The sequence below is a fragment of the Aliidiomarina soli genome (assembly GCF_003986975.1).
Taxonomy (GTDB): domain Bacteria; phylum Pseudomonadota; class Gammaproteobacteria; order Enterobacterales; family Alteromonadaceae; genus Aliidiomarina; species Aliidiomarina soli.
On record NZ_PIPO01000006.1, the window covers coordinates 172,325 to 229,995 of the forward strand.

42 protein-coding genes and 1 tRNA gene (2 of these 43 running past the window's edge) are annotated in these 57,671 nt (G+C 51.2%); 28 read left to right on the forward strand and 15 right to left on the reverse strand.

Translation table 11 applies throughout. The features are described 5' to 3' along the window. From CWE14_RS13230 to CWE14_RS13315, 18 genes are all read left to right on the forward strand, one after another. Positions 1-87, forward strand: the final stretch of a protein-coding gene (locus CWE14_RS13230; RefSeq protein WP_126799816.1) for a polysaccharide pyruvyl transferase family protein. The gene continues 1,044 nt to the left of window position 1, outside the view; 87 of the gene's 1,131 nt are visible here — the last part of the coding sequence; the start codon falls outside the window, past its left edge; its stop codon occupies positions 85-87. An 86-nt stretch (positions 88-173) separates the two neighbouring features. After that, positions 174-1,061, forward strand: coding sequence for a glycosyltransferase family 2 protein (locus CWE14_RS13235; RefSeq protein WP_126799817.1), 888 nt, complete (start codon positions 174-176; stop codon positions 1,059-1,061). Positions 1,062-1,162: 101 nt separating this feature from the next. Further along, positions 1,163-2,254 (forward strand): hypothetical protein, encoded by a 1,092-nt coding sequence (locus tag CWE14_RS13240; protein ID WP_126799818.1) that lies wholly within the window; start codon positions 1,163-1,165, stop codon positions 2,252-2,254. A gap of 61 nt (positions 2,255-2,315) precedes the next feature. Then, positions 2,316-3,425 carry a glycosyltransferase family 4 protein gene (locus CWE14_RS13245; RefSeq protein WP_157981829.1) on the forward strand — a complete coding sequence of 370 codons (1,110 nt, stop codon included), beginning with the start codon at positions 2,316-2,318 and terminating at the stop codon, positions 3,423-3,425. Continuing rightward, complete coding sequence (locus tag CWE14_RS13250; protein ID WP_126799820.1) at positions 3,422-4,561, forward strand: glycosyltransferase; 1,140 nt, start codon at positions 3,422-3,424, stop codon at positions 4,559-4,561. The genes CWE14_RS13245 and CWE14_RS13250 overlap by 4 nt, the downstream gene beginning before the upstream one ends. A 2-nt stretch (positions 4,562-4,563) precedes the next feature. Continuing rightward, positions 4,564-5,694: a glycosyltransferase family 4 protein gene (locus tag CWE14_RS13255; RefSeq protein WP_126799821.1), complete on the forward strand. Its 1,131-nt coding sequence runs from the start codon at positions 4,564-4,566 to the stop codon at positions 5,692-5,694. A 32-nt stretch (positions 5,695-5,726) separates the two neighbouring features. Then, positions 5,727-7,007: a Vi polysaccharide biosynthesis UDP-N-acetylglucosamine C-6 dehydrogenase TviB gene (gene tviB / locus CWE14_RS13260; RefSeq protein ID WP_126799822.1), complete on the forward strand. Its 1,281-nt coding sequence runs from the start codon at positions 5,727-5,729 to the stop codon at positions 7,005-7,007. Between the two features lie 27 nt (positions 7,008-7,034). Then, the gene (locus tag CWE14_RS13265) at positions 7,035-8,087 is read left to right on the forward strand and encodes an NAD-dependent epimerase (protein WP_126799823.1); all 1,053 of its coding nucleotides are present in this window, start codon (positions 7,035-7,037) and stop codon (positions 8,085-8,087) included. An 11-nt stretch (positions 8,088-8,098) separates the two neighbouring features. Beyond that, positions 8,099-8,698, forward strand: coding sequence for a sugar transferase (locus CWE14_RS13270; RefSeq protein ID WP_126799908.1), 600 nt, complete (start codon positions 8,099-8,101; stop codon positions 8,696-8,698). Further along, positions 8,695-9,306 carry an acetyltransferase gene (locus CWE14_RS13275; protein WP_126799824.1) on the forward strand — a complete coding sequence of 204 codons (612 nt, stop codon included), beginning with the start codon at positions 8,695-8,697 and terminating at the stop codon, positions 9,304-9,306. Before CWE14_RS13270 ends, CWE14_RS13275 begins: the two co-directional genes overlap by 4 nt. A 42-nt stretch (positions 9,307-9,348) precedes the next feature. Then, a complete protein-coding gene (locus tag CWE14_RS13280; protein WP_126799825.1) occupies positions 9,349-10,527 on the forward strand; it encodes a DegT/DnrJ/EryC1/StrS family aminotransferase in 1,179 nt (392 codons plus the stop codon). 1 nt (position 10,528) lies between these two features. Beyond that, complete coding sequence (locus CWE14_RS13285; RefSeq protein WP_126799826.1) at positions 10,529-12,472, forward strand: nucleoside-diphosphate sugar epimerase/dehydratase; 1,944 nt, start codon at positions 10,529-10,531, stop codon at positions 12,470-12,472. A 69-nt stretch (positions 12,473-12,541) separates the two neighbouring features. Next, on the forward strand, positions 12,542-15,304 hold the full coding sequence (locus CWE14_RS13290; RefSeq protein ID WP_241972415.1) for an SLBB domain-containing protein: 2,763 nt from the start codon (positions 12,542-12,544) through the stop codon (positions 15,302-15,304). A 64-nt stretch (positions 15,305-15,368) separates the two neighbouring features. Continuing rightward, positions 15,369-16,817 (forward strand): capsule assembly Wzi family protein, encoded by a 1,449-nt coding sequence (locus CWE14_RS13295; protein ID WP_126799827.1) that lies wholly within the window; start codon positions 15,369-15,371, stop codon positions 16,815-16,817. 186 nt (positions 16,818-17,003) lie between these two features. Continuing rightward, positions 17,004-17,282: a hypothetical protein gene (locus CWE14_RS14755; RefSeq protein WP_198676599.1), complete on the forward strand. Its 279-nt coding sequence runs from the start codon at positions 17,004-17,006 to the stop codon at positions 17,280-17,282. 136 nt (positions 17,283-17,418) lie between these two features. After that, positions 17,419-18,144: a YjbF family lipoprotein gene (locus CWE14_RS13305; protein ID WP_126799828.1), complete on the forward strand. Its 726-nt coding sequence runs from the start codon at positions 17,419-17,421 to the stop codon at positions 18,142-18,144. A 7-nt stretch (positions 18,145-18,151) separates the two neighbouring features. Beyond that, entirely contained in the window at positions 18,152-21,193 is a 3,042-nt protein-coding gene (locus CWE14_RS13310; protein WP_198676600.1) for a YjbH domain-containing protein, read from the forward strand. Between the two features lie 246 nt (positions 21,194-21,439). Next, positions 21,440-22,552 carry a M12 family metallopeptidase gene (locus tag CWE14_RS13315; protein ID WP_126799830.1) on the forward strand — a complete coding sequence of 371 codons (1,113 nt, stop codon included), beginning with the start codon at positions 21,440-21,442 and terminating at the stop codon, positions 22,550-22,552. A 90-nt stretch (positions 22,553-22,642) separates the two neighbouring features. Here CWE14_RS13315 and CWE14_RS13320 read toward each other — a convergent pair whose 3' ends face one another. The 6 genes from CWE14_RS13320 to CWE14_RS13345 form a co-directional block, all read right to left on the reverse strand. Further along, the gene (locus CWE14_RS13320) at positions 22,643-25,687 is read right to left on the reverse strand and encodes a zinc metalloprotease (protein WP_126799831.1); all 3,045 of its coding nucleotides are present in this window, start codon (positions 25,685-25,687) and stop codon (positions 22,643-22,645) included. A gap of 10 nt (positions 25,688-25,697) precedes the next feature. Further along, positions 25,698-26,342 (reverse strand): hypothetical protein, encoded by a 645-nt coding sequence (locus CWE14_RS13325; protein ID WP_126799832.1) that lies wholly within the window; start codon positions 26,340-26,342, stop codon positions 25,698-25,700. 303 nt (positions 26,343-26,645) lie between these two features. Beyond that, entirely contained in the window at positions 26,646-29,660 is a 3,015-nt protein-coding gene (locus CWE14_RS13330; RefSeq protein WP_126799833.1) for a hypothetical protein, read from the reverse strand. Between the two features lie 10 nt (positions 29,661-29,670). Beyond that, positions 29,671-30,354, reverse strand: a complete 684-nt coding sequence (locus tag CWE14_RS13335) for a hypothetical protein (RefSeq protein ID WP_126799834.1) — start codon at positions 30,352-30,354, stop codon at positions 29,671-29,673. 104 nt (positions 30,355-30,458) lie between these two features. Then, positions 30,459-32,483, reverse strand: a complete 2,025-nt coding sequence (locus CWE14_RS13340; protein ID WP_126799835.1) for an acyltransferase family protein — start codon at positions 32,481-32,483, stop codon at positions 30,459-30,461. A gap of 191 nt (positions 32,484-32,674) precedes the next feature. Beyond that, complete coding sequence (locus CWE14_RS13345) at positions 32,675-33,265, reverse strand: hypothetical protein (RefSeq protein ID WP_126799836.1); 591 nt, start codon at positions 33,263-33,265, stop codon at positions 32,675-32,677. Positions 33,266-33,517: 252 nt separating this feature from the next. Between CWE14_RS13345 and CWE14_RS13350 the strand changes: the two genes are divergently transcribed. Together CWE14_RS13350 and CWE14_RS13360 are read left to right on the forward strand one after the other, a co-directional pair. Continuing rightward, complete coding sequence (locus CWE14_RS13350; protein ID WP_241972416.1) at positions 33,518-36,382, forward strand: TonB-dependent receptor domain-containing protein; 2,865 nt, start codon at positions 33,518-33,520, stop codon at positions 36,380-36,382. Next, positions 36,351-37,781: a M14 family metallopeptidase gene (locus CWE14_RS13360; RefSeq protein ID WP_157981830.1), complete on the forward strand. Its 1,431-nt coding sequence runs from the start codon at positions 36,351-36,353 to the stop codon at positions 37,779-37,781. Before CWE14_RS13350 ends, CWE14_RS13360 begins: the two co-directional genes overlap by 32 nt. A gap of 35 nt (positions 37,782-37,816) precedes the next feature. Here CWE14_RS13360 and rimI read toward each other — a convergent pair whose 3' ends face one another. The 3 genes from rimI to CWE14_RS13375 all read right to left on the reverse strand — a co-directional run bounded on the left by rimI (position 37,817) and on the right by CWE14_RS13375 (position 38,785). Beyond that, on the reverse strand, positions 37,817-38,287 hold the full coding sequence (gene rimI / locus CWE14_RS13365; protein WP_126799839.1) for a ribosomal protein S18-alanine N-acetyltransferase: 471 nt from the start codon (positions 38,285-38,287) through the stop codon (positions 37,817-37,819). Continuing rightward, a complete protein-coding gene (locus CWE14_RS13370) occupies positions 38,257-38,685 on the reverse strand; it encodes a hypothetical protein (RefSeq protein WP_126799840.1) in 429 nt (142 codons plus the stop codon). The genes rimI and CWE14_RS13370 overlap by 31 nt, the downstream gene beginning before the upstream one ends. A 23-nt stretch (positions 38,686-38,708) precedes the next feature. Then, positions 38,709-38,785: transfer RNA gene (locus CWE14_RS13375), tRNA-Trp, on the reverse strand. A gap of 236 nt (positions 38,786-39,021) precedes the next feature. Here CWE14_RS13375 and CWE14_RS13380 point away from each other — a divergent pair. Together CWE14_RS13380 and CWE14_RS13385 are read left to right on the forward strand one after the other, a co-directional pair. Beyond that, positions 39,022-41,034 (forward strand): hypothetical protein, encoded by a 2,013-nt coding sequence (locus tag CWE14_RS13380; RefSeq protein WP_126799841.1) that lies wholly within the window; start codon positions 39,022-39,024, stop codon positions 41,032-41,034. Between the two features lie 133 nt (positions 41,035-41,167). Continuing rightward, the gene (locus CWE14_RS13385) at positions 41,168-41,974 is read left to right on the forward strand and encodes a PhzF family phenazine biosynthesis protein (protein ID WP_126799842.1); all 807 of its coding nucleotides are present in this window, start codon (positions 41,168-41,170) and stop codon (positions 41,972-41,974) included. 63 nt (positions 41,975-42,037) lie between these two features. On the opposite strand, the gene CWE14_RS13390 is transcribed toward CWE14_RS13385, so the two are convergent. From CWE14_RS13390 to CWE14_RS13405, 4 genes are all read right to left on the reverse strand, one after another. Next, positions 42,038-42,502, reverse strand: a complete 465-nt coding sequence (locus tag CWE14_RS13390; RefSeq protein ID WP_157981831.1) for a GNAT family N-acetyltransferase — start codon at positions 42,500-42,502, stop codon at positions 42,038-42,040. A 116-nt stretch (positions 42,503-42,618) separates the two neighbouring features. Beyond that, positions 42,619-43,134: a gamma-glutamylcyclotransferase family protein gene (locus CWE14_RS13395; RefSeq protein ID WP_126799844.1), complete on the reverse strand. Its 516-nt coding sequence runs from the start codon at positions 43,132-43,134 to the stop codon at positions 42,619-42,621. A 2-nt stretch (positions 43,135-43,136) separates the two neighbouring features. Continuing rightward, the gene (locus CWE14_RS13400) at positions 43,137-44,150 is read right to left on the reverse strand and encodes an LLM class flavin-dependent oxidoreductase (RefSeq protein WP_126799845.1); all 1,014 of its coding nucleotides are present in this window, start codon (positions 44,148-44,150) and stop codon (positions 43,137-43,139) included. 9 nt (positions 44,151-44,159) lie between these two features. After that, the gene (locus CWE14_RS13405) at positions 44,160-45,410 is read right to left on the reverse strand and encodes a DUF2254 domain-containing protein (RefSeq protein WP_126799846.1); all 1,251 of its coding nucleotides are present in this window, start codon (positions 45,408-45,410) and stop codon (positions 44,160-44,162) included. 174 nt (positions 45,411-45,584) lie between these two features. On the opposite strand from CWE14_RS13405, the gene CWE14_RS13410 reads away from it, so the two are divergent. From CWE14_RS13410 to CWE14_RS13425, 4 genes are all read left to right on the forward strand, one after another. Next, positions 45,585-46,634: a cytochrome-c peroxidase gene (locus tag CWE14_RS13410; protein WP_241972417.1), complete on the forward strand. Its 1,050-nt coding sequence runs from the start codon at positions 45,585-45,587 to the stop codon at positions 46,632-46,634. Between the two features lie 97 nt (positions 46,635-46,731). Further along, positions 46,732-47,955: an exonuclease SbcCD subunit D C-terminal domain-containing protein gene (locus CWE14_RS13415; RefSeq protein ID WP_126799847.1), complete on the forward strand. Its 1,224-nt coding sequence runs from the start codon at positions 46,732-46,734 to the stop codon at positions 47,953-47,955. Then, a complete protein-coding gene (locus CWE14_RS13420; RefSeq protein WP_198676601.1) occupies positions 47,942-51,130 on the forward strand; it encodes an AAA family ATPase in 3,189 nt (1,062 codons plus the stop codon). The genes CWE14_RS13415 and CWE14_RS13420 overlap by 14 nt, the downstream gene beginning before the upstream one ends. A 36-nt stretch (positions 51,131-51,166) precedes the next feature. After that, entirely contained in the window at positions 51,167-52,141 is a 975-nt protein-coding gene (locus CWE14_RS13425) for an META domain-containing protein (protein ID WP_126799849.1), read from the forward strand. 26 nt (positions 52,142-52,167) lie between these two features. Here CWE14_RS13425 and upp read toward each other — a convergent pair whose 3' ends face one another. Both upp and putA read right to left on the reverse strand, forming a co-directional pair. After that, positions 52,168-52,797: a uracil phosphoribosyltransferase gene (gene upp / locus CWE14_RS13430; protein WP_126799850.1), complete on the reverse strand. Its 630-nt coding sequence runs from the start codon at positions 52,795-52,797 to the stop codon at positions 52,168-52,170. Between the two features lie 154 nt (positions 52,798-52,951). Then, positions 52,952-56,119 (reverse strand): bifunctional proline dehydrogenase/L-glutamate gamma-semialdehyde dehydrogenase PutA, encoded by a 3,168-nt coding sequence (gene putA, locus CWE14_RS13435; RefSeq protein ID WP_126799851.1) that lies wholly within the window; start codon positions 56,117-56,119, stop codon positions 52,952-52,954. Between the two features lie 226 nt (positions 56,120-56,345). Between putA and CWE14_RS13440 the strand changes: the two genes are divergently transcribed. Together CWE14_RS13440 and glnE are read left to right on the forward strand one after the other, a co-directional pair. Next, positions 56,346-56,993, forward strand: a complete 648-nt coding sequence (locus CWE14_RS13440; RefSeq protein ID WP_126799852.1) for a CYTH domain-containing protein — start codon at positions 56,346-56,348, stop codon at positions 56,991-56,993. A gap of 39 nt (positions 56,994-57,032) precedes the next feature. Next, on the forward strand, positions 57,033-57,671 hold the 5' end (the start) of the coding sequence (gene glnE / locus CWE14_RS13445) for a bifunctional [glutamate--ammonia ligase]-adenylyl-L-tyrosine phosphorylase/[glutamate--ammonia-ligase] adenylyltransferase (protein WP_126799853.1). It continues 2,238 nt past the right edge of the window; only the first 639 of its 2,877 coding nucleotides appear in the window; its start codon is at positions 57,033-57,035; its stop codon lies off the right edge, out of view.

A 57,671-nucleotide genomic window follows, 5' to 3' on the forward strand; every position in this document is an offset into this window, starting at 1 on the left:
GCAAAGCTAAATAAAAGCGCTATCTCTCAGAAGCAGCACATAGCGTTAATGTGGGATAAAATAGATTCTATTCTCAAGCTTAATTGAATAGAATATCTAAATGTTTTTACCTTCCTCCCCAGAATATCTTTATATAGATTTTTTAATTGTTAGAAAATTTTAGGTGATTTGAAATGAAATCTCATGATACTGACGAGGGTGTGAATACTTTTGTAACAGTTATAGTACCGACTTATAATGATTGGGAGGACCTTTCTCGTTGCATTAAAGCTCTAGAAGAACAAACATACCCTCTGAATGAGTTCGAAATTATTGTTGCTAACAATAATCCGGATAATAAATTACCTAAAAATTTATCTATGCCATCTAACGCCCGCTTAATTGAAGTTGAAGCTCCAGGGTCCTATGCAGCGAGAAATGCGGCATTGAATATAGCTAAGGGCGAAGTTATAGCTTTTACCGATTCCGACTGCACGCCTGCAAGTGATTGGATAGAGAATGGGATGAAAAGTTTAACGAGCGGAGTTGATAGAGTCGCGGGTAAGGTAACTTTGTATTTTAGAAAGGGGAAATTATCTCTTGCTGAAATGTATGAAAAAGCATTTGCCTTCAGACAGGAAAGAAATGTAAGCGAGGGTCGATCTGTAACTGCTAATTTATTTGTACGACGTTGGGTTTTTGAAAGTGTAGGGCCTTTTGATGCGACACTAATGTCAGGAGGGGATATGGCCTGGAATCGATTAGCAACGAGTGAAGGCATTTCACTAACTTATGCTGCTGATTGCGTGGTATATCACCCAGCCAGACATTCAATGGAGTTGCTGAAAAAGAAGAAGAAGCGGGTTAGCGGAGGTGTTGCAAGTATTGGTAAAGTTTCTAAGAAAGAGATTTTAAGAAGGTTTTTACCTCCAATGTTTGCACTTTCAGATCTTAGAAAACGAAGTGATTTAAGTGGTAAAGAGAAAATGGCTGCTTTTTTTATTCTTTACTATCTAAAAATTTTTAGTGCGGTGAGTATGATTAAAGTTATTACTGGTATAGAAAAAGCGAGTAGAGATTAATCCAGTAAAGCAAGAAACTTTCCAGGCATTAAATAGAGCTAATTAAATTAATGTATACTAGTGCAATTCTACTATCAATTTACGTAAGGCTATTAGGTCTGATGTCAGCGGAACCGAAAGTCGTGCTTTCTCAGCGCTTTTTGATTTCAGCATTTCTAGTATTTATTGCTTTATCACTAGTGTACATTGGTTCCGTATCTGGAATATTTTCTTCATATCTTGGTTCTACTTATTTTTCGATGATGTCACCTGACAGTTATCGATATTATGAAGAGGTTCAGCTATTTTCTGGAAAAACAATTTTTGTTAACGAGTTCTCCGGTGAATTTGAGGGTTATAAAACCACACCAAAATTTGGTCTTCCAGCTTTGCTTTCAGTTTTTAATCCTTTGGCATTGGATTTCTCTTATCAGTTTTACTACTCTGTTTCATGTCTTCTTATATTCTTTTGTGCGCTGATTAATTTAAATTTACTCGAAAAATCGATATCCGGCTATAAACTTTCCACCCTAGCATATTTTCTCGTGTTCTTTGCTGTAATATTATTTCCTACTGATGTGTATTGGGTGGCGAGGTTTTTAAGGGAGGGACTAGCGAACAGCTTCTTTGTCATGTCGATGCTAGCGACATATTGCTACTTTAGGTTTGGCTCCAAGTACATTCCAGTACTGGCGGCTTCTCTTCTCTTTTTGTTTTTTCTTAGACCTCAATTAATATTGCTGACACTAGTTTTTGTTCTTTTATGTTTTCATGCATTTAGAAAACTTGATATGCGAATTTTCTTCCTCATGACGCTATTGGTTTCTGCCGCAGTTTTTCAGATTATACAGGCCTCCGGTTTGGCATTTTTTGCCACGATACTTGGTATATTTGGACTTGAAAGCCTAGTGCGTTTCCTCGCTGGTTTCAATTATGCTTTCTTTGGTCAAGCCGTTTTGTGGTTTGTAATTTCATTTAGCGTGGTTTTCGGAACATTTAGAAAGTCGAATCTGCAAAATAACATTCCTCGATTCAGTATGCTTTTAATTGGTGGTTTGGTTTTATTTTTGGCGGTGGTGATCGCCTTGTTAGGAATGCAAATCAGGTTTGTGTACCCAATATTTATATTGATTAAGTTTATTTTATTAATGTGGTTTATTCAGCAATACAAGCCCGTTTCTGATCAGAAATATCCGCCGATCTCAACCTTATAATATGACGGTTAGTTAGCTGAATAACTAACCTATCTATTTGATTAAATATATGGGTAATTTCTTGAAGATCTTTTATATAGCGCCATTTGCAACAAAGTTTCCATCTACAAGCGCAAGTAGCATTCATATGATTCGAATGTGTGAAGCTTTAGCGTTTATGGGGAATGACGTTACCCTTTGTATCGGTAACTCTGAAATTGTAGAAGAAGAGATACTCGAGTTCTACGGTGTTCTGAATCGTTTTAAGTTAGTCTCTGTTAAAGGTATAGTACCGAAAGCGGACAGAGTTATATACTCTTATCGGGCAGCCAGCCTAGCCAAGTGTAATGGTGCCGAGCTCGTAATTAGCCGCTCATCTATTCCAAGCCTATTTTCCGCCAAGAGGTTTTTACCGACTGTCTATGATACCCATGGCCCGGTATGGGAGAAAAACTTCATTGAATACCAAGCGTACAAATTATTAAGAAAGAGTCGGTACCTTAAGCGAGTTACAACAAATTCTGGAAAGCTGAAAGAGATGTACGAGAAAGCTAATCTTGCTCCCATTTTTGCTCCAATTATTGCTGCCTTTAACGGAGCTACCAAACACAAGGTAAAAAATGGTGAGATTCCCGAACTTCCTGGACGCGCTTTTTTAAAAGTCGGCTATACTGGCCATCTTTATGAGGGCAGAGGAATCGATGTTTTGTTAGATGTTTCGAAGTCATTACCGGATGTTGATTTCCATTTTTTTGGGGGAACGCCGGAAGACCTAAAGTTTTGGCGGTCGAAAATAGAAAATGCGAAGAATGTCTTTTTCCATGGATTCATTCAGCCCGGTAAATTGCATGTTTACCGGGAGGCCTGCGATGTGTTGGTAGCTCCTTATCAAGCAGGTAAAGTTGCAGTATCTGGGGGGAAGGGGGACACCAGCGGGTATATGAATCCTATCAAGGTTATTGAATACTTGTCGTCCGGTAAGGCATTAGTTTTATCAGATTTGCCCGCTATCAGGGAGGTAGTTCCGGAAGGGGTCGCTTTTTTTGTAAAGTTTGATGATGTGGATGCATGGGTTGATGCTATTGAAAAGCTAAAAAATAACAGTCTGAGAACCGAACTAGCGAATAGAGCTTCAGCTATTTTTTCAGATAGCCTGACTTGGACTGCTCGTGCGAGAAAACTAGTAGAATGAAAAGTTGCCATGTTATACACATAATTATTGGTTTAAATCCAGGCGGAGCTGAGTTAACTTTAAAGAAACTTCTTGAGTTGCATAATGACAGCTATAAGGATACTAGCCATTCAGTAATTTCCTTAACTGATATTGGAGTAGTGGGGCGGCAGTTACAGGAAAAGGGCTTTCGAGTAGAAAGCCTTGGTGTGAAAAAAAATTTTCTGTCTTTTTTTAATGTCTTCAAGTTAATACCTATTATTCGCTCTCGTCGACCTGACATTATTCATACGTGGATGTATCATGGTGATTTTATTGGTGGTTTATTTGCTAAGTTATTTAGTAAAGCACGCATTATTTGGTGCATACGAAGCACAGACATTAGCAAAGGCGGGTCTAAATCTACGCTGATTGTTAGAAGGCTGTGCGCGTTATTATCTAGTTTTATTCCAGACTCTATAGTTTGCGCGGCTGAAAAGTCAAAAAAAGTCCATGAGAAAATCGGCTACTCGAAAGAAAAAATATGTGTAGTACCAAATGGTTTTGAGATTCCTTGTGATGAAAATAAGGAAGAAAAGTCTCTGCGTATTAGAAATGACCTCGGTATCTCACCTAGGTGTATAGTAGTCGGAAGTGTAGCCAGGTATCATGAAATTAAAGATCACCCAGGCTTTATATTGGCGATTACACCTATTCTGAGGAGTAATGAACTGGTTAATGTTGTTTTAGTCGGGCGTGATACTCAACGGATAAAAGAACTCGATTTATACACGTGCCTGGATGATTCGGTTAAAAAGCGGATACACACGGTTGGTGAGCAAGAGTGTGTTCAAGATTATATGTTTTCTTTTGATGTTTTCTGTTTACATTCAAAATCAGAAGGATTCCCGAATGTTTTGGCTGAAGCAATGGCCTGTGGAGTGGCTTGTGTTTCCACAAATGTGGGTGATTCAAACCTTCTTATCTCTGACACTCAGTTTCTTCCATCTCCAGAAGCCCCCACTGAGTTGTCTGCTAGTCTATTAAGAATGATAAGTCTTACAAAAGCAGAAAGAGAAGAGATAGGGTTGGAAAATCGAAATACTATTTTTTTTCAATTCTCTTCTAAGCGAATGGCTGATGAATATCATTCACTCTATCTTTCCGTGATGTCGTAAATATGAAAAAGAGAATATTTATCCTAGCATCTTCTTCAGGGTCGCTTGTTAACTTCAGAGGCGAATTGATTACGAAATTAATTGATATTGGATATGAAGTTCACTCATGCGCTCCCGGACTTTCCCAGGATGTTGGAGCGTTAGACTGGTTGTGTGCTAGAGGAGTATCCTGCCATGATATCCCTATGTCGAGAACAGGAATCAACCCATTTTCTGATTTCATATGGGCTATTAAGCTTAGGGGGCTAATTAACAAGGTAAAGCCCGACGTTATGTTTAGTTATACTATAAAACCTGTTATCTGGGGTACTCTCGTCGCTGCCTCATGTAAAGTCCCTAAGCGCGTCGCTTTAATTACAGGCCTGGGTTATGCGTTCACCGGTGAGGCAAAAGGTAAAAGAAAACTGATTAAAGGCATTGCCTGTAACTTGTATCGACAGTCATTGAGATGGGCTCATTGTATTTTTTTCCAGAACCCAGATGACAAAGCAGACTTTGAAACCCTTGGTCTGCTTCCTTCAAACTCATTAATTAAAGTGGTGAACGGTTCCGGGGTTGATACTAACAGGTTCGCTCCACAACCAGTCAATCCTGACCCTTTGAAGTTCTTAATGATTGCTCGACTATTAGCTGACAAGGGCGTCAGAGAGTATGCTGCGGCTGCGAAGGTGCTTCAGGACAAATATAGTAATGTAGAATTTCATCTCGTTGGTGGGCTAGACCCAAACCCAGTTGGGCTCCAAAAAGACGAGATACTTGAATGGGTTGAGAACGGATTTCTGAAGTGGTGGGGTGCACAAGGAGATGTACGGCCTTTCATAACTGATTGTTCTGTCTATGTGTTGCCTAGTTATAGAGAGGGGACACCTAGAACAGTATTAGAGGCGATGGCAATTGGCAGAGCTGTCATTACAACGGACGCACCTGGTTGTCGAGAGACGGTTTACGAAGGTGATAATGGCTTTTTAGTTCCCGTTCGATCGGTAAATAGATTAGTTATAGCGATGGAAAAGTTTATTCACAGTCCAGAGCTAATAGAGTCGATGGGTTCTCGGTCCAGGGAAATCGTCGTTGAAAAATATGATGTCCATAAAGTTAACCTATCGATGTTTAAAGCGATGGGTATTGATTAGTATTGTTAAAAAATTCAGAAAGCGGAGTAATCATGCATCAGGATATAAACTCTACCCGTATTGCCATCATTGGCCTTGGGTATGTTGGTTTGCCACTAGCGGCTGAGTTTGGAAAGAAATTTAACACCGTTGGTTTTGACATAAATGAAAAGCGTATTGGCCAACTCCAGGATGGTTTCGACTTTACCCTTGAAATGTCAGCTGAAGAGCTCGCAGAGGCTACCCATCTTTCCTATACATGCAGCATAGATGACCTACATGACGCGAATGTGTATATAGTCACTGTTCCCACACCCATAAATAAAAATAAGCAACCTGATTTAACACCGTTGTTCAAAGCTAGTGAAACCATTGGTAAGGTCTTAAAAAAGGATGACACTGTTATATATGAAAGTACAGTTTACCCTGGTGCGACTGAGGAAGACTGCGTACCAGTACTTGAGCGAGTCTCTGGTTTGCGACTGAACGTCGACTTCTTCGCTGGTTATAGCCCAGAACGTATTAACCCCGGAGATAAAGAGCATCGGGTCGCCAGTATTCTGAAAGTAACCTCAGGCTCTACCCCCGAGGTTGCTGAGTTTGTTGACCAGCTCTATAAATCCGTAATTACAGCTGGAACCCATAAAGCCGACAGTATTCGAGTTGCAGAAGCTGCAAAAGTCATCGAAAACACTCAACGTGACGTGAATATTGCGCTTATCAACGAACTGTCGATGCTTTTTAATCGGATGGGCATTGATACTGAAGCAGTGCTTGAAGCTGCTGGTACGAAATGGAACTTCCTACCGTTCCGCCCCGGTCTGGTTGGTGGTCATTGCATAGGTGTAGACCCTTACTACCTAACCCATAAAGCACAAGAAATTGGTTATCATCCGAACATGATTCTTGCTGGGCGACGAATTAATGACGGTATGGGTGAGTACGTATCTGAACAACTGGTCAAGGCCATGTTGAAGAAACGTATTCATGTGAATGAAAGCCGAGTGCTAATTATGGGCTTTGCTTTTAAAGAAAACTGCCCGGATTTACGAAACACTCGGGTAATAGATATTGTCAGAGAATTAAGCTCATTTGGTGTTAACGTCGATGTACACGATCCTTGGGTTTCGGCTGACGAAGCTTCAGCTGAATATGGAATCAATCTTACTCAAACTCCTGAGAACGGCGCATACGACGCTATTATCTTGGCCGTGGCACATGATGAATTTAAGAGCATGGGTGTAGACGAGATTCAGTCGCTAGGAAGAAGTGAGTCGGTTCTATACGACTTAAAATATGTATTGCCCCGCGACATAGCAGATCTGCGCTTGTAAGGTTTCAAAAAAAGGTTAGCAACGAACATGAAGATATTAATTACCGGTACGGCAGGGTTTATTGGTTCACACTTGGCTAAGCGCCTGGTTGCCCGCGGTGACGAAGTGGTTGGTTTGGATAGCATCAACGACTATTACGATCAGCGCGTTAAGTATGGTCGGCTCGAACGTGCTGGCATAAACGAAGATGTGATTGAATATGGAAAGTTAGTTCAGTCGAGTCAGCACGCGAACTATCGGTTTGTTAAGCTTCAACTTGAAGACAAGAGCTCGCTTGATACTCTTTTTTCTGAAGAGAAGTTTGACGCCGTCTGCAACCTGGCGGCGCAAGCGGGTGTTCGTTACTCCCTGCAAAATCCACAAGCGTATATTGATGCAAATATTGTAGGGTTCTTGAATATTCTGGAAGCATGCCGCCACTACAGTGTCGATAATCTGAGTTATGCTTCAAGCTCGTCAGTGTATGGACTAAATGAGTCATTGCCTTTCTCAACGTCCCATAACGTGGACCACCCCATTAGTCTGTATGCAGCAAGTAAAAAATCTAATGAATTAATGGCCCATACGTACTCCCACCTGTTCGGGATCCGCACTACAGGGCTAAGATTCTTTACGGTTTACGGACCCTGGGGTCGGCCAGACATGGCGTTGTTCCTGTTCACCAAAGCTGCTTTAGAAGGCCGGGAAATTGAAGTATTTAACAACGGCAATATGTTGCGGGACTTCACGTATATTGACGATATCGTTGAAGGTATTGTTCGGGTGATAGATAACCCCGCAATCGGTCGCAGTGAATGGAGTGGTAAACAACCGGATCCTTCGACCTCGTCAGCTCCTTACAAAGTTTACAATATTGGCAACAACAACCCAGTGAAATTGATGGATTTTATTTCAGCTATTGAGAAAGCTATTGGTAAAGAGATCCCCAAGAAATTAATGCCTCTACAAGCAGGCGATGTGCCAGCTACGTATGCAGATGTTACTGATCTTGTTGAAGACATGGATTACAAACCAGCGACGCCAGTGCAGGAAGGGATAGATAAATTTGTTGCCTGGTATCGGGAATTTTTTAAAGTGTGAAGCGTTATACAATGGTAAAACGAGGTTTTGATGTTTTTGTATCGGCGATAGCACTGATCGTGCTGCTGCCGATATTATTACTGCTTATTGTTCTGGTTAGGTTCAAACTTGGCAGCCCTGTATTGTTCAAACAAACACGTCCTGGACTTCACGGTATTCCTTTTAACATGCTTAAATTCAGAACAATGACGGATAAAAGAGACCCCCAAGGGAATCTGTTACCAGATTCGGAACGATTGAATAAGTTCGGTATGCTTCTTCGCTCAACGAGTCTTGACGAGTTACCGGGACTCTGGAATGTGCTTAGAGGTAACATGAGCTTGGTGGGACCCCGTCCGTTGCTAATGGAGTATCTCGAGCTTTATTCACCAGAGCAGGCACGTCGGCACAATGTTCGCCCCGGTATAACGGGATGGGCTCAGGTGAATGGTCGAAATGCTATTAGTTGGGAAGAAAAGTTTAAGCTAGATGTCTGGTACGTAGACAACCGCACGTTTTGGCTTGATATGAAAATACTTTTCCTAACTGTGAAGAAAGTATTTGTGCGAGAGGGGATTTCTGCTTCAGGTCAGGTGACGACTTCTAAATTTAAAGGCAGTGAAAAACATTGAGTTTAATCGTTATCGGAGCAAGTGGGCACGGCAAAGTGATAGCCGAGATTGCGGAGTATAATGGATTTAGCGATATTCGGTTTTACGATGATAAATTTCCGAACTTACGAAATATCGGCAAGTGGCAAGTTGAAGGTACCGTTGCCGAATATTTAGCTAATCAGGAGCTTCACTCTTTAACTGTTGTTGCTATCGGCAACAACGGCGTGCGGGAGCGAATTCAGTCAAAGTTACCATTAGTATGCGATCCTCTTATTCATCCTAGAGCGATTATTAGTCCTTCTGTAGCGATTGGTAAAGGCTCAGTAGTGATGGCCGGAGCAGTTGTTAATGCAGATTGTAAGATTGGTGACGGCGTTATTATTAACACTGGCGCGATAGTGGACCACGATTGTGTGATTGAAAATTTTGCTCATATTTCCCCTCAGGTGGCTCTTGCAGGTGCCGTAAAAGTTGGTTGTTCTTCGTGGGTCGGAATAGGTGCATGTGTCAAACAATCGATAGTAATAGGTCAATGCGCGATTGTTGGAGCGGGTGGAGTTGTTGTGAAGAACGTCGCTGACTCCACGACTGTTGTCGGCAATCCAGCCACGCTCCTTGTTAAATGAAATTCAAAATCAGTTAATGTTAAATAAGGACTCTAGCGCTTTATGCTAAACACCCCATTTTCCGCTTGGCCTTCGTATTCAGAAGAAGAAGGTAAGGCTGTTCACGACGTGTTGTTATCAAACCGTGTCAATTATTGGACTGGTACTGAGTGCAGAGAGTTCGAAAAGGAGTTTGCGATATGGGCAGACTCAACGTACGCGGTCGCCTTAGGGAATGGCACACTGGCGCTTGACGTGGCTTTAAAAGCGTTGTCTATTGGGGATGGTGATGAAGTCATTGTTACTCCTCGAACTTTCATCGCTTCTATTTCGACGGTCGTTTCTTCAGGTGCGAGACCTAGGTTTGCAGATGTTGACCTTGATAGTCAGAATATTGAAACTAAATCGATTGAGTCCGTAATCTCGCCCCGCACTAAAGCCATTATTGTGGTTCATCTGGCTGGAAGACCAGCGGATATGGATTCAATAATGGAACTCGCTGATAAGCACGGTATTTATGTGATAGAAGACTGTGCTCAAGCCCACGGCGCCAAATACAAAGGCCGCTCCGTTGGCTCTATCGGGCATATCGGTGCATGGTCGTTTTGTCAGGATAAGATCATGACCACTGGTGGAGAAGGCGGCATGGTCACCACCAATGACGAACAACTTTGGCGTAAAATGTGGTCTTATAAAGACCACGGTAAAAGTTACGAAGCGGTTTATGAGCGGGAACACCCACCGGGTTTTCGTTGGTTGCATGAGAGCTTTGGCACGAATTGGCGGATGACAGAAATGCAGGCTGTGATAGGTCGTATTCAACTCACACGTATGCCAGAGTGGACACGAAAGCGGCAAGCAAATGCTGCGGCCATTGTTAATGTATGCAACAGTTTTCAGGTTGTTCGCACACCAGACGTTCCTGAATATATGGAGCACGCCTGTTATAAACACTATTGTTTTGTGCGCCCTGAGTTTTTAGCTGATGGCTGGACACGTGATCGTATTGTGGAACAAATCAATGCTGCTGGTGTCCCTTGTTTTCAAGGTTCTTGTTCAGAAGTATATCTTGAAAAAGCATTCGACGGCACTGGATGGCGACCTGAACAGCCATTACCGAATGCTAAAGCGCTCGGAGAGACGAGCCTTATGTTTTTAGTGCATCCTACGTTAACTGAGCAGGAAATTAATAAAACGTGCGATGTTATTCGCGACGTATTGAATCAGGCAGAAAAAAAATAACATGATACGACGCCTCTTTTCGCTTCCACGCGAGACCAAACGTGTAGTCTCGCTGGTTATTGATGTCCTTGCGCTGCTCTTCGCCTACCTGTTTGCGTTATCAGTTCGCTATGAAACCTGGTACTTGCCGCCCGATGCTGATGTATGGGGCGCAATTATTATAGCGATCGTAGTTTCGCTGGGCTTATTCGCTAAGTTTGGGCTCTACCGAGCGGTTGTCCGCTACATGGCACTTTCCGCATTAATGACGGTTTTCTTTGGGGTGGTTTCTTCCAGTGTGGTGCTGGCCCTGGCAGTGTATGTGCTTGGCGCGTCGGTCCCTCCCAGTGTGATAGTTAACTACACCCTAATGTCGCTGGTGCTGATTGGCGGCCTTCGTTTGTTAATGCGCGCTCTGTATGAACAACACGCGAATAAGCGCAAAGAGCGGGTGATTATTTACGGTGCCGGCTCGGCAGGCCGACAGTTAGCACAGGCTATTAGCAACGGGGCCGAGTACCACCCGGTTTGTTTTGTTGATGATGACACTACCTTGCATGGTTCAACCATGCTCGGCCTTCGCGTGCGTAGCCCGAATGAACTGGCTCACTGCATCGACGAGTGCGAAGCGGGCAGGGTGTTGCTGGCTATGCCGCGTATTTCACGTGCTCGGCGTAAACAAATTCTTGATTTTCTTGAACCGTTAAAAGTTCAGGTGCAAACCGTGCCGGGCATGGCAGATATGGTCGACGGCAATGTCTCAATAGATGACCTTCAGGACGTCAATATCGAAGACTTATTGGGACGTGACCCGGTGCAACCGCGCCAAGCACTGATGAACACCAATATTCGTGGTAAACGGGTGCTGGTGACCGGCGCAGGCGGTTCGATAGGGGCCGAACTTTGTCGGCAAATTATCCGGTGTGAACCCGAGACCTTAGTACTGGCGGAAGTGTCAGAATTTAATCTGTACCGGATTGAGCGTGAACTTTCTCAGGCTATTGCCGAGGGGCAACTGATGGTTCAGCTACGACCGGCGCTATGTTCAGTGCAGGACCGCAAACGCCTGACCGAGCTGATGCAGATTTTCAAGATCGATACGGTTTACCACGCCGCGGCGTATAAACACGTACCTATTGTGGAATACAATATTGTCGAAGGCGTGCGTAACAATGTGTTTGGGACCTGGAACGCTGCTGAGGCGGCAGCGACCGCGGGGGTGTCGGATTTTGTTCTGATATCAACGGACAAAGCGGTGCGCCCGACCAATGTAATGGGCGCTACCAAGCGTATGTCTGAGCTGGTTTTACAGGCTCTGGCAAAACGAGAAGAAAGCAAACGTGACCAGCAGCTAGAGGGGAACCATGTGACTTTTTCGATGGTCCGTTTTGGGAATGTGCTGGGCTCATCCGGTTCCGTAGTGCCCCTGTTTCGGGAACAGATTATCAACGGTGGCCCGGTGACGGTGACCGACCCTGAGATCACCCGCTATTTTATGACTATTCCTGAGGCCGCACAGCTGGTGATTCAGGCCGGCGCCATGGGCAGCCTGACTGCACGCGAGCTGAAAAACAACGGTGGCAGCGTATTCGTATTGGACATGGGTGAGCCTGTTAAAATCGATTACCTGGCACGCAAACTGATCCGCCTGATGGGCCTTGAGGTTAAAGACCAAAATAATCCGGAAGGTGATATTGAGATTACCTACAGCGGGTTACGCCCCGGCGAAAAGCTTTATGAAGAATTACTGATTGGCGATAACGTGCAACCGACTGATCATCCTCGGATAATGACGGCCTGCGAGGCCGACTTACCCTGGGCGGATGTAAAAGAGATACTGGAACTACTGGACAGTTATTGTCATACGCTTAAAATACGCGACATTCACGACTTATTACAACGAGTCCCGCTGGGCTTTACGCCTTCAAGCGGGATCAACGATTTGCTTTGGCTGGCACAGGACTAGCTTGCTGGTACTGTTATTTAGGCATGGAATTTGAACACGGGAATTGAACATGGGAACGGGAGCATGCAGGTGAAGTTTGGATATTTAGTTGGAGCGGCAGGTAAGACTATCGCTGCGGTTGGAATTACTGCTGCGTTAGCGTTGGGAGCCTTTGGTTCAGGGTTGCTGTTGCCTTTCTCTGCCCATGCGCAAGCGATGCCAAGTCAGGAGCAAATCGAACAGCTGCGGGCGTTACCACGAGAACAGCAGGAGCAACTGGCGCGTCAGTTTGGTATTGATGCTGAAGCACTGCAGTACCTGGGGCAGGATGAGCGTGATACCCAGCAGTCTGTAGCAGACGACGAACCCGTTACCCAAGACCGCAGCACACAACAAGGGCAAGTACGCGGAGCGCTGTTACCAAACGAAGTCGAAGCCCAGTTTGATTCCCTGGAAAGCAAACTTGAGCATTTTGGTTATGACATGTTTGCTGGCGAGCCTAGTACCTTTGCGCCGGTGACAGGAACACCGGTGCCGTCCAGTTATATTATTGGCATTGGCGATATGGTGCGGGTGCAGCTGTTTGGTCAGCGCACTGTATACCATTACCTTGCGGTTAACCGTGAAGGTTATCTGATTATTCCTGATGTTGGTCAGGTGCAGGTCGCAGGGCTTACATACAGTTCGATGCAGGAACTGATAAAGCATACAATTGATGAGCGGACAATTGGCCAGCAGGTCGCCGTATCGATGGGTGCTACCCGTTCAATCCAGGTTTACATTGTGGGTGAATCCTATAAGCCGGGAGCTTATATGGTCAGCTCTTTCGCCACAGTAAGCCAAGCTTTGCACGTGAGCGGTGGTTTTTCAGATATTGCGTCGCTGCGTGACGTACAATTAGTTCGCGGCGGTAATGTTGTCACCAATTTTGACCTCTATGACTTATTGATTAAAGGCGACAGCTCGGCTGATCGTATTTTGCAGAATGGCGATGTGATCTTTATTCCGCCACGCGGTAATACGGTCGCGGTTGAAGGTGAAGTAAACCGCCCGGCGATCTATGAAATTAAAGGCGATGAAACCTTTGCCGACCTGCTCGAATTTGCAGGAGGGACCAAGCCTGACGCCTATATGGGCGACGTGACTGTACGCCGGGTACGAGAAGGCCGCCGCAGCGTGCGCAACCTGGACTTAAGTGACGAGTCGACATTGCAGGCAGGTGTTCAGGGCGGTGACCATATTGTGCTGCGGACGACCCCGGAAACCGTGGATGATGCAGTGATGCTGGTTGGTGCGGTAAACCGCCCGGGCCGCTATGAATGGCAGCCGGGTATGCGCATTAGTGACATGCTGAAAAGTAGTCGCCATGACCTGCTCGAATACGCTGACTTAAGCTATGGCCTGGTGGTTCGTGAAGAGGGCACCCGACGGCGGCTGCAGGTGTGGCAGTTTGACGTGGCCAATGCGATAGAAGGTCAGGCAGAAGATGACCTTGAGCTGAATGAACGTGATTACGTTTTGATTTTCAGTCGTTACCAGACTGAAGAGGAAGAACGGCAGAATATTTCAGATTTGTCACTGACCCAGGACGAGCGTCGCCGAGCCGAACGCCGTCGCAGCCTGGATGCATATCGCCAAGCCTACATTGAGGGGATGACCCAGGTTAGTACAACTGCCAACAACGGCAGCAGAAACGGCGGAGAAGTGCCGATCCGTGAACTCTTTGGTACCCCGGACGATGACGATGCCATCAGCCCGGATGAGCTGGCTGAATACTCGCGCGACCGTATGCTGGAACCACTGATGCAACGCCTGCAACGCCAGCGCACTGAGCGCGGTAACACGCCGTTCGTTTATGTGGCCGGTGAGGTAAACCACCCGGGCGTCTATCCGCTGGTGCAAAATGCAACAGCACGACGGCTGGTGGCTGCTGCTGGTGGTCTGCGTGATTCTGCTTATCTGCAGCGTGCAGAAATCACCCGGATTAACCTGGACGCTGGTGAAGCAGAAACTGAATACAAAGCCTTTGATCTGATGGATGTGATTCTGGGCAACCGCGATATTGAACTGCAGGGGCGTGACCGATTAAACGTCTTGAGCATTCCTGAGTGGCAGAACACCTATGAGGTTACTTTGCGCGGTGAGGTTAGGTTCCCAGGGACTTATGCCATTCGCCGTGGCGAGGACTTAAGCGCTTTGATTGAGCGCGCCGGTGGTTTTACGGACTTTGCCTTTCTGGAAGGGGCAGTATTTACCCGTCAAGAGTTAAGAGAGCAGGAACGCCGCCGGATGACCATGCTGGCTGAAGAGCTGCAGCGTGAGATTGCCAGCAATTCGATTACTGGCACCGGGGGCAGTAACCAAAGCTATGACCAGATGCGGACCTTGCTGGCGGACTTAATGTCTGTTGAACCAGTAGGTCGCTTGATTGTTGACCTGCCGCGAATTCTTAACGGTCAAAGCCAGGCGGGCGACATCCAGTTGAAAGACGGGGATGTGCTGCATGTGCCGTCGCGGATGGACTCGATCAGCATTATGGGTGAAGTACAGATGGCAACATCGTACCGCTTTGACCGTGACCTGACTGTGACTGATTACATTAATATGAGTGGTGGTACCAAGCAAAAAGCAGATACCGATCGCATCTATGTAGTGCGGGCAAACGGGTCGCTTGAACCGCACCGTCAGCGCCGTGGCTGGTTCAGCACCAGTGGCTCAGCGCAGCTGAGACCAGGTGACGCAATTGTTGTACCGCTGGATACCACCTATACCGAGAACCTCGAATTGTGGTCACAGGTGACTAGCATTATTTATAACTCGGCGGTTGCTCTTGCTGCTATCAATGGTATTTAAGCGGCCTGGCTTTGTTAGTCAGAATGGCAGTAAGTATGTTAGTGGTTGAGGCAGGGATTGTCCTATGAAGTTCGCTCGTAATGGGTTGATGGCTGTTATACTCGCAGGCCTGAGCGGCAGTTTTTCTGCCCACGCCGGGCCCTGGATTGACGCTGACGATGTCTATTTGCGCGCCAGTATTCAGCAATTGGCGGACGCCGGCTTTTTACGTGGCCATGTGACGACCTACCCCCTGATGTGGAGTGGCATTGCCCGTGATATGAGCGAGATTGACGTTAGCTGGCTAACGGCCGATCAGACGCTTGCTTATTATCGCATTCGCTCGGCGTTGCAGTTCGCTCAGCAGCCGCGTGTTAACGGGATTAAGCTGAGCGCCAACAGTGACGAATATCGCCAGCAGAGTTTTGCTGATACCTACCGTGAAAACGGCGCATTGCAATTTTCACGCACCTTCGTCAATGCGCACAGTGCGGCACGACTGCGCACCAGCTTTCGGGCTGGCAGCAGTGATGGTAAAGACTATGCCTTTGAGGGCAGTTACCTCGCTACGACTCTGGGTAATTGGGCGATAAGCATAGACCAGATGCCGATCTGGTGGGGCCCGGGGCAGGATAGTGCATTGGCTTTGTCCACCAATGCGCAACCGATTCAGGCGCTGCGCATGAACCGGTTGCAGGATGACCCTTTTCAGTTGCCCGTTTTAAACTGGGCCGGACACTGGCATGCGACGGCCTTTATCGGGCGTACTCAGTCCGCTGGTCCCTTGGGTGATAACGAAATAGCCGGGGCGCGGTTAACCACACGTCCGTTTTCAGCCTTGCAGCTGGGGATGAGTTATACCCAACAATGGGGCGGCTCTGGTGGGAATTTCGCTGGAAGTTCCGGTGCAGACAGCGATGTTGATTACGGTCAGCAGCGCAATCAATTAGTCGCTGCTGATGCACGCATTGCACTGCCTTATGCAGTGGCGCTTTATGGCGAAGTGGCGCGACGGGCAGGCGATTCAAAACAGGTGTCTGACGCGGCCATGCTGTTTGGGGTAGACCATTACCTGACCTTTAGCGATAATTTACACCAGTTGTTCCTTGAATACGCGGACGTGCCCGCCTACTTTTATGATGACGAGGTTGACCCGCAGGGCTATCGTCGCTGGCAGGCAAGTATGGGAGCAGGGCAGGATCAGGACGTGAGTTCAATAAGCCTGGGTTACCGCTTTCAGCAGGCTGACGGCACTTCCTGGCGGATTACGCTACGGCAACAGGATTTTGGTTACAGCAATCGCTTAATGGCGGTGCAACATGCGGAACAGAGTACAGTTGCCAACGATATGTTTGAAGTAAATCGACAGCAACTTGATATTAGTTACCAGACGGCACTAGGCGAGACTTTATTTACCCTTGCTGGTACCTTTTCGCGGGATGAGATTAAGACCCGCGCCAGCGCTGCCGATAACCTGATTGCTACTACTGAAAACGACTTAACTATGCGTGCTGCATGGGAATTTCGCTTCTAATACCTTCTTTGAAAGCGTTAGAAGGCCTTATTAAAAAAAGGTTGATCTTTTTGGGGTAGCCCCATAGTATGAGTGCTAGTTGTTTATGAATCGATCGGATTTTGGCTCACTGGATGAGTTCAAGGTCCACACGGTAAGTAATCAGCGATACATGTATCTGTAATCTCTAGAGTGAGGTATTTAAATATGAAAAAATTATCAATTGCAGTTGCTGCTGCATTAGGTCTGGCAATGAGCCCAGTTATGGCTCAAGATGCTGGTACAGCTGGTGACGAAGCCGCTACTTCTGGTACTGGTGGTCTGAGCACTACTGCGATGGTTGCTATCGGTGCCGGTGCAGTTGTTGCTGTTGCGGTTTTAGCTGACAGCTCTTCTGACGAAGAAGACACTACAAATCCAAACCCACCGACTACTCCTACGAGCCCTACAGCGCCTACAGCGCCTACAGCTCCAACTGCTGGCTAATTTATTAGTTAAGCACGAGTGTCGTGTCAGTTAGACAAATACCGCCCTCGGGCGGTATTTTATTTTCCGGCCTTGAATATTGGCTACGATAATTAGAACACTCGTAACTTTGGCACCCATAACTTTGGCAAAAATAATGCGATACCCAGTTCTTCAGCTTGCGTTTGCGTTTTTCCTTACCCTGACAGTTACCTCCTGCACTGCCGTTTTTTCTGATGTTTATGCAACCTGGGATTATGCAACCCAGCAGCAGGACGATGCGACCTTGTCGGCCGATGAAATTGAGGCTTTTCCCTATACTGCCGTTTACGTAAGACGAGGGCAAAGCCCGCGTGCACTGGTGGTGCTTGGTTATATTGATGGCCAGGACGAACTTGCCAATTACAGCTGGGTGACGGCAGATGCCGAAACGCTGGTAACACGCCATGGCAGACTGATTAAAACTAGTGAAATTGAGCCGGAACTGATTGGCCGTTCTGGTTTAGCTGCTGACCCCTTGCGTTGTATACAGCGACAACTTGCTCATTCCGGGTTCACCTCGTCGAGTACAGAATGCGAGGTGCAGTGGCGTTCTGAACTAGACCTTGAAGAGCAGGGCAAGCCGTATTCGATAGAAGTGACCAGCGAATTTAGTATGGGCGCGGTTGAACGGCTTAGCCTTCCTTTTGGTGAGGTTAGCGCCATACGCGTTACCGAAACTCAGACGTTTGCGTCCTCTGAAGTAGGCCCCCAACAAAGGCAAGAGAATGTATTCTGGCTTGAAGCAGATGGTCATGTGGTGAAAAGTATTCAATATTTCGCTCCAAAGCAGAGCCCTGTCGAGATAAGTCAGGTGAAATGGGTGGGTCGTAGTTATGAATAAGGACGTTATGGGTTATTTATTGACTACCCCGCGAATGGTTGGAACCCTACTGACATTAGCGGTGGTCAACCTGGCTGGTGGGTTTCAACCGGCCCACGCTGATGAAGGTAGTGAAGAACGCCGCGAGGGCAGCACAAGTCAGCAAGTTACTGTGCATGTGATTCCTTTGGAGCAAAAAGGACTGGGGCAAGAAAGACCAGGGCAAGAGGGTTTTGAATTCAGCTGGGAGCAGCCCATTCGTCTGCGTCATGTAATGACACATGCGCTGTCAAATGCACAGCAATTGGGCCAGATAGATGACGTTTACTGGCCAGCGGCACGGCTGGTTGATACCACAGGGCGCAGTGAGCTACTTGAACGACAACAGACTGCTGCAGATCAACTTGGCCAGCTAGCGAGCTACTGGGAACATCGTGGGCACGCAAAACGTACTGAGTTGGCGCAAGCGCTAAGGGAGCAAGTACTTGGCTGGCGACTGGGGTACCAGCCATTTCCAGAGCTGGATTTTGAGCGTTCACGACAGACTATAGATGCAAACCCGTTGCTGCACCCCGGCCGATACCAGCTGATGTTACCTCAACGTCCGCGCAACGTTGCTGTGTACGGGGCGTCCTCTGGTCATCACTTACCTTTTGTTAGTGGACAAACGGTTCGTGGTTATATGCAGGCGTTGGCGGATAACGACCACTTGCTGGCGGGTCATGATCGGGAGCACGTAATTGCGATTGGAGTGTCCGCAGAAAATCGTGTGCTGCCGTGGAGCTATTTCAATGCGGCTGGGGACGAACTGCGAGCTGGTGAGTTACTTTGGGTCAGCCCTGACTCAGGCTTATTTCCACGAAAGTACCGAGAGCTGGAGACTGAACTGACGTCGCTGCTCAAGCATTGGATTGGTGACAACAGCAACGGTACCAACATAGATAGCGATGATGAACGCTTGAACGATACTACTCAGAGCTCACGGTTTGACCAGCTCATGCAGCCACCTGGCTACTCAAATTGGGAGCGGCAGGATTTGACCCCAACACGCAACCATTATGGAGGCGTCGGCCTGTTGCAGACTTCGACCGCGCGGATGGCCCCTGAGGGTGAAACGGTATTGATGTATGCGGATATGCAAGAGTATCGCCGTTATACGGTCAGCATGCAGGTACTGTCCTGGTTAGAAGCCTCAGCATTTTACACGCGGATTCCGAATAGACTGTATAGCCCAAATCCTGACTTTAGCGGTGATAGTGTACTCACTGATAAAGGCTTTGATATTAAATTCCGGTTGCGTGAAGAGTCATACTGGTTCCCAGCACTGGCGTTGGGGTTGCGCGATTTTGCCGGGACAGGTCTTTTCGATGGCGAGTATCTGGTAGCCAATAAACGTTTTGGGGCTTTTGATTTCAGTCTGGGACTAGGTTTTGGTCGAGAAGGGGCCAGGAATACTATTGATAATCCGTTTTGTGAATTACGGGATAGTTTTTGTTCCCGGCCTAATCAAACATCAGGAACAGGCAGCCAGTTAGAGTTTGATCGCTATTTTAAAGGACCAGCATCGCTGTTTGGCGGGGTTGAATACCAGACTCCGTGGGATCCGTTGCGGATAAAGGTCGAGTACAACGGCAACGACTATTCCCGCGACCAGGCTGGTGTCCGAATTGATGCAAGCAACCCATGGAATTTCGGTGTCAGCTATCGACCTTACGACTGGCTGGATACTCAGTTTAGTTACGAACGTGGCGATACCTTTATGTTTAACGTGGTGTTGCGGACAAACTTCAATACGATGCGCCAGGTACGGGTGGAGGAGCCTCGGGTGAGCCCCGATGAGGAGCGGCCAGCGAGCCTGGATGAAGTTGACTGGGCGGATGTTTCCTGGCGTTTCCGCCGGCATGGAACACTTTCTGACCCGCGTATTTTAGTGTCTGGCGATGACACAGTGCGGGTTAGTTCTCACCCTGGACGGTATCGTGACCCTAACGAGCTTTTAGACCGCAGTGCACGCATTCTGGCGGATGAAATGCCGGAATCGGTTGAACACTACGAATTTGAGCTAAAAGCGGCTAACCAGCCGGTTCTGCTGGCACAGGTTGATGCAGAACCGTTCCGCCGCCGCATTATGAACGAGGATGCAGATAAAAGCCCGGACGAAACTGCTGAGTTGTTTACCCGCTCAACGCCTGAAATGGAACTTGATGATTATGAATGGGCGCACAACTTTGAGCGTTCTAATCGCATTGGTTACGGTCTGAACCCGTTTTTTAAACAAGATTTCGGTGCACCGGAAACTTTCCATTTCTACCAATTGGGGGTGAAAGCCTTTGCGGCGACTTGGCTGACCGATAACATTAATGTATTTGGTGAGATGGGTATTAATATCGCTAACAACTACGACAAGTTCAATTTTGAGCGTGACCCATTTGACTTGCCGTTGCCGCGAGTGCGGACAGACTTCCGTTTGCATTCGAATAATGATGCGTGGGTTGATAGCCTGCAGCTGACCTACTTTAAACGGTTAACTGAAAATACTTATGGCGCCGTGTATGGTGGGTACTTAGAGCGCTTCTTCAGTGGCGTGGGTGCGGAGTGGTTGTATCGGCGGGTGGATTCGCCGTGGGCATTTGGTTTTAACATAAACCGGGTTCGCCAGCGTGACTATGAAGGATGGTTTGACCATCTTGAGTATGAGACCACCACCGGCCACGTGAGCCTAGTGTATCAAATGCCGTGGTTAGAGGATTCGATGTTACGTCTGGACGTGGGACGCTTCCTGGCTGGCGATGATGGTGTTGGAATTACCTTTAATCGTCGTTTTGATTCGGGTGTTGTTGTCGCCGCTTATGCTAGCTTCACCAACGTGTCGAGTGAAGATTACGGCGAAGGTAGCTTCACGCACGGTTTCTCAATATCGATACCTTTTGATTTGATCGGAGTACGTCCTACCCGACAGCGGGTTAGTGTCAGCTGGTCACCGATGTCACGAGATGGCGGTCAGCCACTATGGCGGCGCACCGACCTGGTTGGCTATACGGACGATCGAAACCCGTTCTACCATAGATAAAACGCCTTCTGGCGCAAGTTAAAACCCGCTTCAGCTCTTCGGCTGAGGCGGGTTTTTTGTATCTATAGCTTAGCTGACCGTTGGGTAGGCAAAGACCGCGATAGCTTAATACCCTCCCGGGGAAAATTAAATGTGTACAGTTTTTAAACATTATGTTAACAGTTATATGTCGATTGGATGTAGAGGTAGGTGCCGCGACGGTGCTTTTTAAGTCGACGATTTTCTTAATTTTAGAGGGATTTTTTTATGAAAATTTTAACCAGCGCAGTACTTACCGCTTTACTTTCAACATACACGGCCGCAGCTTCGGATATCGACTTGCGGCAAATTGATTATCCGATCGAAAAAAGCGACGGGGAGATTGGTTTAGTTCCTATTACGGTTGAGGTAGTAAACGGATTCGCACTTTGGGAAGGTGATATTCTCGTCGGGTATCTTGATGATAACGGGAATATAAAGCTATACGGTTCGGAGTTCGAGACTAAGGAAGGGGAGGGTGACGTTGCAGTACAAAATGTTATTCGAACTAATTACCGATGGACTAATGGGGTTGTGTATTATCAAATTGCCCCGAGCCTTTCAGCTTACCAGTCGTCTATTACTGCCGGCATGGCGCGGATTAGTTCTGTCAGCGGTGTACGCTTTGTTCCTCGTACTACGCAGGCAAACTACGTAACTATTAACGACGCTGACCCCTCGCGATGTTTTGCAACTACTGGTATGAGAGGTGGGCAGCAATTTATGAATCTACCGCCCTCCTGTATGACTGAGCGAACTATTACGCACGAACTACTTCATGTCCTTGGGTTCCGGCACACTCATTCTCGTAGTGATCGGGAGCAGCATATCGTTGTTCATGAGGAAAACATTATACCGGCGAGAATTAGTAACTTTGATATCATCGATAACGCCTCTCATACTGACTCTGGTCCGTACGATTATCGTTCAATCATGCATTATTTTTCACATTCCTTTAGCCGAAACGGCTCTCGTACCATTTCGCGCATAGATAACCCGAGTGGTCCTATTGGGGGGAATGTAATGACCTCGAATGATAAAGCATCATTAGTCAGCATGTACGACCGATTTCAGACAGTGAATCTGAATGCTCAAAGCTTTTATTGTCAGGGGCAAGCCCGGCTGAGTTGGTCAGAAGCGGCAGCAGCAGACGCTTATCGTGTGCAACGACGTGTCTCTTATGGTTCGTGGGGCAATATCGGTGGGCTACTTACAAGCCGAAGTTTACAGGTGAATGCGTCAGCTAGCGCTGATTATCGCATTGCAGCCTGCGACTCGGATGGGTACTGTGAGCCTGTTTCCAATACTGTACACGTCAACTATTACCCGGTGTGTATGTAATTTCGCTGAAACAAAAAAAAGCCCCTGGTAGCAATACCAGGGGCTTTTTGTTATTTCGACTGACGTTATGTCATGTCTTTAAGCTAACTACTATAGCTGAACCCGCAGTACTTCCTTCCCTTGATACAGGACCTGAACGTCGCGGATGTCATAGGCTGGCAGACGCACGTTGAAGTAGCCGTTGGTTTGGCTGTCGTTTTCAGACGTTTGCTCGATGGCAAAGTTGCGCTCGAATGTCTGGCCGTTGCTGTCGGTGGCGATCATTACGAAAGGTCCGTAGTTTTCACGACCGGCTGGCTGGCTCAGTTCAGAGTGACTGAGTACCCGGCTGTTGCCGTTCACCTGGTCAATGACACCACTGACGTAGGTGCTGTAGGTTGGTTGCGATAAAACTGTGCTATCGAACGCCTGAGCTCCAGTGAACGGGCTTGGTGGATTGGCAGCCAGGTAGTCCTGTGCTTTTTCGTAGACCCAGTCAGAGATGAAGCGAGGCGAGCAATAGCTCATGAGATCTTTGGCGAGATCAGGGGTGTAGAGTTGGCTATGGTCATAATTAATACCAATGCTACCTATTTGGTCTGTCGGATAGGGGTAGTTAATCTCAATCTGTGCAGGGCTGCCACAATCGATGTGGCCCAGGCTAAAGTTGTGACCTAGTTCATGAGCAAAGGTGCTAAGATTTGAGTCCCAACTAACACCAACCAGTCCGGAAATGAAGGCTACGCCTGAAGCATTTTTATTATTCAGGGCTTCGATATCAAAAAAACCGTGATAATAGTGCTGAGCGCCTTCCTGAGTGTGAAGATCACGCAAGTTGTAGAGTACATCCAGGATAGCGATATCGCCGCCGGCGTCTGAAACGATAACCGGGCTACGGCGTTCAATTTCCACTTCGCCGACCGGCCAGTATGTCTTTATGGTTTCAGCCAGTTCTTCGTCAGACGGGATAGTTGGAGCGACTCCGTTTACAACCATTGGTACGATAGTGATGGAGAGAGTCGTCGGGTCGGCAAAGGCCGGTTCAGCTGTATAAATCAGGTCACCGTCGAGAGTAAAATCGATTTCCAGGCCTTCTTCCATAAACTGGGCCGGGATTATCAGTTGATAACCAGAACCTCCGTCCTCATAAACAGGTTCGGCAGGAATTGATGCAGGTGTTGTGAAATTACCGTTTGCAACAGGTGAACCATTCAGGCGTAGCTCTGCAGTCATAGGAAGCGCAGTCGGCCCGCCATCGGCAATCACGTGAGCCCGCAGCATAGCACTGCGGCCAGGTACCAGATATGGGTTGGTTTTAAAGACGGTCTGTCCCCACTCAACGGCGGCCAGGCGCAATTGCGTGCTGTCGTTCGTACTAACTACTTCCTTGGTAAGACCAACTTTTATCGGATCAGGAAAGAGCCCGTCATTGAGGTACATATCGACCGTCTGCACGTCAAAGTCGACAGTCATGGTTTCATTACCAATCGTACCGCAAGTCGGTATCTCAGCATCAGCAATACGCGGTTGCTGCTTGTGCAGATTGTAGTGAAGCTCGCAGGAGACATCACCGTGATTATCGAAAAGCATCCAATCTACGCTAAGCTGGTCGGCATTGAGGGTGGCATTGAAAAGATCACCGAGATTATTATAGTAATCATCAGGAAGCGGACACATGTCCCAATTTGAACGGCTACCGATATTGGTATGAACACCGAAGCCTTCCAGATTATTTTTGGCGTTCTGAGTTACCGGCTGCTCGAGACTGGCACAGCCACTTACGCTAAAGCTCGCTTCAGGCCGGTGGACGAGCCCTGAATCCAGTGCCGGGCGAATATCAAGAACGCCTGTATTGCTTAAGTTTAGCGTAGTCAGATGGCTATACGTATGCATGAAATCGATACGCTCAAGGCCCCGGCTGTTGCTTAAATTCAGGGTTCTAAGCTCAGACAGCGGACTCAGGGCGCTCTCGTAATCGCTCTGCGATGCTTCAAAAAAGGTTAATTCCAGATGTTGCAGTGGCATCGCTTTGAGAGGCTCGAGATCTGCCGGGCCGCTGTACTGAATTTTCTCGATTTTCAGCGTAGTTAACGGCAGCGTAGCTAACGGAGCCAGGTCTGCTGCCAGGGTGCGGAACGAGAGTGAGGTCAGGCCGAGGGCCGCCTGAATACCATCCAGGTCAAGCACTACGGCTGGGCTGTTAAGCAGATCGACAGACTCTACTGAACCTACCATTGCTGCGGTCATATGCTCTTCTGGTTCAATGCTCAGCGCGTCGCGGAACCCTCTGACCATGTGGTTGCTGGCAAAACTATGCTCACCTTCGGCGAGGAACAGAGCGGAAAAGTGACAGTTGTCGAAGACGGTAATGGTGACTGAATTTCCGTCCCGTTCGAAATCGCAACTTGCTGAAGACGGCTGGAAGCGAACAAGGTCACGGCCCTCGCCAAATGCTTCAAGGTTAACCGTGACCTTTTCGCCGTAGCTGAACGCGTCTGTGCTGCGGTAGTTGCCGTCAAGCTTAGCCCGGCCGTTGACGATGTCTGCACTGATTTCGTAGCCGGCAGAGGACCCTGGAGGCGTAATAGTAAGAACCAGATTACAGTCCTTTAAGATCGGTGCCGTGGTCAGGGTAAAGTTAATGTTATTCTGTTCGGTTGCCGTATCAATCTTGCAGCCTGAGCTGCTGTTCAGGGTCCAGCCAGGACCTGGCATGGTTAATTCGAAGGTTTGTTCTTTGTTGTAGTCAACGGTTACTGACTCGGGGCTGATAGTGGGCATATTATCAGCGCTGACCTGATGGTCTCCGAAGTCAAATTCTGTGGTCAGTTCAAGGGTTCGGGTCTCGAATGATGCCGTGATCTGACAGTCAGCGTTTACTTCCGCGATGTTATAGGTGCGGCCGCTTAACTGGCCGTTACACCCTGAAACCTGGGCAATTTGATAGCTGGTCAATGGGTCAATAGTAAAGCTGGTGGACTGACCCGCGTTAACGGTGCGTTGTTCGGGTGAGATAGAACCACCCTGGCCTGCAGAGGTTGTAACGGTGTAGCTGGTGGAACCACCATCATCGTCTCCACCACCGCCGCAAGCGACGAGGGTAAGGGCCAGCGTCGAAGCCAGTAGGGCTCCCAGTAAAGGTTTAGTTGTGTACATAAGGTCTCGCTTAGCGGTTAGGTTTGAGCTGTACTGCAAACACAGGGTTGCGAAGGTTAACTCGCAGTTGTGCGTGGTTTTCTTTGATAGGGTCGACACATAACGGGCTGGAGGTGGATTGCTGCTGTAACTGCAGTCGACCCTGCTCGCTGACGGTCAGTAGTGAGGCCTGCTCAAAAAGTTGATCAGGCCAGGTTAAACAAAGCTGGTTTTGTTCGCTGTGCGCGGGGGTTGACTCAGTTGTGAGTTTTACCGTCGGCAGCCATTGCCCGATTGCAGGGAGTGGATGGTCGTTCCCTATGACCTGCAGCTGGGTGTCGTTTCTATATAGGGTGAGCTGGTGAATTGGTAAGTCAGCCTGTGCAACCGCCAGGGTAAAATGCAACGGGCCTGTTGCCACCTCGTTGACAGTGACTGGCTGTCGCTCCGTGGCGTCATTAATTCGCACCCAGTATTCATTATTACCGTTATTTGAATCGCTCTCAGTCGCTGGTTGCGAGGCTTCCAGTAATGGGGTAGCAAGATGCAAGTCCCATTGGTCAGGTGGATTAAAAACGCCACTGATCTGAATGCCGTTGGCTTCGTGTACAGGCGCGAAATCGCTGCTCTGGTCGGTCGCATCGGTTGGGCTGGAATGAGTACAGGCAGTGAGCACGGCGGTTAACGCACAGGCAAGGATCGCTTTAAGAGTCGTTTGTGTAGGTATGAATTAATTCCATTTAATTTAGGCTCAGATAATAACCAAATGCCACCGATAAAAGAATAGCTCTTATGCTATAGCTCGTAGCCCACGGGAACTAAGGGAACCTAGTAGGTTTCGCAGTGAAGTGTAAATTTTGTGTTAACGCCAGGGCGTTGAATTCAAGATAAAGCGCGATTCAACATTCAAGCCCCGCGCTCGATCGTTGAATTCAACATTCAAGCGCGGGGCTTGAATGTTGAATTTGCGGTTGGGTGGCTACAGCTGGACGCGTAGTACTTCTTTGCCTTGATAAAGGATTTGCACGTCGCGAATGTCGTACGCTGGCAGACGGACGTTGAAGTAGCCGTTGGTCTCGCTGGTGCTTTCAGAGATTTGCTCGATGGCAAAGTTGCGCTCGATTTTTTGGCCATTGCTGTCGGTGGCGATCATCAGGAAGGGTCCATAGTTTTCGCGACCGGCAGCCTGGTTCAGCTCGAAGTGGCTGAGTATGCGGCTGCTGCCCTCTACCTGATCAATTACACCACTGATGTAGGTGCTGTAGGTGGGTTGCGACAGGACTGTCGCATCGAACGCCTTAGCTTCATTAAATGGGCGCGGCGGATAGGCGGTCAGGTGGTCCTGGGCTTTTTCGTAAACCCAGTCTGAGGTAAAACTGGGGTCGCAATAGCTCATGACATCAGCCCGTTGCTCGCTTCCATAAATTTCAGAAAAGTCATGGTTGACGCCGATACTGCCCATGTATTCAGGTGCGTAAGGGTACTGAACTTCAACGCTGCTTGGTCCGCCGCAATCAATGTGGCCAACGCTGAAGTTGTGGCCGAGTTCATGGGCAAATGTCCCCTCTAAACCGTAGGATGAATCCCAGGTGACGCCTACCCGGCCAGGACGGAAGGCGACACCTGCAGCGTCTCTTATATCCAGGGCGTCGATATTGAAGAAACCGTGGTAATAATGCTGAGCACCTTCCTGGGCGTGCAGATCGCGTAACATGTACAGCAAATCGCGCGCGCCGACTAAGCTATTTGAATTTTCTACTTCAAACTGGCTGCGGCGTTCAATCACAACCTCCCCGATGGGCCAGTATTCTTTAATGGTGCGCGCAAGCTCTGCATTGGAGGGGATGTCCGGCGCCACGCCGTTGACAACCATAGGTACTACTGTGAGGTAGAGGGTGTTGGGATCGGCAAAGCTCGGCTCAACGGTATAGAGCAGGTCACCGTCCATGCTGATATCGATTGCGAGGCCTTGCTGCATGAACTCAGCCGGGATTGGCAATTGATAGCTGCCATTCAGTGAGTCAAAAACAGGCGCTGCAGGGATCGCGCCCGGTGGATCGAGATTCAAAGTCTCAGATGAGCCGTTTAAGCGCAGCGTAGCTCTGACTACTGGCAAGGTCGGACTGTTATCGGCAATCACGTGGGCGCGCAGCAAGGCACTGCGGCCAGGCACGAGGTATGGATTGGCTTTAAATGTGGTTTGCCCCCAGTCCACAGCAGCTAAACGCAATTGGGTGCTGTCGTTGGTACTGTTCACTAGCGTGGATGCGACCTTTACCGGGACAGGAAAGAGTCCGTCGTTGATATAGAGATCAACTTTTTGCACCTCGAGGTCGACGCTCAGTGTCTCGGAGCCTGTTACCCCGCATGGGGCGATTTCGGCATCCATGACACGTGGCTGCTGCGCATGCAGGTTGTAGTAGACAGCGCATGAGACAACGTCGTCGGCATCAGAGCTCCAGTCCAGGGTCAGTTGATCAGTACTGAGATCGGCAGTCAGGGTGCCGTTATAGTAGTCGGTCGAATCCGGGCACAGGCTCAGGTTTGAATTACTACCGACAGAGGTACTAACGCCGTTTGTTTCAAGCTCGTTGATGACGTCCTGGGTGACCGGCTGTTCGAGGCTGGCACAGCCATTGACGGCAAAATGGGCAGTTCCCGGATGGAGCGGCAGGCCTGACTGCAGCACTGGCCGAATATCAACCACGCCGCTTTGGCTAAGAGTCAATGTTTCCAGCTTGGAGAGGTGTTCAACGAAATCGATCTTCTGGAGGCCTCGGTTACTGCTTAAATTAAGGGACCTCAGGTCGCTTAACCCGCTTAGCAGATCGTAGTCCTGCTGGGTTGCCTCGAAGAAAGTCAGTTGCAGATGGCGCAGGGGCATCGTCTGCAGCGGCTCGAGACTAAGCGGACCGTTGTATTCTACTTTTTCAACTTTAAGTGTTGTCAGCTGAAGCGAGGCTAAAGGTGCAAGGTCCGCCTGGACAGTGCGAAAAGCGAGTGATTTCAGACTCTGGGCTGCCTGGATACCCTGGAGATTGAGCACCACTGATTCATCGGTAAAGAGGTCAATAGATTCTACTGCCGCTACCAGTGCTTCGGTCAGGTGATCCTCTGGTGCCAGGTCCTGCGCATCGCGGAACGCTCTCAGTAGAGAGTTGCTGGCGAAATTGTGCTCGTCCTCTGCGAGGAAAAGAGCGGAGAAGTGACAATTCCCAAGGACGGTGATGGTGACGGACGTTCCGTCCTGCTGGAACTCGCAGCTCGTTGACGAGGGGGCGAAACGAATCAGTTCACGCTCGCCGATTGGCTGCAGGTCAATGTGCACTTGTTCACCGTAGCTAAATGAGTCGCTGGGGCGTTCAGGCCCCTCGAGATAAGCGTTTCCGTTAGCGATGTCGGCGCTGATTTCGTAGGACGTATTCGCATTCGGTGGTGTGATATCAAGTTCAAGCGTACAGGATCTTAAAATGGGTCTGGTGGTAATGCTGATGTTGGTGCCTGCCTGGATCCGAAACATACTGACGGGACAGCCTGTGGCGGTGTTGAAGGTCCATTTGTCATCGGGCAGGCGCAGTTCAAAGGTTTGTTGCTGGTTGTAGAGAACCTCGACTGACTGGGGATTGATGGTCGGCAGAATCGCCTCGCCCGGCTGCTGGTCGCCAAAATTAAACTCTGTGGTCACCGTATACGTCTGAGTCTCGAAGGATGCATTGACCTGACAGTCCTGGGTTACTTCCGCTATTTCATAGTTGCGACCGCTTAACTGACCGTTGCAACCACTGACCTGGCTAATACGGTAACCGGTCAGCGGGTTGATACTGAAGCTGGTGGACTTGCCAGCACCTACGGTTCTTTGCGTGGGGGAAATAGTGCCGCCTTCGCCTGCTGAGGTAGTGACGGTATAGCTGGTGGAATCACCACCGCAGGCGGCGAGCGAAAGGGCCAGCGCCGGAGCCAGGATAGCCCCTAGTAAAGATTTAATTGGAAACATACTGCCTCGCTTAACGGTTCGTTTTGAGCTGCACTGCAAACATAGGGTTGCGAAGGTTAACTCGCAGCTGCGCATGGCTTTCGTCGGTAGCGTCAATACATACCGGGCTGGAGGTGGATTGCTGCTGTAACTGCAATCGGCCCTGGTCGCTGACAGTCAGTAATGCCGCCTGCGCGAAAAGCTGATCTGGCCAGGTTACACACAGCTGGCCTTGTTCGCCGTCCTCTGAAGCGAGTTCTACCATCGGTAGCCATTGCCCGGTGGCCGGGAGCGGTTGGTCGTTGTTTATGACCTGCAGTTGGCGATCATTGCGATACAGGGTGAGCTGCTGAATGGGTAACTGACTGTGGCTGACGTCTACAGAAAAATGCATTGGGCCCTTTGATATGTCGCTGACCGCAACCGGCAGACGTTCACTGGTGTCGTTAATGCGAACCCAGTACTCGTTATGGTTACCAGGAGGGTTATTCTCAGTCGCTGCTTGCGACGCTTGCAGTAATGGGGTGGCCAAATGCAATCGCCACTCGTCTGGCGCATTGAAAACGCCACTGAGCTGAATACCATGGGCTTCGCTGACTGGCTCGAAATGGATGCTCTGTTCGGCGGCATGGGTTGACGTTGAATGGGTACAGGCAGTAAGCACGGCAGTGAACGCGCATGCAAGGACTGGTTTAAGGAGCGACTGTTTTGACATGCATTAAATCCGTCTAATTTGGCGTCAAATAGTAACCAAATACGCCGCGTAAAAGAATAGGCCATCTGCTATAGCGCCTAGTTCATACATTGCTGGTTGCAGTGTCACAAACCAGCGAGCCTGAACGGTGAATGCCGGCCCAGAGACTCCGCCAGTTCCTCAGCCAGTTCGCGTCTCATATAGCGGACGTAGGGCACGTGCAGGTGATGCTCGTCGCTGTACATCAGGTAGCCGTCGTAGCTGGTCGGGCAGACACTGTCGCTGCAGAAAATATGGGTCATATCGACCGGCGTAATGAGGTCGCTGTAGGCTTTTGCCGGGTCGTCGGCCTGGAAGAATACCTGCCTGGGGACTGAGCACTTTAACGACTGCTGGTGATAATGGCTTAGGCAGAGGGTGGGATCGAAACTGAATCTTGGGTTGCCACGAATACCGACTACTTCAATGTCGGCCTGGTGGAGTGCCTGCCATTGCTCGATGGAGCTTGGTGCTATGCGCTCGCCTTGTTCGCCAAAGCGGGTGGAGGGGGTGATAACCAGCTCCGGCTTTAATGCAATGATGTGTTCAATGATGTTGTTATTCCATTCCAGGCATGAGGGATCGGCATCTTGCAATGCACCTAGCGTGCAATAACTTTTGGTAATAGTAATCAGCTCTACGCCGTGTTCGAGGCCCAGTAGGTGCAGCGCTGGTGCCCACTGGGCGGCATGCGAGCTACCGGTTAGTACAATGGTGTAATCGCCGTCCGGGTCGCCTAACTGGCAACTTTCTATCGTCGGATCGTGGCGGTTTTGATGACAGTCCCGCCGATAGGGCTCAGGCAGGTATTCGCGGGCGGCGGCAAGTTCAAGGTCGGTCACCGCAGGCTGGTTATTGTTGGGTTGCAGAATGCCGCCCTGATAGACCCTGTTCATGCGTGAAGCCGATAGTTGTTCGAACTGATGGTGAAGATGCAATACATGATAGCGCAGGCTGGCAACGCTAAGTACCAGGGGGACAAGAAAGGCGATGGTCATGGCGACTGCGTGCCTGCGTTTTTGCAGTGTGAGTGTGCGCAGAGGCTGCTCGAGCAGCTGGTGGGTAAACCAGGAGAATATGAAAGCAAGGGCGATGATAAGTGCTCCACCGGCGAAGCTGACAGCGGTGTTATGGGTGAAATGCTGGTAGAAGATCAGGACTGGCCAGTGCCATAAGTAGAGGGTAAACGAAATGCCGCCGAGAAATTGCAGTGCCGGATGACTGAGGGCGCGGCTGACTGCGCTGCCGCCATTAAAGCCAGCGGCTAGCAGACACAAAGCGCCGCTGACCGGGATTAGCGCCGGTAAACCCGGGAACGCAGCGCCGTCGGGGAGTAAAAAGGCGCCAGCAAACAGCAACAGCAAACCGCCAAGCGCGATTGCTAAGCGCCATGCTGAGGTTAATAGCTGAACCAACGATGGCGCAAACAGGCACAGCAGGGCACCGAGCAGAAACTCCCAGCCGCGCGCCAGCGTATTGTAATACGCAGTAACAGCATTGAGCTGGACCTGTTGCAGGGCATAAGCAAATGACGCCAGTGCAAGGGCTACGAAACCAAGTGCAAGCCAGCGGCTGCTATGTGCCTCGGCGCTGGCCTGGGTTGGGTTGAACATTTTGTGACTCAGTTTGCCTGCGGCTTGCAGCGTGATTATCAGCAAGGGCAAGGCGATAAGAAACTGTATTTGTACCGACAACGCCCAGAACTGTTGCACCGGACTGGCGGGTAATGAGGCGTCAAGATAGTCGACGCTGGCACCCATTAGGTGGAAGTTTTGAGTGAACAGTGCACTGGCTAACAGCTCGTTGGTGAATTCGCGCAGTAAGGGAGCCGGGAGCAGGAAGTAACTGGCATGGGCAGTGGTTACTAAGACGACGTAGGCGGTGGGCGCAATGCGTTTAATGATTTTGTTCCAGAACTGGCGCAAATGGATGCGCTTGTGCTGGCTTTGCATGCGAAGCAACAGCGTGGTCATTAAAAAGCCCGAGACTACGAAGAAGACGTCGACGCCGCCGGATACTTTGTTAAACCAGATATGAAAGACTAAAACGAGGACAGCGCCAATGGCGCGTATGCCTTGAATGTCATAACGATAATGAATTGTTTTTTGCATAAACAAGGTGTTTTTTTATTATTGTTTTTTCTAAGTATACGGAAGTGCATATTGGATTGGTAGGGGGGTAGTTTGTTGCTATACGAGGAGGGTAGGGAGCGCGACGCGCAATGCTGTTGTTGGTGCCGCGCTGTCAGAGGGCTGCTAACTATGTGTTGCTAGCTAAGGGTTGTTAATTCAGAGCTATGCGTTTAATTGCGTGCTACACAGCGGCCATTTTCAAGCGTGACCTGAGGTTCCGGGGTTATGTCGCAAGTGCTCATCATCCCTTCTGCGGCGTGCATCATGGCATCCAGCTCACGGTAGCGTTGAGCGCGCTTTTCCAGGTTAGCGATGTCCTCGTCGCTGAGGTCTTTTTGTGAATACACCACATAGCTTTCCGGACCACCGCAGGGCTTGTCGCCGAGGGCAAAGAAGGCACACTGGTCCTGACTGTCTGCTTGGTTATTGCGGGTGTACGAGGTGAGGTAGGTGCGAAGTTCAGCGTGTTCTTCGGCTTGTTGCTGGGTGAATTCTTCCATTTGGTTGCGCCCTTGTATGTCGTTCTCGGGTCTGAGTTCTGAGTCAGCTGGCGCTGGCTGCGAGCTGCGCATGGTGGCTGCGTCGCGCTCACCTGCGGTGCCAGCTGGGTCGGTGTCCTGGTCATTGGCTTGCTGTCGTTGCTGAGTCTGTTGGGTTGGGTTGGTTGGGTTGGTTGGGTCGCCTTGCTGATCATCCGGGTCGCTGCAGGCAGTTAAGCCGAGCGCGGTTAATAGGGCAATGGCTAATGTATATTTCTTCATAACGGGCATCCTTTAATGTTCCTCGAAATGTTACTGGTTATGGTGCTGACTGCATAGAGTCATTTAGTGGCAGGCAGCGTATGCCTTACGATGCTTCAAGGTATAGCTAACATTGCGGGTATATTCAAAGAAAGGCTGTGTTTTACGCGGCTTCTGGTAGCAAAGGCTTAGCAAAAATTATGTAAAACGGAGGGTGAGAGCGGGGTGATTGTTTAGTATTTGTTAACTACTACCCGTTGCCGGAGGTGCCTTGTGCGCTTATATGAACGTCGTGCTCTCAATTCTGTTAGTAAGCCCAGTTATCTGCGTCTCTGTCTTTTTCTTGCTTTAGGCGGGGGCGTGTTGGTCAGCCCTGTGTACGCACAGCAAAGTTATGTTGAAGAGGAAGAGGCTGCTGAACCTGCGATTGAACGCATCCGGGTGGTTGGCTCAAATATTCGCGGAGCGCGGGCGGCGGGTAACCTGCCGGTGACGGTACTCAGCGAGGAGGATATTCGGGCGACCGGGGCGGCGACTGGTGATGAGCTGCTGCGCTCGATTCCGCAGATTGGTGATATCAGTTTCAATAACGAACGCACCATTGGTGGGGTTAACGACGCTCGCGGCGATGTGGCGTCGATTAACCTGCGCGGGATTGGCACCGGCAATACGCTGACCCTTTTGAACGGGCGGCGGCTGGTGCTGCACCCCGGGACGCAAACGGAAAACTTTGTGCCGGTGACGACGGTGAATTCGAATACTTTGCCGGTACGCGGACTGAGTCGGCTCGAAGTGTTGCGTGACGGGGCGGCTGCGATTTACGGCTCGGACGCGGTCGCTGGGGTGGTTAACTATGTGCTGAAGGATGACGTGGATGGCACTCAGGTGGCGGCGAATTATGGTGGGTCGGATGGCACCTCGTTTGATCAACTGACTCTGACCGCGCTGCATGGACGTACGTTTAATGACAACCAAACTTACCTTAGTTTGTCCGCGGCGTATTATACGCGTACCGGGATGATGGCCAGTGAGCGGGATTATTCCGGCAACAGTGATTTGCGTTTTCATCCGGATATTCCGGCGGGGTTTGAAGGCAATCCGTCGCTGGATAATCGGTTGATTGCGAGCCCCTGGGGGCACTTTATCGGCGACTCGATTGGTACTGTGCATATTCAGCCGGCGGGCAGTGAAAACTGTGAGTACGTGGTCGACGATGAGGTGTGTGCGGCGAGCGGCACCGCGGATCGTGACTGGTATTATGATCCGGCACTTGAGGATCAGTCGATGACCTCGGATGTGGATCGCTTTAATGTGTTTGGCTACCTGACCCACCAGATTAACGACAATCTGGAGTTTTTTGCTGAAGGTCTGTGGTACACGGCTGAGTCGACTCGCTTGCGTGAACAGAACGCCAACCTGGCGGCGCAACGTTTTACCATTGCTGCGGATGCGGCGTACAACCCTTTTGGTGAAGATGTGCTGTTACGCAACTACCGTGCGGTCGATGCGGGTGGACGGCGGATTGTTGTCGACGATGACAGTTACCGTACGTTGGCCGGGCTGCGTGGCATGTTTGGGTATTGGGACTGGGAAAGTGCGGTGTTGTATTCGCGGGCTACCACGCTGGATATGGATTACAACCGTATTCGCGGCGATGCACTGCAAAATGCGATTAACCAGACCGACCCTGATTTGGCCTATAACCCGTTTTTAGGTGGCGATCCGATGAGTCCGAACTCGGGTCCCTCGGCTGATCCGGGGCGGCGTAACCCGCAGTCGGTGATTGATACCTTTACCGTGGATGTGTTTCGGGAAAGTACCAGCGAGCTGGCGCTGTGGGACTTTAAACTGTCCAACCCTGCTGTGTTTGACTGGTACGCGGGCGCGATTGGGGCGGCGGTGGGCGTTGAGTACCGCTACGAAGCCTATGAAGACGAACGGGACCCGCTGTTAAGTGGTGAATTGCCTTTTGTCGACCAGGTAACAGGCGAGCTTTTGTCGGACAGCGCGGCATTAGGCAGCAGCTCAACGCCGTCGGCGGATGGTGACCGCAACGTGATGTCAGCGTATGCGGAACTGGAAGTGCCTTTGCACGCAACCCTGGATATGCAGCTGGCGGCTCGCTATGAGGACTTTTCGGATGTGGGAAGTGTGCTCAAACCTAAACTGGCACTGGCCTGGGGGCCTACGGATTGGGTTCAGTTTCGGGCGGCTTACACCGAAGGTTTTCGCGCCCCGAACCTGCCGCAAGTGGTGGAACAGGGTGTGACGCGTTCGAATACTCGTTATGACCCCTTGCTGGATATGCGTTATGGCGTGGCGGAAGTGCGCGGCGGCAACGTGGAGCTGGAGCCGGAAGAAAGTGAAAACCTGTCCTATGGGGTGGCGTTGTCGCCGCTTGAGAATTTACTGATTACGGTCGACTGGTGGAACATTGAGCAGGTCGGTACGGTGGGGATTTTGAATAGCCAGACCCACTTGCTGTACGACGCGTTGCTGCGTGCAGAGGGGTCGGTGAACGAGGCGATTGTGCGCAATGACGCGGGTGAGGTGCTTTATATTGAGAACCAGTACGGCAACCTTAACCCGCGCACCACGGAGGGGATGGACGTGAGCGTGAGTTATAGCCTGCCGACGGACATGGGTACTTTCCGCTTTAACCTTAATGCGGCTCAGCTGACCAAGTTTGAGCAAACGCCGGATCCTATTAGTGCGCTGGTGATTGCGGAGCAGGCGGCGGGAAACCCTGCATTGCCGCAGGACATTGCGGTGTTGGGGGCGGGTGATTTGCGCCGTTCGAACGGCAACCCTGAATGGCGTGGGTTTGCGTCGGTGGGCTGGGAATACGGCCAATGGGGAACCCAGTTACGGGTTAATTATATTAGTGATTTTGACAATACCAGTGTGACCAACGACGACGGAGAGGCGATGCCTATTCCGAGTATGACGACCTACGATGTGTTTGCTGATTACCGGATCCGTGCCGCGAACTGGCTGGATGAGAGTCGTATCCGCCTTGGCGTGCGCAATCTGACTGATGAGGCGCCACCTGTTGCCAGCGCCAGTTTCGGCTATATTTCAGATGTGCATTCGAATCGTGGGCGGTATGTTTATCTGGATTACAGCATTGCGTTTTGACCCTTATTGCGTGCCAGCGTTGGTGTGTTTGATGTTTGCTGGCGGAAGTGATGGGGTTCCGGTTGAAGTGGCGTTAGAGCGTTTGGCTGCGGAGGAGGAGGTTGTGCCTTCGGTGGGGGTTGGCGCTTCGGTTGTGGCTGGGTTTGGGGCTGAATTGGCTGCGGTTGATGATGGTGCAGCTGAAGCAGTGTCCTCGCAAGATGAAGATGAGAGGGCGGATGCTGAAGCTGATGGCCCTGAGGAAGGTGAGGGTTCTGAGGAAGATGAGGAAGCGAGTGATGAACCAACCACCTGGGTCAGCTGCGACTTCTCAGATGTCCGTTTTAGTGCTGAGTTTCCACAAGGTCGTTTTGGCCGTTGTGAACGTGGTGACGATGGGCGTTTGATCCTCCATCTGGAGCCGGAAAGTATGCCGATAAACCCCAGCCCCTGGCATGCTTTTACGATTGAATCTGATGAACCCCGCACGATTGAAATTGAAATCCGAAGTGAGCATGCACGTACTCGTTACCGCCCTAAAATCAGCCTTGATCGGACGACCTGGGATGTCATGGATTTCGAACGAGAGGGCAGTTCGCAGTTTTTTACGGTTGAGGTGGGGCCTGAGAAAGTATGGATTGCCGGGCAGGAATTGTTTGATAACAATGACTATCAGGTTTGGCTGGCGCAACTTGAAGAGCGGTATGAGAATTTGCAGCGGATACAGCTTGGCCGCAGCGTAGAGGACCGCGAGTTACCGGCGCTGGTTCACTACGGGGCGGGCAACGAATGGTTGCTGTTATTGGGGCGACAACACCCGCCGGAGATTACCGGGGCGATGGCGATGCGGACCTTTGTGGAGGCGCTGCTGGATACGCCGGTGTTTAGTGAGGCGTTTCTTGATCGTTACAATGTATTGATTGCTCCGAACTTGAATCCAGATGGCGTGGCGGGCGGACATTGGCGACACAATGCGAATGGGGTGGACCTTAACCGGGACTGGTTTAGCCTGGAACAGGCGGAAACGCAGGCGGTCGATGCCTTTATCCGGGAGCTGCTTGATGAGGGAGGCGAGCTGGTCTACGGGGTTGATTTTCACTCGACTTTTCGTGATGTTTATTACACCACGCCGGGTGACTACCTAGATAAAGAACCAGACTTTAGTTTTGACTGGCTAAATATGCTGGCTGCTGCGGTGGCACCGAATCCGGTGCGCGAGATACCCGCTGCCAACCCGGCTCAGGGCAATTTCAAACAGTACATGGCGGATACCCATGGCACCCACACGGTAACTTATGAAGTGGCTGATGACAGCGACCGGATGTTAATTGACCTGATAGCGACCCATGCTGCGCGCACTTTGATGGCTTATATGCTGGTGCGGCCGTTGCCGGAGGTTGTTGTGGTTGAGGAGGGGTAGTGGTGTCGGTGAGCGACGTCTTTTAACAGCGTTTTTTAGCGGCGCATGACGATGGCGGTTTCTTTCTTGCTTGCCGGAGGAATGGGGGGGTAGTAGCCGGGGCGTCGCCCGATGTCCTGAAAACCGTACTTTCTATATAGAGCGATGGCGCTTCGGTTGCTTTCGCGCACTTCCAGAAACACTTTGTACTGCGGCCGGCTTTGTTTGTCGCTGGCGTAGTTGAGCACATCTTTTAGCAACAATGCACCGTAGCCTTTGCCCTGATAGTCCGGGTGGACGGCGATATTCATTAGGGTAACTTCGTCGGCGACCAGGCGGCAAATGGTGAAGCCTACAGGCTGTTGGTCGACGTACAGCGCCTGGGTGCGGTAGTACTTGCCGGTGCAGTCATTGAATGAGGTGCGCGACCAGGGCGCGCCATGGGCCGCGCATTCAATCAGATAGAATTCGGGGGCGCTGATGTCGCAGGGGGCAATTAGTTTAGCCAGAGTTTCAGCTGGTTCCATAGGTCGCGTTTTTCTTCCGGGCTTAATGTGGTCTTGCACCAGGGGGTAACATCCAGGTGCGGTTGCTGTGGATCGGCTTTTATTTCTGTCAGCTGTTGCTGCAAATGACTGCTGAGATCTTTCAGCCACGGATACAGCTCCACCGGCAAACGCTCCGCCGTCCGCAACGTCCACCCCCCTAACCGATAGTGAAATTCAATATTCGAGCGCGGGGCTTGATCGTTGAATTCCGGCTCCGATTCAACATTCAGGCGCGGGGCTTGATCATTGAATTCTTGACTGGTTGTTGATTGTTGGACGAATGAGTACAGCGGAATGCCAAGTGCCTGAAGGCTCTCGAGCTGATGTCTGGTCCATTTGCTGGTTGCCGTTGCGGGCTTTTCGGGAGAATCGTTCATGGTTCTGATGCTAGCATGAAAGTTGGCAGGGGTGGAGGGATTCGAACCCCCAACCGTCGGTTTTGGAGACCGCTGTTCTACCAATTGGAACTACACCCCTGCCGATTGGTGCAGAGCATTATACTGGCCCCCTTTGTTCAGGCAAGGGAAAATTCGCTGCAGCGCAACCATTTGCGCAAATATCGAACATTCAACGATCGAGCGCGGGGCTTGAACATTGAATTTCGTCTTAGATTCAACATTCAAGCCCCGCGCTCGATCGTTGAATGGTGGTGACGGGCGGTTGCTTTGTGGGTATGATTTAGCGCAATAATTCTTATAAACACGGAGTGTTCGATGCGCTTACGAACGTTATTTAGTGCGGTCTGTTCGACGGTTTTTCTGGCGGGGTGCCTGTCATCAGGGGTTAAAGAGTCGCCGCAGGGGCCATGCGAAGAACGATTGCCAACGGCGGAGGCCTTTGAAATTGAGGTGTCGCGTGGTTCGATCGCCTTTGTCGATGTATTTGAAGATGCGAATGCCAGTGCCAACGGCTGTGGCACTTTGCAGCTGGTGGCTGATAGTTGGCAGGATGGTGAAAAAGGCATTGTGTATCGTTCGGAAGATCGCCCGAATGAGTTAGCCTACCTTGCTGACCGTGAAGCCATTGGCGATGACGTTTTCAGCTATCGAATTACTAATGGATTCAACGAGCTTGAAGTGAATGTGTCGGTGCGTGTGTACCAACGACTGACGCTTGAAGGAAGTTTTCCGCATGGCTGGATGACTGAGCCTGAGGTCAACGTTCGTGGGGACGACGTGGGCGGTACAGGTGAGGTGACTGCAAACGGCGTGTTTGAAATAGAGCTGCGGCTGTTTAGTCTTGAGAGTGATAAAAGTAGCCTGCTGACAGTCGCTGGTACTCGCAATGGTAGCCCGCTGACGCTGCACAGCATGTTGCCGGGAACGCAAAGTGTTTATGCGGCGCGCTCTGGTGACAATCGCGTGACTGATACTGGCGTCGCTGGACTGCGAGTTAATGCGTTAACTACGGCGTACAGCATGTTGTTAAACGGCGCGTCTGCTCAGGCGTTGCAGCTGAATGAAGATGAGCTTGCCTGGTATGGTCGGGCTGTCGATAGTAATCGATTGGCCAATACGGCTGGCTGGGTTTACCTGTTAGCGACAGATAGCAGCTATAAGATGCCTGAAGGCTATGAAACGACCTGGGAATTAGGCGCAGAGCTGGAGGCGCTTAGTGCGTCTGTAGAGGAAGCTCGGCAGGCTGATGATTTAGCGCCGGCGCTGGAGACTATGCTCGCTAATCGGGACTTGATGCCATCGTTGTCGAATGGTGATGTGGAAGGACGTTTTACTGAGTTAGGAGGCCAGGTGCCGTGGTGGCCACAAAGTACCGAGCGAAGCTGGGTAGTGGAGACTGACAGCATATTTTGGCTGGATGGCGATCAGCAACTTCGCACATCGGACTACACGACGAATGGAGCCCTTATACGTGTTAACGACGCTCTGGCCCCCTTTGAGGAACTGTATGTACTGGCGAGTGACGATTCTCAGTTAGTGCTATGGAGCGAGGGTGAAGCGTTTCGTCTTGAGCGCAAAGAGTATTCGCAGCGCTTGTCCTTAGCATTTGATCTGAGCCAGAACTGGGTTTTGCCTGCACTGCCGGTTGCAGACGAAGGCTATACCCAAGCGGAGGTTGTCTATCGTTTTAGCAATGGCAGCTTTAGTACGTCGCACGTCGATGAGTTGGGCGCGCAGATTGTTACCACTGGTAGCTACCAGTTATCTGAGGAAAATCAGGTGTTAGCGCTTACTGGCGATAACGGCGAACGGTATCGGATGCGGCGCGTGAACAATGATGGAATTGGTTCAGTGCTGGTTGAGAATATTGAATCGGCCGCTTTGATGGTGGGCTCTGGTTTTGTGCTGGAAGACGTTGAACCTCGACCTCAGGCTACAGGCAGTGCGCTGGCGTCTTTGCGCGACTTTGTCGCGATTAACGCCTGGCATCGAACTGGCTTTATTGGAGAGGTTGACGCGTCTATTCGTTTGCAGAGCAATGGCACAGGCCTTCTGGTTGAGGGACCCGACAGTCTGGCGATTGAATGGGACCTCGAACAGAGTGCAGGGCTGGCTGATGTGGCCGTGCTGAATGCGGCGGCTGAGCCTTCGATTGACCTTGCCGGACGCCGGATTTTCTGGAAAGTTGTCGGTGACAACAATGGCACTGAAGTGCTTGTGCTGGAATGGTCCTTTATTGAAGACGAGGGAGCGTTGGTTCTTGACCAATTGCCCCAGGTCACCTTGCGTTGCCGTTCGATAGAGGCGTGCGCCACCAACTGGTGGTAATGTTTTAGTGTTATTAAAAGGCTGCTGCGGTGGCCTTTTTTACATTCAAGGTTCAGGCGCGGGGCTTGAATCTTGAATTGGTTTTACCAATTCAATGATCAAGCCCCGCGCTCGATTGTTGAATGGGGGTGGTATGCGGTTGTATCAGGTGGATGCGTTTAGTGATGAGGTGTTTGCTGGCAATCCGGCGGCGGTGGTGCTGTTGGATGAATGGCTGGATGACGGGGTGTTGCAGCAGGTAGCTGAGGAGAACAACCTGTCGGAGACGGCTTTCCTGGTGGCTGCGAGCGATGCAGAAACGGACTATGAGTTGCGCTGGTTTACCCCGGCGGCAGAAGTCGACTTGTGTGGCCATGCCACGCTGGCGAGCGCTCATGTGCTGTTCGAACATTGTGATGTGGACGCTTCTACACTGTCGTTTGCAACCCGCAGTGGTGTGCTGACGGTGGCTCAGCAAGAGAATGGTTTGCTGGTGATGGATTTTCCGTTAAGTCAGTTAAAGGAAGTGACGTTTCCGGCCAGTTTAATGCGCGGAATTGGTGCGGAGCCGATGCAGGTTCTGAAAGACTTTGACTATATTGCGGTGCTCAATAGCGAAGCCGAAGTACGGGCGCTTAAGCCGAACTTTAGTGCCTTGTGCGAACTGGACGGACGCGGTGTATTGGTGACAGCCGCGGGCGAGGATTGTGATTTTGTTAGCCGCTGTTTCTTCCCTAAACTTCGGGTCGACGAAGATCCAGTGACCGGATCAGCACATTGTGAACTGGCGGCATACTGGTCTGAACGGCTCGGCAAATCGAAGCTTACCGCGAAGCAGCTGTCTGCGCGTGGCGGGTCCATTGAGTGTGAGGTGCTTGCCGAACAGCAGCCAGCACGGGTTTTACTGAAGGGGCGTGCGGTGACTTACCTTGAAGGGACTATTCGTTTGCGGCCCTGTTGAACTTGAAACTCAGGCTTTCCTGGCAATGCAATGTTGAGCCGGGATTCAGTTCCGCAGCTTGAATTAGCGCTGCAGCGCTAAGCGCATAAGAAGGCGGTCCTCACCCGGGCCGAGGAAGTCTTTACGCAGCTCGATGGTTTCAAAACCCAGGCTAAGATAGAGCTGCATCGCCGCCTGATTGTATTCGGCGACACTAAGCCATAGCCCTTGTTGGCCCTGACCTCTGCAATGGTTAATAGCAGCTTCGCATAGTTTACGGCCGATACCCTTACCACGTCCCGCAGCGGCCACCAATAACGCCATCAGCCAAGGTTCGGCAGCGGAACCTTGTTCGCTTTGTGCTGGCGCTATAAGCGCATACCCCATTAACTGATTTTCATTTTGAGCAACCCACAAAGCGGCTGGCCATTGGCGCAACGCCTGATACAGAAACCCCGCCGGATAACCTTCCTGTTGATAGTAGTGCTGCTCAAGCTCTGCGATGGCTGGGATGTCTGTCGCTGTGGCGGTGGTGATGCTGATAGTCACTGGTTGATTCCTTAGGTATATAGCTAAGCTGAGCAGATTCAATGATCAAGCCCCGCGCCCGAACGTTGAATCGAATTTACCGATTCAAGATTCAAGCCCCGCGCTTGAATGTTGAATCAAGTGGGTTGGAGGAGGTAGTGGTTGAGCTCCTGGTAGATGGAGAGTTCGTAGCTGTGGCGGCCCTGGTTGGGGTCTTCGATGGCGCTGACGGCTTTGATGTTGTCGACGTACTGCTGAACGATGCCGTGTTCGAGAGCGCCGGTGAGGACGTGGTACTTGTACCAGCTATAGGGCTGTAAGGTGTCGTCGATATCGGTGCCGACATAAGTAAAAGCGGGCAATGTGCGGCCTTCCTGGAGCACCACCTTGACGTCAGTAACGGCGTAGCCAAAGCCCTGGCCTTCGATGCGGTCGAGGGTGTAACGCTGGTCCTCGGGGATGCGATAGACAACTCCCAGGGTGCCGGCCCCGGGCTGAGACTCTATGGTGCACTTGGCGGAACCGTCATGACTATGTTTGCGAAAGGTCATGACGTAGTCACTAAGGTGAGCGACGCCAACAGCCCGGGCGCTAGGTACCCGGGCCAGTAGTCGGCGGCTTGACATGTTTGAGCCGTAGGCAAAGTAAAACATGACTAAACATCCTTTGCTGCTTCTGTAGAGGGGGTTTCAGCGGAGATGGCTTTTGCAGCGATTTCAAATGAACGCTTGCGCGCCTGGAAGTCATAGGCGTGGCTGGTCAGCATCACTTCATCGACGCCGGTTTCGGCGGCAAAATTACGGATCTGACGGCCAACCTGCTCGGCAGTGCCGAATGCGGTGTAGCTTAAAGCGTGATTGGCCGCGGCCAGAGCATAAGGGTCACAGACCGCCTGAATGTTGTCCACTGGTTTGGGCAGGAACCCGGTTCGCCCCTGACGTAATGCGACAAACTGTAATTGCATCGAGCTCATCAATGTTCGCGCTTCCTGTTCAGTGTCTGCAGCAAAAACATTCATCGCGACCATACTGTAAGGCTTGTCCAGATAGCGCGATGGGGTGAACTCATTGTTATACACCTTCAGCGCCTGATGCAACATATCGGGCGCAAAGTGCGAGGCAAAAGCGTAAGGTAAACCTAACGCGGCAGCCAACTGGGCACTAAACAGGCTGGAACCAAGCAGCCAGACGGGAATATTCTGGCCATAGCCAGGGACCGCTTTAATCGGGTCGCTGGGGTCGGCTTCGGCAAGGTAGCCTAATAATTCTTTGACGTCGGACGGGAAGTGTTCGGCGTCTTCCGGCTTACGCCGCAATGCACGCATGGTGCGGCCATCGGTCCCTGGTGCGCGGCCGAGGCCGATGTCGATGCGGCCGGGGTGCAGCGCATCGAGGGTGCCAAACTGCTCAGCGACCACATAAGGGGCGTGATTGGGCAGCATAACGCCGCCGGAACCGACGCGAATCGTCGAGGTTTTCTCTGCCACATGCCCCAGAGCCACGGCGGTCGCGGCACTGGCGATGCCAGTCATATTGTGGTGTTCTGCCATCCAGAACCTGTGATAACCAAGTTGTTCGCAGTGGGCGGCTAAGTCAGCGGCATTGTGCAATGCGGTGCTGACGGAGGTTTCTTCGGTTACCGGCGCAAGATCCAGAACTGACAGTTTCAAAGCAGACTCCTAAGGTGTGTTCACCAATGTACGTAAATGCTCTCTGTCTTTCTGCAGATGGAGCCCATTGAGGCCATATTCAAGGCATTTTGCCGAACATTTTTCCGTCGCCTGGTACAGTTCGGGGGAGTCCTGCTGGCTCAGAGCCTTTAATGCTTTGTGCAGGCGAATGTGCACTTCGAGCATGTCACCGGCATCGCGGGCGATAGGCAAAAAGGCATTGTCGAGAATGCTGTCGAGTTGCAAAGCAGGCACGTGCAGGCGGGGGCAATGGCAGGTACTGAGGTCGTAACTGCTAAGGTCACGCCAGGGAGCGAGCAAGCGCAGGTGGCGGCTGATAATATCGATCGCGGTACCCGGGTCATTTAACGAGGGCGACAGGGCGCGCTGGGCAATTTCGGTTAATACGCAAAAGCCGAAGCGTGGGTCCTGAGCGAACGAACGCTCGTTGTCGATGGTAATGGCCTTGCGTAGTTCGCGCTGTATTTTTTCCGTGATCGGTTTATTGCTGGTCAGCAAGGCCCGGGTTGGGTGGACCAGGGTGCCGGGTTGTGTGTCCAGATAAAGCTCGGCGTCCATGTCCTCGGCACAGCTTTGCAGTGCCGCCATATCAATGTGCTGAACATAGCCAACCTCTTCGGCAAGCAGTGGGTACTCGGCCTCCGGCGGTAAACTATCATCTGTACGCAAATGGCCGCCAAGACAGGGGTTATCGCGGTAGAAGGCAAGGGCGTCCGCGGTGGCCTTTTCGACCTGATTCGAGGTCGAGCCTACCCGGCCGAGTAAACTTAGATGTTCTATCCAGCGAAAGATGGCGAGGACCACCAGCACGATCATGAGCATGGTGAAAATGAAGAGCACGAAACGGCCATTGGCACTGTAGACTTCGGTATTCACGGCGATCACGCCAACCAGACTGAAGATAAAGGAACCAATAAAGGTAGCCAGCACGTTTTGCGTAGTGACGTCCTGGCGAATTAAGCGGGTGGCACGCGGTGTGACGTTGCTGGTTGCTGCCATATAAGCAGATACCATCACGCTGAGGGAAAAGGTGACCACCATCAGCATACTGTTGGCAAGAATAGCGAGGATCTGGTCGACTGCTTCCTGTGGCGCTTTAAAAGGTAGATCGAATTCGCTAAAGGTGTCGGCGAAACTGGCCAGTAACACCGCGGCCAGGCCGAAGGTGCCGAACAGACAAGCGCGGATCCAAAGGGTTGTTTTTATTTTTGACCAAAGCCACTGCCATTTTGAAAACATAGGGTCTCACTATTGTTATTAAAATTAGCGGTATTAAAACCACCCTGCGCACCGAGCCGCGCAGACTAAACTAACCCCCTGTTTATAGGCGGCTTGTTTGACTCAGGTCAAGTTTGTTTACCCGCCACCCGCTATGCTGAATAACTGGCCCGAATGGGAAAGGGGAGCGAGACCATGTTTAAACGAATGTTAGTAGCGCTAGCGGTGAGCGCAACAGCGACCGGCTGGTTGCTTACGGCAGCTGCCGATACGAGCAGTAAAGACAGTACTTACAATGCGAGCGAACGACTTGCCAATGAACCGGTGCAACCTATTGCACCTTACCAAAGTGAGCACCCGGAAAAAGTTGAACTAGGTAAAAAGCTCTTCTTCGAACCCCGACTGTCGCGTTCCGGATTTATTTCCTGTAATTCGTGCCATAACCTGAGCCGTGGTGGTACGGATAACCTGCCAACGTCGATTGGCCATAACTGGCAGGAAGGGCCAATTAATTCGCCGACGGTGTTGAATGCGGGTCTGCATATGGCGCAGTTCTGGGATGGTCGTGCGGCGACGTTGCAGGAACAGGCGGCAGGTCCCATCGATAACCCAATGGAAATGGCTTACACCCACACCCTGGCGATTGAGGTGTTGCGTTCGATTCCGGCCTATGTGGATATGTTTGAAGCCGTCTATGCCACCCGCGAGATCGGGATTGACCATGTCACGGACGCGATTGCGGAGTTTGAAGAAACCCTGGTCACGCCAAACTCGCGATTTGACCAATGGCTGCGAGGGGATGACAGCGCCATAACTGCAGATGAACTGGCAGGCTATGAGACGTTTAAATCTATAGGCTGTGTCGCCTGCCACTACGGCGAAGCGCTGGGCGGGAAAGACTTTCATCGCATGGGGCTGGTTCATGAGTACCTCACCGAGAATCCGTCGCAGGGGCGTTTTGAAGCCACTGGTGAAGAAAGTGACCGTTTTTCATTTAAGGTGCCTTCGTTGCGCAATGTCGAAAGAACTTACCCTTACTTTCATGATGGAGCAGTGTGGACTTTAGAAGAGGCAACGGAAATTATGGCCTATTTGCAGCTAGGGCGGGAACTGCCGCAAGCGGATATCGATAACATGGTCGCTTTTATGCGCACGCTGACTGGCGAACAGCCACAAATTACGCTGCCGCAACTGCCACCGTCGACTGAAAATACGCCACAGCCGGTGCCTTTTGAGCGCGAGTAATCAAGATTGAGTCCGTGCTAGACTGAGCCCTGCAGTGAAAAACTGCGGGGCTTTTTTTATTCTTTTTGTTTTTCGGACACAAGGAAACTGGTTGTCGATGCGAGTACTTCACACGTCTGACTGGCACCTGGGTCGGGTGCTCTACGGGCAAAAACGGCATCATGAATTTGCCGCTTTTCTCGACTGGTTGTTGCAGACTATCAACGAACAGCGGGTTGAAGCCTTGCTGGTGGCCGGCGATATTTTTGATACCAACACCCCCGGCAACTATGCCCAGCAGCTGTACTACCGGTTTTTGGCCCGGGTTGCTGCCACGGAGTGTCGCCATGTGGTGGTGATTGGCGGCAACCATGATTCACCGTCGTTTCTGGATGCACCGCAGCAGTTGCTAAGTGCGTTGAATGTACACGTGATTGGCGAGGCCTGTGAAGACCCGGCAGAGGAAGTGTTGTGTCTTGAGCACAACGGCGAATTAGAGCTGATTGTGTGTGCGGTTCCTTACCTGCGTGAACGTGATTTGCGCAGCGCCGAGGACGGCGAAGGCATTGCTGACAAAGAACGTAAGGTGCAGCAGGGAGTGAAAGCTCACTATGCGCAAACCGCCGAGGCCGCAGTGGCTAAACGAGGCAAGCGCGAGCTGCCGATTATTGGCATGGGGCACCTGTTCACCGTGGGTGGCGAATTACGCGAGGGCGATGGTGTACGTGACCTGTATGTGGGGTCGCTGGGGCAAGTACCAGCGTCGGCGTTTCCGGATGCCTTTGATTATCTGGCCCTTGGTCATTTACATGTTCCGCAACTGGTAGCGAAAGACCCTACACGACGTTATAGCGGCTCGCCGATTGCGATGGGTTTTGGTGAAGTGGGGCAGCAGAAAGAAGTGGTGTTGATTGATTTTGAGGGCCGTGAGGCGCAAGTGTCGACGCTGCCAATACCAGTTTTTCAGCGCATGGAACGGATAAAAGGGGATCTTGAGCAGTTGCAGCCAGCGTTGCAGCAGTTAATTGAGGCAGATGAAGCGATTTGGGTGGAAGTGGAGTACAGCGGCACGGATTACATTCGTGACCTGCGCCAACGGCTGACAGAATGGGTGGCGGATACCCAGGTACAGGTGTTACGGGTGCGTAACCCGGCGCTACGGGAGAAAACCCTGAAACGGACGATGAGCGAAGAAAGTTTGCAGCAACTGACCACTGAAGATGTATTTAAACGTCGCCTTGAAGCCAGTGAGATAGAGGGCGATGAAGGGCAGCGACTGACTGAGCTGCATGCCCAGTTATTGCAGGAACTGGCGGAGGAGGACCCGAATGCGGATCACTAAGCTGCGACTGCAGAACTTAAACTCGTTGCATGGCACCTGGGAAATCGATTTTGCCCACCCGGACTACGTGAATGAAGGTTTGTTTGCGATAACCGGCCCCACCGGCGCGGGTAAAACCACTATTCTGGATGCAATTTGCCTGGCTCTGTATGGACAAACACCGCGGCTGGGCAAAATAACCAAGTCAGACAACGACGTAATGTCGCGGCACCAGGGTGAGTGCATGGCCGAAGTCACTTTCGCCACTGAGCAGGGCGAGTATCGCGCATTCTGGTATCAGCACCGGGCACGGCGCCACGCTGGCGGTGCGCTTCAGCACCCGCGGCATGAACTGATTGATGCGGCGACCGGCAAGTTACTGGAAGAGAAGGTGAGCCAGGTACCGGCGGTTGTAGAGCAGTTAAGCGGACTCGATTTTAACCGTTTTACCCGTTCGATGATGCTGGCGCAGGGCCAGTTTGCTGCGTTTTTAAATGCCGATGAAGGCGAGCGTAGTGCGCTGCTGGAACAAATTACCGGCAGTGAAATTTATGCGCGGATTTCGCAGGCGGCGCATAGCAAATACAAGATGCAACGGGATCTATTACAGCGTTTGCAGGATGAGCTAGGGACTATTCAACCGCTGGCTGAAGATGAACGTGACGCAATTAAGACAGAGCTTAATCAGGTTAAGGCGCAGGTCGACGAAACGGACACGCAGTATCAGGCTTGCGAGCGCTCGGCGCAGTGGGTTGAAACCCTGACTAAACTGGAGCATGAATGGTCCCAGCTGACCGAACGTCAGGCCGCCCATAGCAAGGAGGTTGCCGAGTTTTCGGAGCAACGCAAGCAGCTGGAAAAGGATGCTCAGGCGCGACCTTTTGCCAGCGCATTGAATCATTTGCGTTACTTGCAACAGCAACTGACCAGGAGTCAGCAGCTGTTTACTACCGAGCAGGCTGCTTTGCCAACGCTTAAAGAGAGCTCTGAAAAAACCGGGTCGCAGGCGCAGCGTGCCCGCGACGAACTTGCTACAAGCAAAGAGCAATGGACGACGCTACAACCGGAGATCGACAAAGCACGAACGCTGGACCAGAGTTTGCAGCTAATTAAGCAGCGCTACCAGAGTGAGTGCGCGCAGCAGGAAAAGGCGTACCACGAGCAGACCGCGCTGGTTGACATTGTCAGTGAACTGGAGCAGAAACTTAGCCAGCAACAGGATGAATTACAGTCGCTGACAGACTGGCTGGAAGCGCACTCGAATGAAGGTAATTTGGCGAATCAGCTGCCTTTATTGAGCGAACAACGGACTCAGCTTGAGCAACGCCAGGCCGAGTGTGTCGCTGCAGAGCAGTCGCTGAAACAGCAACGAGAGACATTGCAGGCGCTGCAGTCCAAACCAAGCAGCGCGCAACTGGCGCAGCAACAGGACGCGCTGACGAAACAGCTCAGTGTCGACAAAGAACGTTATAAGGCGTTGCAGGAGATGATTAGCCAGACCCTGCTGGAGCAAAAGCTGGCGGATTTTCGCAACGAACTGGTAGCAGGCGAAGCCTGCCCTTTATGCGGCTCGGTGGAACATCCAGCGCCATTGCACAGTGATGCCAGCGTGGAGTCAACATTGCAAACAAAACGCAGCGAGCTGGCTGAGCTTGAGCGCTCACTGGTGGCAACCCAGCAGCAATTGCAGCAGCTTGAAATTGAGCAGGCGGTGGGGGCGAGTGAGCGCGTGCAGCAGGAACAGGCGCAACAGGCTGCGCTGGTACGTGAGCAAGAGCACTTGCAGCGGGCGCAACAGAGCTATACTGAGTTGCTGCAAAGCTGGCAGGCACGGGTGTCACGATGGCTGGGAGATGAGGCTGAGGTAGATGATGTTTCAGCGGCAAAGCAGACCGACATGCTGCACCAGTTACAAACTATGCGCGGTCGTTATGAAACGACACTGGCAAAGCAGCAAGGGCTGCGCGGCGAACTGACCAGCCTCAGTGCTCGTTTAGAAGGAGTTCAGGAACAGCGAGCCGAGAAGCAACGACTGAGCGCTGAATTAAAGACCCGTGTTGAGCGAACTGGTGCGGAACGTGAGCAATTGCAGCAGCAACGCCAGCAGTTACTGGCTGGCGAGTCGGTTGCAGCAGTGGTTGAGCGTTGGCAGCAACGCCTGGGTCAGGCGGAGCAAAGCCGGGAGCAATTGGAGCAACAAGCGCAGCAGGCGCAACAGGCGTTTGAACGGGCCCAGTTGAGCAGCCAGCAGTTGCAGCAACGGGTCGAGGAACTGGAACAGGAACAACGCAGCGCAGGGAAGCAACTCGAAGCGGGTTTAAACGAGGCCGGTTTCGACGACCTTGAGTCGCTGCAACAGGCATTGCTTGATGATGCAATTCAAGCCCGCCTGAGTAAACAGGCACGGGAACTGGATGCCAGCAGCCAATGGCTGAAAACAGAAGCAGAGCGGCTGCAACGGGAATTGAGCGAAGCGAAAGCGCAGCAACCGGCAGACGCTGCGGCGAACCAGCTGGAATTGAAGCGGCTGAAGGCGATGCTGGCAGACCTGCATCAACGCCAGGGCGCATTGCAAACCCGACTGGAGGCAGACGAGACATTGCGCCGGCAGCAACGCGATAAGCTGGATGCGGTGAAGCGACAACAGGCAAAGACCGATGAGTGGGCTACACTGGATACCTTGATAGGCTCAGCGGATGGTAAAAAATATCGAAAGTTTGCCCAGGGGCTGACCTTCGAGATTATGATTGACTATGCGAATCAAAAGCTTAGAAAAATGACTGAGCGTTACCTGTTGGTTCGTGATGAGGCTGAGCCGCTGAAACTGAACGTGATGGACGATTATCAGGCAGGTGAAATCCGTTCGACCCGCAACCTGTCGGGCGGCGAGAGTTTTCTGGTCAGTCTGGCACTGGCACTTGGGCTGGCGCAAATGGCGAGCAGCAAGGTGCGGGTTGACTCGCTGTTTTTGGACGAAGGCTTCGGCACCCTGGACGAGGAAGCGCTGGATCAGGCGCTGGATACCTTAGCCAGTTTGCGCCAGGACGGAAAAATGATTGGCCTGATATCCCATGTAGGCTCGCTGAAAGAACGCATTGCCACGCAATTGCAGGTTCAGGCTGGAGCCGCTGGACGCTCAGTGTTGGCAGGACCGGGAGTACGCCAGTTAGATCCTGAACAGACAGGTAATGAGTAAAGCGGACAAAGCTGAAATTCAAAGGAGAGGTACAGAATGACACACGCTAAGTTACAAACGCGGTTAAAGGCCACTGGGATGGTCATGGCCGGTGCGCTGAGCGGGGCGCTGTTGACGGCCTGTTCAGGTTCAGAGGAGGCGGACATCGCAGTTTACCATTGTGGTGCCCAACCGGTGCAGGTCGAGACGCATGGTGAGCAGGTCACGCTGACCCTGGGCGACGATCACTATCAGTTGAGCCAGGTAGAGGCAGCTTCAGGTGCGCGCTATAGCAATGACGATGCTGACCACAACGTGGTTTTCTGGAGTAAAGGAGAACGCGCGCAACTCGAGGTTGGCAGTCGAGCATACAGTGAGTGCACCCGACCAGGGGCTATTATCGAGCCGCATATTGCGCGGGGCAACGAACCTTTCTGGTTGATTGAAATCAACCAGGGTGAGGCGGTATTACGCAATATGGGCGAAGACGAGCAGAACTTCAGCATCGTCAGTCAGGAATGGCGTGAGGACGGCAGCACAGAGGTTGTGGCAGAGCTTAAAGACAGCGATGAGCGGCTGACCTATCAGGTCAATGAAACGCTGTGTGAGGACAGTATGAGCGGTATGTCGTACCCACAGACGGCTGAACTGCAAGTGGCCGGGCAGCGGCTACAAGGTTGTGCTGGTATTCCACAACGTTTGCTGGAAGGCGTCGACTGGCAGGTTAGCGCGATTGATGATGAGTCGATGGCTGACTACGAGGTCTTTGTTCGTTTCGCCGCCGATGGCAGTGTTGCTGGGCGGGCAGCCTGTAACCGCTATTTTGGTCAGTATGAACTAACTGGTGAAGGTTTGCAGTTCGGCGAACTGGCAGGCACTAAGATGGCTTGCGAAGACGATAAGATGCGCGCTGAATACCGTTTTCTGGGGGTACTCAGCGAGGTGCAGCGGTTTAGCATTGAGCGTAAAGACGGCGCCACCGACGTCCTTTGGTTAGACACCGGGGACGAGCGGATTCGTCTGTCTCACTAAGCTGTCACAGGTAAAATACGTAGCGCTTAGCGGGTGCCGAAGATCTTATCACCGGCATCGCCAAGGCCGGGCAGGATGTAGCCGTGTTCGTTGAGCCGGTCGTCCTGCGAGGCGGTATAAATATCCACATCCGGGTGTGCGTCGAGTACTTTTGCGACGCCCTCGGGTGCGGCCACCAGCACTAATACCCGGATCCGGGTGCAGCCTTCTTTCTTCAGCAAGTCGAGGGTGGCTATCATCGAGCCACCAGTGGCTAGCATGGGGTCTAACACCAGAGCCAGGCGCTCATCCATACTACCGGCAAACTTTTCGAAATAGGAGACCGGCTCAAGCGTTTCCTCGTCACGGTACAAACCCACCACACTGACTTTGGCGCTCGGGATCAGGTTAAGCACGCCATCGAGCATACCGATACCGGCCCGCAGAATAGGAACTACGGTGACTTTTTTACCTTTAATACGTTCAACCTGAATGCTGTCACCGTTCCAGCTGGTCATCCGCGTAGGTTCGAGTTCGAAGTCTTTGGTCGCTTCGTAGGTCAGCAGGTTGCCAAGTTCGTTGGCCAGCTCACGAAAGCTCTTAGTACTGATCGCCTGGTCGCGCATGAGGCCAAGCTTATGCTGGACCAGCGGGTGTCGGATAACATGTAACGCCATGAGTGTCTCTCGTCGAATTGTTTGCTAAATTTAAAGTCTGGTTCGCTAAGTTTAAATCGGTCGCAGCCAATAAAAAAGGGCAGGATAAACCTGCCCTTTAGCATATCACAGGCTGAGCAATGCGCTGCGAAGCGCCTCAGCCTTTGCGTGCGCGTTAGTCACCCAGCGACAGCAAGGTCGCATTACCGCCAACGGCTGTGATGTTATCGGTAAAGGTTTTCTCGGTCATAAAGGCATACAGGTAGTGTGGTCCACCTGCTTTTGGCCCAGTACCGGAGAGACCCTGGCCACCGAACGGCTGCACACCGACCACAGCACCAATCTGGTTGCGGTTGATGTAAACGTTACCGACATTGATACGACGGGCGACGTCATAGGCAAAGGTCTCGTTGCGGCTGTGAATGCCGAAAGTGAGGCCAAAGCCCGTGTTATTGATGTCGTCGATCACTTTATCGATGTCTTTATGCTTGAAGCGGATGACGTGCAGGATAGGACCGAAGTTCTCGCGCACCAGTTGGCTGATGCTGTCGATTTCAATCGCGGTCGGCGCGACGAAGGTGCCGCCTTGAGTGTATTCCGGCATCGGCGCTTCACCAATTAGCTTACCGGCTTGCTGGATATCAATGATGTGTTGTTCCAGGTTGGTTTTAGCAACGCCGTCAATCACCGGGCCAACATCGGTTTTGTGGTCAATTGGGTCGCCGACGATAAGCTCTTTCATTGCGCCTTTCAGCAGCTCGATAACGCGGTCAGCAATGTCGTCCTGCACGTAAATTACGCGTAGCGCAGAACAACGCTGGCCAGCGCTGGTAAAGGCACTGTGCACCACGTCAGTGACGACCTGCTCAGGCAGCGCTGTGGAGTCAACCATCATCGCGTTCTGACCACCGGTTTCGGCGATTAACGGAACGATAGCGCCGGTACGTGCTGCCAATGCGCGGTTGATTGACTGAGCGGTGTTGGTTGAACCGGTAAAGCAAACCCCGCCGATGTTTTCCTGACCTACCAGGTAGGCACCAATTTCTGCACCGTTACCAGGTACGAAGTGAAGTACATCACCCGGAATGCCAGCTTCAAGCGCTAACTGAACGGCGCGGTACGCGACCAGACCGGTTTGCTCGGCTGGTTTGGCAATAACGCAGTTACCAGTGGCAAGTGCTGCACTGACCTGACCGAGGAAAATCGCCAACGGGAAGTTCCACGGGCTGATGCAGACAAAGGTGCCACGGCCCTGCACAAAGAGTTCGTTTTTCTCACCGGTTGGGCCTGGCAGTGCTTCGCCTTCGCCCATCAGTTCACGTGCTTTAATGGCGTAGTAACGACAGAAATCGACGGCTTCGCGCACTTCATCAATACCATCCTGCAGGCCTTTACCCGCTTCCAGGGTACAGAGCGCGATCAGCTCGTGCATGTTTTCTTCCAGCAGATCTGCCAGTTTTTCCAGCTTCACCGCACGCTCGTCGGCTTTGGTGCGAGTCCAGGCAGGGAAGGCTTTATTGGCACTGGTCAGTGCTTTTTCCGCCAGCTTAGCGTCGCCCCAGCCGATGGTACCCATCTGATGGCTGGTTTGCTGAGGGCTGGTAACTGCGACACGGTGGTCGGCTTCAATCAGTTCGCCGTTTACGATCGGGCCACCTTGCCAGTGATTGTTCTGGAAGCTACGAATTTTGTCGAAGAATTCATCGCCTTGAGAGTGAATATTCATATTAAGTCCTGACGAATTTTTACGTGGAGCCAAAATATCGATTGGCAGTGGGATCTTGTCGTTGTGCAAGGTCGGCTTTTTACTCAGGTTGGTGAGCGGATGCTCGACCAGTTCGTCTACATCTACACTTGGGTCCAGTAGTTTATGCACAAACGAGCTGTTGGCACCGTTTTCCAGCAGACGGCGTACCAGGTATGGCAGCAGGTCCTTGTGGGCGCCGACCGGCGCGTAAATACGAACCGTACGCTCTGGATCTTCTTTCAATACGGTATTGTAGAGATCTTTACCCATACCGTGCAGGCGCTGGAACTCATAACGCCGTCCATTCGCCATTTCCTGAATGGAGACAATGGTTTGGGCATTGTGCGTAGCAAACTGAGGGTACAGCTGACCTTCGGTATCTTCACTTAACAGGTAGCGTGCACAAGCGATGAACGAGACATCGGTGCTGGCTTTACGGGTAAATACCGGATAACTGGCGAGGCCAAGCTGTTGTGACAATTTGACTTCAGTATCCCAGTAGGCGCCTTTCACCAGGCGGATTGGGATCTCGTCACCGACTTCTCTGGAGAGGGCATTGAGCCAGCACAAGACCGGTAGTGCACGCTTCGAGTATGCCTGTACCACCAGGCCAAAGCGTGGCCAGTCTTTACACACACCGGTGCGATAGACCCGTTCGAACAGCTCAAGTGAAAGCTCTAAACGGTCCATTTCTTCGGCATCGATGGTGACACCGACATTGGCCTGCTGGGCTAATTTGATCAGCTCTAACAGGTCAGTCGCCAGTTCGTCCATGATCCGTTCATGGTTGGCTGCTTCATAACGGGGGTGCAAGGCTGACAATTTGATTGAAATCGTTGGCCGTGGCACTTCCTCTTCGTTATTGAAGTTCTCTTTCGCGATCTTGGTGATCGAGTCCACGTACGCCGTGTGATAGCGCTTGGCATCTTTCATGGTAAGTGCCGCTTCACCAAGCATGTCATAGGCATGGGTGTAGCCGATGTCACGGTTTTTACGGCTGTTCTTGAGTGCTTCTTCAATGCTGCGGCCGAGTACGAATTGCTTACCCATCAGCTCCATGGCGTGATAGGTGGCCTGGCGGACGACAGGTTCACCGACCCGTTTCACCAGACGGCGAAAACGCGACACTGGGGTGTCGTCGTCACGGCCTTTCGGGTTGATCACTTCGTTGGTCAGATTGAGTGCCCAGGTGCCGGAATTAACCAACAGGGACTCACTCTTTTTCATGTAATTTTTCCAGGCACCACTGGACAATTTGTCGCGAATGAGAGCATCCGCAGTGGGGCCGTCGGGAATGCGCAGCAAGGCTTCAGCCAGGCACATCAATACAATACCTTCCTGGGTGTCCAGGCTGTACTGCTGCAAAAACGCATCCACACCATCACCACGACCTGCATCTTTGCGCACCTGTTTTACCAGCGTGCGAGACTTTTCAGTCTGGCGGTCGATGGTGTCCTGGTCGTTAGGAACCAGTGTGATCAGCTCTTTGAGGTAGCTCTCTTCATCCACAACATAGTTGTCTGAAATGGCTTTCCACAGTTCGTCGAGCTGACTCGCCTGATAACGTGTCTCTAACACCTTACTCGCTTTGAACATTACGTCTCCTGTATAACACGGCCGCTCCAACTGAATGGAGCTGCGGGCTGTCCCGGCGCCAGTATATGTTTATTTTCTGCCTGGTAAAGCCCTCTGGTGGACTTATTTTGGCAAAAATATACCGCTTAATCTTTCTTCACAGAAGTCTTGCGTGAAGTCTTGAGTGAAGGGCCGTCAGCGCATAAGCTTGGCAGCATCACATCATTGATGACTAAACGGGTTTTTTATGACGCAAGACAGTTCGGCTACCGAAAGTGAACTTAAGTTCACTCTGTCTGACGATTCGGCTGTGGCGCTTATGCAGTATCTTACGCAGCAGATGCAACCACAGACCACTTTACAACTCAGTAATGAGTATTTTGATACCAGCGATGGCCAGTTAAACCACCATCGTATTGGCTGTCGTATTCGACGCTGGTTTACTGAAGGCGAACAACACGCCGAGCAAACGGTCAAACTTGCCGGACAAATTATTGATGGTCTGCACCAGCGTCCTGAATACAACCTACCCCAAGGAAAGCAGCTAAAGCCCAATTTAACAAGTTTTCCGTCCACAATGTGGCCCGACAAGCTGAATGTTAGTGCCGTAAACGACGCTCTTGAAATGCAGTTTAAAGTCGAATTTGAGCGCCGTCGCTGGCATGGCGGCTGGCCCCTGAGCGCCCCAGTGTGCGAGCTGGAAATTGTGTTGGATCAAGGGGTTATTCAAGCGGGTGAGAAGCAGGAGCCGGTCTTTGAAGTGGAAATGGAGCTGTTAAGCGGTGATCTGCAAGGGCTAGTGGATTGTGGAGAAACACTGGCTTCACGCTTTAATTTACAACATTTCAACAAAAGTAAAGCCGAACGCGGCTTCCGTCTGGCGCGCGGTGAGTAAGCGCAGAGCGATTAGCGCAGATTTACTAATGGAGATGCTATGCAGCACCTGACTCCCCGGTCACATGACTGGCAGACTTTGCCCCAGCCATTGCGCGACCAGGCTGAACAGCATTGGGCCGCGTACCTTGAAGTGCAGCAGCCTGACGTGGAGCGAGAGCGAACCCTTGGACGTTGGCTGCCCTGGGTATTTGCGCTGAGCGACTTTGTCGCGCGGGTGGCGATTCGCTATGGCGAAGAGGCAGTGGCTGAAGTGTATCGCCGCCAACCCGGAAACCATCAGACGTCGCTGGCTGAATTGTTAAGTGATGTCAATGACGATGCCCAGGCAATGGCGATTATTCGTCGCTACCGGCATATCGAGCTTAGCCGGCTGGCGTGCCAGGACTTACTCGGCGAACTGAGTGTACCGGATTTTCTGGAAGCCAACAGTGCCCTGGCGGATGCTCTGATAGAGCAGGCTTGTCAGTGGCTGCAACGGCATTATCAACCACGTTGGGGGCTTGCCTATGATGACCATGGCGAGGTCATGCCGCTGGTGGTGATTGCCATGGGCAAGCTGGGTGGCTGCGAACTGAATTTCTCCTCTGATATTGATCTTATTTTCTGTTTTGAGGCAGAAGGCGAAACCCGTGGTGGACGGCAGTCGCTGGAACACAGTCTGTATTTTACCCGCATG

Coding starts and splice junctions, on each gene's coding strand:
- CWE14_RS13235 (WP_126799817.1), top strand. CDS start 174: ATGAAATCTCATGATACTGACGAGGGTGTGAATACTTTTGTAACAGTT.
- CWE14_RS13240 (WP_126799818.1), top strand. CDS start 1,163: ATGTCAGCGGAACCGAAAGTCGTGCTTTCTCAGCGCTTTTTGATTTCA.
- CWE14_RS13250 (WP_126799820.1), top strand. CDS start 3,422: ATGAAAAGTTGCCATGTTATACACATAATTATTGGTTTAAATCCAGGC.
- CWE14_RS13255 (WP_126799821.1), top strand. CDS start 4,564: ATGAAAAAGAGAATATTTATCCTAGCATCTTCTTCAGGGTCGCTTGTT.
- tviB (WP_126799822.1), top strand. CDS start 5,727: ATGCATCAGGATATAAACTCTACCCGTATTGCCATCATTGGCCTTGGG.
- CWE14_RS13265 (WP_126799823.1), top strand. CDS start 7,035: ATGAAGATATTAATTACCGGTACGGCAGGGTTTATTGGTTCACACTTG.
- CWE14_RS13270 (WP_126799908.1), top strand. CDS start 8,099: ATGGTAAAACGAGGTTTTGATGTTTTTGTATCGGCGATAGCACTGATC.
- CWE14_RS13280 (WP_126799825.1), top strand. CDS start 9,349: ATGCTAAACACCCCATTTTCCGCTTGGCCTTCGTATTCAGAAGAAGAA.
- CWE14_RS13285 (WP_126799826.1), top strand. CDS start 10,529: ATGATACGACGCCTCTTTTCGCTTCCACGCGAGACCAAACGTGTAGTC.
- CWE14_RS13295 (WP_126799827.1), top strand. CDS start 15,369: ATGAAGTTCGCTCGTAATGGGTTGATGGCTGTTATACTCGCAGGCCTG.
- CWE14_RS14755 (WP_198676599.1), top strand. CDS start 17,004: ATGAAAAAATTATCAATTGCAGTTGCTGCTGCATTAGGTCTGGCAATG.
- CWE14_RS13305 (WP_126799828.1), top strand. CDS start 17,419: ATGCGATACCCAGTTCTTCAGCTTGCGTTTGCGTTTTTCCTTACCCTG.
- CWE14_RS13310 (WP_198676600.1), top strand. CDS start 18,152: ATGGGTTATTTATTGACTACCCCGCGAATGGTTGGAACCCTACTGACA.
- CWE14_RS13315 (WP_126799830.1), top strand. CDS start 21,440: ATGAAAATTTTAACCAGCGCAGTACTTACCGCTTTACTTTCAACATAC.
- CWE14_RS13320 (WP_126799831.1), bottom strand. CDS start 25,687: ATGTACACAACTAAACCTTTACTGGGAGCCCTACTGGCTTCGACGCTG.
- CWE14_RS13330 (WP_126799833.1), bottom strand. CDS start 29,660: ATGTTTCCAATTAAATCTTTACTAGGGGCTATCCTGGCTCCGGCGCTG.
- CWE14_RS13335 (WP_126799834.1), bottom strand. CDS start 30,354: ATGTCAAAACAGTCGCTCCTTAAACCAGTCCTTGCATGCGCGTTCACT.
- CWE14_RS13340 (WP_126799835.1), bottom strand. CDS start 32,483: ATGCAAAAAACAATTCATTATCGTTATGACATTCAAGGCATACGCGCC.
- CWE14_RS13345 (WP_126799836.1), bottom strand. CDS start 33,265: ATGAAGAAATATACATTAGCCATTGCCCTATTAACCGCGCTCGGCTTA.
- CWE14_RS13360 (WP_157981830.1), top strand. CDS start 36,351: ATGTTTATCTGGATTACAGCATTGCGTTTTGACCCTTATTGCGTGCCA.
- rimI (WP_126799839.1), bottom strand. CDS start 38,287: ATGGAACCAGCTGAAACTCTGGCTAAACTAATTGCCCCCTGCGACATC.
- CWE14_RS13370 (WP_126799840.1), bottom strand. CDS start 38,685: ATGAACGATTCTCCCGAAAAGCCCGCAACGGCAACCAGCAAATGGACC.
- CWE14_RS13380 (WP_126799841.1), top strand. CDS start 39,022: ATGCGCTTACGAACGTTATTTAGTGCGGTCTGTTCGACGGTTTTTCTG.
- CWE14_RS13385 (WP_126799842.1), top strand. CDS start 41,168: ATGCGGTTGTATCAGGTGGATGCGTTTAGTGATGAGGTGTTTGCTGGC.
- CWE14_RS13395 (WP_126799844.1), bottom strand. CDS start 43,134: ATGTTTTACTTTGCCTACGGCTCAAACATGTCAAGCCGCCGACTACTG.
- CWE14_RS13405 (WP_126799846.1), bottom strand. CDS start 45,410: ATGTTTTCAAAATGGCAGTGGCTTTGGTCAAAAATAAAAACAACCCTT.
- CWE14_RS13410 (WP_241972417.1), top strand. CDS start 45,585: ATGTTTAAACGAATGTTAGTAGCGCTAGCGGTGAGCGCAACAGCGACC.
- CWE14_RS13415 (WP_126799847.1), top strand. CDS start 46,732: ATGCGAGTACTTCACACGTCTGACTGGCACCTGGGTCGGGTGCTCTAC.
- CWE14_RS13420 (WP_198676601.1), top strand. CDS start 47,942: ATGCGGATCACTAAGCTGCGACTGCAGAACTTAAACTCGTTGCATGGC.
- CWE14_RS13425 (WP_126799849.1), top strand. CDS start 51,167: ATGACACACGCTAAGTTACAAACGCGGTTAAAGGCCACTGGGATGGTC.
- upp (WP_126799850.1), bottom strand. CDS start 52,797: ATGGCGTTACATGTTATCCGACACCCGCTGGTCCAGCATAAGCTTGGC.
- putA (WP_126799851.1), bottom strand. CDS start 56,119: ATGTTCAAAGCGAGTAAGGTGTTAGAGACACGTTATCAGGCGAGTCAG.
- CWE14_RS13440 (WP_126799852.1), top strand. CDS start 56,346: ATGACGCAAGACAGTTCGGCTACCGAAAGTGAACTTAAGTTCACTCTG.